At 60.3% G+C, this 57,671-nt stretch carries 54 protein-coding genes (1 of these 54 running past the window's edge); 39 read left to right on the forward strand and 15 right to left on the reverse strand.

The annotated features are described in order from the left end of the window. The first annotated feature begins 33 nt into the window (after positions 1–33). Positions 34–606, forward strand: coding sequence for a TetR/AcrR family transcriptional regulator (locus tag LF599_RS06860; RefSeq protein WP_279522771.1), 573 nt, complete (start codon positions 34–36; stop codon positions 604–606). 155 nt (positions 607–761) lie between these two features. On the opposite strand, the gene LF599_RS06865 is transcribed toward LF599_RS06860, so the two are convergent. Continuing rightward, positions 762–1,046: a hypothetical protein gene (locus LF599_RS06865; RefSeq protein WP_279522772.1), complete on the reverse strand. Its 285-nt coding sequence runs from the start codon at positions 1,044–1,046 to the stop codon at positions 762–764. 137 nt (positions 1,047–1,183) lie between these two features. Between LF599_RS06865 and LF599_RS06870 the strand changes: the two genes are divergently transcribed. Further along, on the forward strand, positions 1,184–1,372 hold the full coding sequence (locus LF599_RS06870) for a hypothetical protein (protein ID WP_279522773.1): 189 nt from the start codon (positions 1,184–1,186) through the stop codon (positions 1,370–1,372). A gap of 179 nt (positions 1,373–1,551) precedes the next feature. Here the strand turns inward: LF599_RS06870 and mazG are convergent, their stop codons facing one another. Beyond that, a complete protein-coding gene (mazG, locus tag LF599_RS06875; RefSeq protein ID WP_279522774.1) occupies positions 1,552–2,358 on the reverse strand; it encodes a nucleoside triphosphate pyrophosphohydrolase in 807 nt (268 codons plus the stop codon). A 43-nt stretch (positions 2,359–2,401) separates the two neighbouring features. Then, positions 2,402–2,923 (reverse strand): CvpA family protein, encoded by a 522-nt coding sequence (locus LF599_RS06880; protein ID WP_269941191.1) that lies wholly within the window; start codon positions 2,921–2,923, stop codon positions 2,402–2,404. Between the two features lie 190 nt (positions 2,924–3,113). On the opposite strand from LF599_RS06880, the gene rfbC reads away from it, so the two are divergent. From rfbC to LF599_RS06960, 16 genes are all read left to right on the forward strand, one after another. Next, positions 3,114–3,683 carry a dTDP-4-dehydrorhamnose 3,5-epimerase gene (gene rfbC / locus LF599_RS06885; protein ID WP_279522775.1) on the forward strand — a complete coding sequence of 190 codons (570 nt, stop codon included), beginning with the start codon at positions 3,114–3,116 and terminating at the stop codon, positions 3,681–3,683. A gap of 4 nt (positions 3,684–3,687) precedes the next feature. Next, entirely contained in the window at positions 3,688–5,118 is a 1,431-nt protein-coding gene (locus tag LF599_RS06890; RefSeq protein ID WP_279522776.1) for a mannose-1-phosphate guanylyltransferase/mannose-6-phosphate isomerase, read from the forward strand. Between the two features lie 169 nt (positions 5,119–5,287). Then, positions 5,288–6,037: a cytochrome c3 family protein gene (locus LF599_RS06895; RefSeq protein ID WP_279522777.1), complete on the forward strand. Its 750-nt coding sequence runs from the start codon at positions 5,288–5,290 to the stop codon at positions 6,035–6,037. 13 nt (positions 6,038–6,050) lie between these two features. Next, positions 6,051–7,997 carry a menaquinone reductase molybdopterin-binding-like subunit QrcB gene (qrcB, locus tag LF599_RS06900; protein WP_279522778.1) on the forward strand — a complete coding sequence of 649 codons (1,947 nt, stop codon included), beginning with the start codon at positions 6,051–6,053 and terminating at the stop codon, positions 7,995–7,997. A gap of 11 nt (positions 7,998–8,008) precedes the next feature. After that, on the forward strand, positions 8,009–8,821 hold the full coding sequence (qrcC, locus tag LF599_RS06905; RefSeq protein ID WP_279522779.1) for a menaquinone reductase iron-sulfur cluster-binding subunit QrcC: 813 nt from the start codon (positions 8,009–8,011) through the stop codon (positions 8,819–8,821). An 11-nt stretch (positions 8,822–8,832) separates the two neighbouring features. Further along, positions 8,833–10,059, forward strand: coding sequence for a menaquinone reductase integral membrane subunit QrcD (qrcD, locus tag LF599_RS06910; protein WP_269941187.1), 1,227 nt, complete (start codon positions 8,833–8,835; stop codon positions 10,057–10,059). A gap of 398 nt (positions 10,060–10,457) precedes the next feature. Continuing rightward, entirely contained in the window at positions 10,458–11,501 is a 1,044-nt protein-coding gene (locus LF599_RS06915) for a TAXI family TRAP transporter solute-binding subunit (protein WP_279522780.1), read from the forward strand. 297 nt (positions 11,502–11,798) lie between these two features. After that, entirely contained in the window at positions 11,799–12,527 is a 729-nt protein-coding gene (locus LF599_RS06920) for an amino acid ABC transporter ATP-binding protein (protein ID WP_269941185.1), read from the forward strand. A gap of 39 nt (positions 12,528–12,566) precedes the next feature. After that, a complete protein-coding gene (locus tag LF599_RS06925; RefSeq protein WP_279522781.1) occupies positions 12,567–13,373 on the forward strand; it encodes an ABC transporter substrate-binding protein in 807 nt (268 codons plus the stop codon). Positions 13,374–13,450: 77 nt separating this feature from the next. Then, positions 13,451–14,218: an amino acid ABC transporter permease gene (locus LF599_RS06930; protein ID WP_269941184.1), complete on the forward strand. Its 768-nt coding sequence runs from the start codon at positions 13,451–13,453 to the stop codon at positions 14,216–14,218. Between the two features lie 9 nt (positions 14,219–14,227). After that, positions 14,228–14,944: an amino acid ABC transporter permease gene (locus LF599_RS06935; protein ID WP_279522782.1), complete on the forward strand. Its 717-nt coding sequence runs from the start codon at positions 14,228–14,230 to the stop codon at positions 14,942–14,944. Between the two features lie 146 nt (positions 14,945–15,090). Continuing rightward, positions 15,091–15,729: a precorrin-8X methylmutase gene (locus LF599_RS06940; RefSeq protein WP_279522783.1), complete on the forward strand. Its 639-nt coding sequence runs from the start codon at positions 15,091–15,093 to the stop codon at positions 15,727–15,729. Between the two features lie 235 nt (positions 15,730–15,964). Then, positions 15,965–16,252, forward strand: a complete 288-nt coding sequence (locus LF599_RS06945; RefSeq protein ID WP_279522784.1) for a 4Fe-4S dicluster domain-containing protein — start codon at positions 15,965–15,967, stop codon at positions 16,250–16,252. A gap of 5 nt (positions 16,253–16,257) precedes the next feature. Then, complete coding sequence (locus LF599_RS06950; protein ID WP_279522785.1) at positions 16,258–17,403, forward strand: 2-oxoacid:acceptor oxidoreductase subunit alpha; 1,146 nt, start codon at positions 16,258–16,260, stop codon at positions 17,401–17,403. Between the two features lie 4 nt (positions 17,404–17,407). After that, positions 17,408–18,262, forward strand: a complete 855-nt coding sequence (locus tag LF599_RS06955) for a 2-oxoacid:ferredoxin oxidoreductase subunit beta (RefSeq protein WP_279522786.1) — start codon at positions 17,408–17,410, stop codon at positions 18,260–18,262. Then, on the forward strand, positions 18,263–18,865 hold the full coding sequence (locus LF599_RS06960) for a 2-oxoacid:acceptor oxidoreductase family protein (protein ID WP_269941182.1): 603 nt from the start codon (positions 18,263–18,265) through the stop codon (positions 18,863–18,865). It abuts the gene before it with no gap. A gap of 151 nt (positions 18,866–19,016) precedes the next feature. Here the strand turns inward: LF599_RS06960 and LF599_RS06965 are convergent, their stop codons facing one another. Together LF599_RS06965 and LF599_RS06970 are read right to left on the reverse strand one after the other, a co-directional pair. Further along, on the reverse strand, positions 19,017–19,688 hold the full coding sequence (locus LF599_RS06965; RefSeq protein ID WP_269941181.1) for a FlgO family outer membrane protein: 672 nt from the start codon (positions 19,686–19,688) through the stop codon (positions 19,017–19,019). A gap of 63 nt (positions 19,689–19,751) precedes the next feature. Continuing rightward, on the reverse strand, positions 19,752–20,591 hold the full coding sequence (locus LF599_RS06970; protein ID WP_279522787.1) for a purine-nucleoside phosphorylase: 840 nt from the start codon (positions 20,589–20,591) through the stop codon (positions 19,752–19,754). 90 nt (positions 20,592–20,681) lie between these two features. On the opposite strand from LF599_RS06970, the gene LF599_RS06975 reads away from it, so the two are divergent. From LF599_RS06975 to LF599_RS07010, 8 genes are all read left to right on the forward strand, one after another. Further along, positions 20,682–21,437, forward strand: a complete 756-nt coding sequence (locus LF599_RS06975) for a motility protein A (protein ID WP_279522788.1) — start codon at positions 20,682–20,684, stop codon at positions 21,435–21,437. Then, complete coding sequence (locus tag LF599_RS06980) at positions 21,434–22,180, forward strand: OmpA/MotB family protein (protein ID WP_279522789.1); 747 nt, start codon at positions 21,434–21,436, stop codon at positions 22,178–22,180. Before LF599_RS06975 ends, LF599_RS06980 begins: the two co-directional genes overlap by 4 nt. A 39-nt stretch (positions 22,181–22,219) precedes the next feature. Beyond that, complete coding sequence (locus LF599_RS06985) at positions 22,220–22,600, forward strand: PilZ domain-containing protein (RefSeq protein WP_279522790.1); 381 nt, start codon at positions 22,220–22,222, stop codon at positions 22,598–22,600. A 2-nt stretch (positions 22,601–22,602) separates the two neighbouring features. Continuing rightward, positions 22,603–24,030, forward strand: a complete 1,428-nt coding sequence (locus tag LF599_RS06990) for an ATP-binding protein (RefSeq protein ID WP_279522791.1) — start codon at positions 22,603–22,605, stop codon at positions 24,028–24,030. A gap of 2 nt (positions 24,031–24,032) precedes the next feature. Beyond that, positions 24,033–26,300: an acetyl-CoA carboxylase carboxyl transferase subunit alpha/beta gene (locus LF599_RS06995; protein WP_279522792.1), complete on the forward strand. Its 2,268-nt coding sequence runs from the start codon at positions 24,033–24,035 to the stop codon at positions 26,298–26,300. Positions 26,301–26,372: 72 nt separating this feature from the next. Continuing rightward, positions 26,373–27,023, forward strand: coding sequence for a biotin attachment protein (locus tag LF599_RS07000; RefSeq protein ID WP_269941178.1), 651 nt, complete (start codon positions 26,373–26,375; stop codon positions 27,021–27,023). A gap of 26 nt (positions 27,024–27,049) precedes the next feature. Further along, on the forward strand, positions 27,050–27,391 hold the full coding sequence (locus LF599_RS07005; protein WP_279522793.1) for a hypothetical protein: 342 nt from the start codon (positions 27,050–27,052) through the stop codon (positions 27,389–27,391). Between the two features lie 44 nt (positions 27,392–27,435). Beyond that, positions 27,436–27,975, forward strand: coding sequence for a single-stranded DNA-binding protein (locus LF599_RS07010; RefSeq protein ID WP_269941177.1), 540 nt, complete (start codon positions 27,436–27,438; stop codon positions 27,973–27,975). Between the two features lie 243 nt (positions 27,976–28,218). Here LF599_RS07010 and LF599_RS07015 read toward each other — a convergent pair whose 3' ends face one another. Beyond that, positions 28,219–28,755: a helix-turn-helix domain-containing protein gene (locus tag LF599_RS07015; protein ID WP_279522794.1), complete on the reverse strand. Its 537-nt coding sequence runs from the start codon at positions 28,753–28,755 to the stop codon at positions 28,219–28,221. Between the two features lie 520 nt (positions 28,756–29,275). Here LF599_RS07015 and LF599_RS07020 point away from each other — a divergent pair. The 11 genes from LF599_RS07020 to LF599_RS07070 all read left to right on the forward strand — a co-directional run bounded on the left by LF599_RS07020 (position 29,276) and on the right by LF599_RS07070 (position 42,083). Beyond that, positions 29,276–30,292, forward strand: coding sequence for a molybdopterin-binding protein (locus LF599_RS07020; RefSeq protein ID WP_279522795.1), 1,017 nt, complete (start codon positions 29,276–29,278; stop codon positions 30,290–30,292). Positions 30,293–30,358: 66 nt separating this feature from the next. After that, the gene (locus tag LF599_RS07025; protein ID WP_279522796.1) at positions 30,359–33,076 is read left to right on the forward strand and encodes a molybdopterin-dependent aldehyde oxidoreductase; all 2,718 of its coding nucleotides are present in this window, start codon (positions 30,359–30,361) and stop codon (positions 33,074–33,076) included. A gap of 69 nt (positions 33,077–33,145) precedes the next feature. Continuing rightward, the gene (locus tag LF599_RS07030; RefSeq protein ID WP_279522797.1) at positions 33,146–35,392 is read left to right on the forward strand and encodes a pyridine nucleotide-disulfide oxidoreductase/dicluster-binding protein; all 2,247 of its coding nucleotides are present in this window, start codon (positions 33,146–33,148) and stop codon (positions 35,390–35,392) included. Then, positions 35,389–35,604 (forward strand): DVU_1557 family redox protein, encoded by a 216-nt coding sequence (locus tag LF599_RS07035; RefSeq protein ID WP_269941171.1) that lies wholly within the window; start codon positions 35,389–35,391, stop codon positions 35,602–35,604. The genes LF599_RS07030 and LF599_RS07035 overlap by 4 nt, the downstream gene beginning before the upstream one ends. Before the next feature lie 2 nt (positions 35,605–35,606). Then, the gene (gene trsM / locus LF599_RS07040) at positions 35,607–36,257 is read left to right on the forward strand and encodes a DVU_1556 family methyltransferase (protein WP_279522798.1); all 651 of its coding nucleotides are present in this window, start codon (positions 35,607–35,609) and stop codon (positions 36,255–36,257) included. A gap of 2 nt (positions 36,258–36,259) precedes the next feature. After that, positions 36,260–36,712: a DVU_1555 family C-GCAxxG-C-C protein gene (locus tag LF599_RS07045; protein WP_269941169.1), complete on the forward strand. Its 453-nt coding sequence runs from the start codon at positions 36,260–36,262 to the stop codon at positions 36,710–36,712. Further along, positions 36,712–38,082, forward strand: a complete 1,371-nt coding sequence (gene trsS / locus LF599_RS07050) for a radical SAM (seleno)protein TrsS (RefSeq protein WP_279522799.1) — start codon at positions 36,712–36,714, stop codon at positions 38,080–38,082. Before LF599_RS07045 ends, trsS begins: the two co-directional genes overlap by 1 nt. Next, positions 38,075–39,364 (forward strand): DVU_1553 family AMP-dependent CoA ligase, encoded by a 1,290-nt coding sequence (locus tag LF599_RS07055; RefSeq protein WP_279522800.1) that lies wholly within the window; start codon positions 38,075–38,077, stop codon positions 39,362–39,364. The genes trsS and LF599_RS07055 overlap by 8 nt, the downstream gene beginning before the upstream one ends. Positions 39,365–39,367: 3 nt before the next feature. Further along, the gene (locus tag LF599_RS07060; RefSeq protein WP_269941167.1) at positions 39,368–40,360 is read left to right on the forward strand and encodes an XdhC family protein; all 993 of its coding nucleotides are present in this window, start codon (positions 39,368–39,370) and stop codon (positions 40,358–40,360) included. Beyond that, positions 40,357–41,484: a DVU_1551 family NTP transferase gene (locus tag LF599_RS07065; RefSeq protein ID WP_279522801.1), complete on the forward strand. Its 1,128-nt coding sequence runs from the start codon at positions 40,357–40,359 to the stop codon at positions 41,482–41,484. Before LF599_RS07060 ends, LF599_RS07065 begins: the two co-directional genes overlap by 4 nt. Then, complete coding sequence (locus LF599_RS07070) at positions 41,481–42,083, forward strand: histidine phosphatase family protein (protein WP_279522802.1); 603 nt, start codon at positions 41,481–41,483, stop codon at positions 42,081–42,083. The genes LF599_RS07065 and LF599_RS07070 overlap by 4 nt, the downstream gene beginning before the upstream one ends. A 21-nt stretch (positions 42,084–42,104) precedes the next feature. Here the strand turns inward: LF599_RS07070 and LF599_RS07075 are convergent, their stop codons facing one another. Then, entirely contained in the window at positions 42,105–42,989 is an 885-nt protein-coding gene (locus LF599_RS07075; protein ID WP_279522803.1) for a hypothetical protein, read from the reverse strand. A gap of 103 nt (positions 42,990–43,092) precedes the next feature. Continuing rightward, positions 43,093–46,302 carry a DEAD/DEAH box helicase gene (locus LF599_RS07080; RefSeq protein WP_279522804.1) on the reverse strand — a complete coding sequence of 1,070 codons (3,210 nt, stop codon included), beginning with the start codon at positions 46,300–46,302 and terminating at the stop codon, positions 43,093–43,095. A 200-nt stretch (positions 46,303–46,502) separates the two neighbouring features. Between LF599_RS07080 and LF599_RS07085 the strand changes: the two genes are divergently transcribed. Together LF599_RS07085 and LF599_RS07090 are read left to right on the forward strand one after the other, a co-directional pair. Further along, a complete protein-coding gene (locus tag LF599_RS07085) occupies positions 46,503–48,137 on the forward strand; it encodes a peptide-binding protein (RefSeq protein WP_279522805.1) in 1,635 nt (544 codons plus the stop codon). Positions 48,138–48,152: 15 nt separating this feature from the next. Continuing rightward, positions 48,153–50,354 carry a RelA/SpoT family protein gene (locus LF599_RS07090; RefSeq protein ID WP_279522806.1) on the forward strand — a complete coding sequence of 734 codons (2,202 nt, stop codon included), beginning with the start codon at positions 48,153–48,155 and terminating at the stop codon, positions 50,352–50,354. Positions 50,355–50,429: 75 nt separating this feature from the next. Here LF599_RS07090 and LF599_RS07095 read toward each other — a convergent pair whose 3' ends face one another. The 7 genes from LF599_RS07095 to LF599_RS07125 all read right to left on the reverse strand — a co-directional run. Continuing rightward, positions 50,430–50,810 (reverse strand): hypothetical protein, encoded by a 381-nt coding sequence (locus LF599_RS07095; RefSeq protein WP_269941165.1) that lies wholly within the window; start codon positions 50,808–50,810, stop codon positions 50,430–50,432. A gap of 227 nt (positions 50,811–51,037) precedes the next feature. Beyond that, on the reverse strand, positions 51,038–51,430 hold the full coding sequence (locus LF599_RS07100; protein WP_269941164.1) for a cytochrome c3 family protein: 393 nt from the start codon (positions 51,428–51,430) through the stop codon (positions 51,038–51,040). Between the two features lie 314 nt (positions 51,431–51,744). After that, on the reverse strand, positions 51,745–53,508 hold the full coding sequence (locus LF599_RS07105; RefSeq protein WP_279522807.1) for an amino acid ABC transporter permease: 1,764 nt from the start codon (positions 53,506–53,508) through the stop codon (positions 51,745–51,747). A gap of 74 nt (positions 53,509–53,582) precedes the next feature. Then, on the reverse strand, positions 53,583–54,407 hold the full coding sequence (locus tag LF599_RS07110) for an ABC transporter substrate-binding protein (protein ID WP_279522808.1): 825 nt from the start codon (positions 54,405–54,407) through the stop codon (positions 53,583–53,585). Between the two features lie 74 nt (positions 54,408–54,481). Then, entirely contained in the window at positions 54,482–55,210 is a 729-nt protein-coding gene (locus tag LF599_RS07115) for an amino acid ABC transporter ATP-binding protein (protein WP_269941163.1), read from the reverse strand. A 169-nt stretch (positions 55,211–55,379) separates the two neighbouring features. Next, positions 55,380–56,741, reverse strand: a complete 1,362-nt coding sequence (locus LF599_RS07120; protein WP_279522809.1) for an L-serine ammonia-lyase — start codon at positions 56,739–56,741, stop codon at positions 55,380–55,382. Between the two features lie 5 nt (positions 56,742–56,746). After that, positions 56,747–57,671, reverse strand: partial view of a malate synthase G gene (locus LF599_RS07125; protein ID WP_279522810.1) — the end only. 1,274 nt of this gene lie beyond the right edge of the window; the window shows 925 of its 2,199 coding nt (coding positions 1,275–2,199); its start codon lies off the right edge, out of view; it ends in the stop codon at positions 56,747–56,749.

Genomic DNA, 57,671 nt, shown 5'->3' on the forward strand with positions numbered 1-57,671 from the left:
CATGTCCGTGCGGACGGAGGAGGACGTACTTCAATGGCAAAAGCGCAATATGACAGGGACGAAATTCTCGACAAGGCTGTCGATCTGTTCTGGAGCAACGGCTTCAGCGGGTCGTCCATGCAGCAGGTCGTGGAGGCCACCGGGCTGAAGCCCGGCTCCATTTATTTTTCCTTCGGCAACAAGGAAGCGTTGTTCACGGAGGCGGTGGAGAAGTACGCCCGGGACGGCATCGCCCGTATTCGGGAGACTTTGGACAACGCCCCGAGCGTTGGGGAAGGGCTCTGCCTGCATCTGGAACGGTTTGTCCGGGAAGCCTCCGAGGACGGCTATCGCAGTTGTTTTCTCGTAAAGACGCAGTTGGAAACGGCGGGGCTGGCCGATGGCCTGCATGAGTGCGCGGCCGCAAAGCTGCGGGAAATCGAGGCGCTGTTCCAGAGTTATCTTGAAAGGGAGTATGACGAGGAGTTGAGCCGCGACCGGGCCGCCAGCATCATGCTCCATATTTTCGGGATGCGAGTGTATGGTTATCGCCGGAACGCCGCCGAGCGTATGCGAAGGGCCTTGCGGGAGGGACTGTCGTGGCTCCCCTGGACCGACATCCAGTGACGAAGCCGATGATTTTGTAAAGCGGACCGCGATCGCCGCGCGCATGGTACGGCGTCTCCGGGGTTGCGGTCCCTCTGTCCAGCCTGGCGGGACGATGAAAGTCCCGCCCTCCCGGACGGAGGGCGGGGTGCTTTCGAGGCGTTATCTTCGTTCCTTCAGATGGTGAAGTCGATGACCGCGCCCTTGGCGTAGGGGCCGAGAACGTCGGTCTGGAAGTTGTAGCTTTGAGCCAGGCCCGCCTTGTCCTCCGACGAGGAGCCCGGATTGATGTAGTCCAGTGTCTTGGATACGAGCGATGCCTCGGCGGAGACCTTGTCCACCGGGGCGAGGCTCGGGCCGCTGTCGTTCATGTAGTCCAGGGTCTCGGACACCACGGCCGCGCCGAACGTCTGCCGATCGAAGGGCGAGTAGCTTCCGAGGCCGCCGATTGCCGTGGTCATAAGCATCCTCCTGCCGTCTGGACGAAAATAACGCCTATCCGCTCAATCGGAATTTTGCTGCACATCTTTAGGGGCGACAGGGAAAAATATTGCCCAATGAATACACCTGTGTGTATGGTGGCGATAGGAGGGCCCCCATGCGTATCGAACCTGTATGGCTGATCGTTGCCGCCGTCATCAGCGGTCTGGTCGGCGTGGTGCTGTACCGCTGGCAGCGGCCGCCGCTGGCGAAGCGCTACGTGTGGATCACCATTTTCGGGACCCTGTTTGCCATGTATTACATACTGAACGTGTTGTTCGGGAGCGGCCGCACGGGCTGGCCCTGAGGCGGATACGGAGGGATTATGGACAGGACATTGATGCTGGCCGCGGCCGTGGCGGCAGGTGTGGGCGTGGCCGCGGCGATCATTTGGAAGTTCAAGTCGCGCTGCCTGCCGTGAATGCTGATGTATGCATCCATCGGCGCAGGCGTCGCCGTATTCTTTTTTCTCCAATATCTCTTCGGCTAGGATTTTTCCCAATTCTTGACCTCGTCCCACAGGCCGTTCATCTCGTCGAGACTCATGCTGGTCAGGTCCAGACAACGCATTTCAGCCAACTCTTCCATCTTGGCGAATCGGGACAGGAACTTCTGGTTTGCGAAGTCGAGCGCCGCGTTGGCCTTGATGCCCTTGCGCCGCCCCAGTTCCACCAGGGTGAAGAGGTAGTCGCCGAATTCCCGTTCCGAGTCGTCGGCGTGGCCTGACGCCATGGCCTCCTGCCATTCGTCCCATTCCTGCCTCAGGTGTTCCTCCACGTCCCGGTCCGATTCCCAGGTGAACCCGTTGCGGGCTGACTTGGAGTTGATGCGGTACGCCTTGAGCAGGGGGGGCAGGCCCGAGGGCAGGGAGTCGAAGACTCGCTTGCGGGCGGTGCCCTTGTTCTCCTCGCGCTTGGTCTTTTCCCAGTTGTCCCACAGCTCGCCGATGTTGTCGAAACGCTTGTCGCCGAACACGTGCGGGTGGCGGCGGATCATTTTGGCCGTGCTGAAGTTGATGGAGTCGGCCAGGGTGTGGGTCCCCTCGCGTTCGTACAGGGTGGCCATGAACAGGAGGATGAACATGACGTCTCCCAGTTCTTCCATGGCTTCCTTAGGATCGCCCGAGCGAATGCCTTCGATGAGCTCGAAGGTTTCCTCGGCCAGGTAGTCGCACAGAGTCAGCGGGGTCTGTTCCTTGTCCCAGGGGCAGCCGTCGGGCGCGATGAGGGCGTCGATGACATCAAGCAGTTCGCGAAGGGCCTTGGCAGGGACGTCGTGTTTCGTTTCGCTCATGGCGAATCTCCTTGTGAAAATCGGAAACGGGTTGCGGAAAAGGCTACTCGGCGGCGTTGCCGTCGCTGATGCCCAGCGCGGTCTTGGCCGAATCCAGTGCCTGGGGCAGGTCGACGTATTCGCTCATCTTGGCGACGAGGTGCTGCGCCCTGGGCGCGATGGCCGATTCGTTGAGGATGTCGGACTCTGGGGCGAACGTCTGCAAAAACATCAGGCCCACCAGGCAGATGAGTGCGCCTTCAAGCAGGCCGAAGACACCGCCGAGCGTACGGTCGATCCAGCCGAGCAGGGATATCTCCAGCACGCTGCGGATCAGCTTGGTCAGCAGCCAGACCACGACCAGTGTTCCAATAAAAATGAGGAAATAGGACAGCGCACTGACGGTGATGTCGCTTTCTATGTAAAGCTTGAGATGCGGCGACAGGACGTCGTCGAACCTGGAGGCCAGATAGATGGCCAGGACAACGGCGATCAGGGACAGGACTTCCTGAACCAGGCCGCGGAAAAAACCGCGCAGGACGAAGAGTGCGATTATGCAGATGAGAATGATATCCAGAAAATTCATGTGAATGCACCCGTGGTCGGCTGAAGTGATCTTCCTGAGAGAGAACTAGCAAACTGACGGCGAAATGTGAACAGCATTCAGGGTATATTTTGTAATATGCCTCATAGGTAAATGAGGGGCGAGGCTTGTATCCATCGCGGAACTCGGCTACATGGACGGCAGGCGCGTGTAATATTGCAAGGAGTCGTGAATGGAGGTCTACAAAACGGAGTTTTCCGGGCTGCTTGTCCTGATTCCCCGTGTGTTTCAGGACGAGAGGGGATTTTTCCTCGAAAGCTACAACGCAGCGCGTTTCCGGGAGCTCGGCATAGACTGCGAGTTCATCCAGGACAATCATGCCTATTCGAAGGATGTCGGCGTATTGCGGGGCTTCCATTTTCAGACGCCGCCCATGGCCCAGGCCAAGCTGGTCTGGGTGACGCGCGGCGCGGTCCTGGACGTTGTGGTCGACCTGCGCAAAGGGTCGCCCACCTATGGGCGGACCGAGTACGCGATCCTGAGCGCCGCGAATTTCAAGCGCATGTTCATCCCCAAGGGGTTCGGACACGCCTACGCCACTATCATGCCGGACACGGAGTTCCAGTACAAGGTGGATGCGCCGTATTCCCCGGCCCACGAGGGCGGGCTTGCCTGGAACGATCCGGACATCGGCATGGATTGGAAACCCGCCCTGCAGGGCCGGGAGCCCATTCTTTCCGAAAAGGACCGGCTGTTGCCGGGACTTGCCGGGTTCACCTCTTCCTTTACTTTCAAGGATTGATTGAATGAATCATAATGAACAGGTCGGGACGCCTTTTGCCGAGGACTGCCACGCCATTATTCTGGCGGGCGGGTCCGGTACCAGGCTTTGGCCGTTGTCCAGGAATTTGCTGCCCAAGCAGTTGCTTGTGCTGGGGGGGACTTCCACCCTGTTGCAGCAGACCGTGGGCCGCGTCCTTGAGGTCTTTCCGCCCGATCACATCTGGGTGGTGACCAACGAGGAGCACGTCTTCGAGGTGCGTAAGCAGGTGACGGCCCTGGACAAAAATCTGGAAGGACAGGTTCTGTCCGAGCCGCTGGGGCGCAACACCCTGCCTGCCATCATGCTGGGCCTGGACAAGGTGGTGGAGGCCAATCCCAAGGCTTTGGCCGCCGTGTTCCCGTCCGATCATCTCATCCGCAACGGCAAGGCGTGGATCAACGACCTTGCGCGCGCCTCCGAAATGGCTGCCCGGAAGCGGTTCGTGACGTTCGGCGTGCAGCCGGACAAACCCGAGACCGGCTACGGCTACATCGCCTTGGGCGAGCCCGTGGCGGACAACGCCTTTGCCGTGGACGGGTTCGTGGAGAAGCCCGACTTCCTGACTGCGGACCGGTTCCTGCGCGAGGGCACCCATCTGTGGAATAGCGGCATGTTCCTGTTCTCCGCCAAGCATTTTCTGACACAGGTGGCCCGCTGCGAGCCGGTTCTGTGGAGCTGGTGGATGGCCCGTGACGAGGTCCCGCTGGTCCAGGGATATCGCGATATACCGGATATTTCCGTTGATTACGGGGTGGTCGAGAAGATCGACAACATCACCGTGGTCAAGGCCGGCTTCGAGTGGGATGACCTGGGCAGTTGGGAAGCCATGTACCGCCTCGGCGACAAGGACGCGGACGGCAATGTGATCCAGGGCGACGTCCTGGCCATGAACTGCCGCAACTGCCTGCTTATCAGCGAAGGCGGCAAGCTGGCCGTGTCCGGGCTTGAAGACATGATAATGGTTCAGACCCGGGATGCGACCCTGGCCTGTCCCATGAGCCGTGTTCAGACCGTGCGCGACGTTGTGGCCGCTCTCAAGGCGCAGGGCAGCCGGTTGGTGGAAAGCCACCCCACGGTGTATCGCCCGTGGGGCAACTACACGGTGCTGGAGGAGGGACCGCAATACAAGATCAAGCGCATTCAGGTCAGCCCCGGAGCGTGTCTGAGCTCCCAGATGCACCATCACCGAAGCGAGCATTGGGTGGTGGTCGACGGCACGGCCGAGGTGGAGGTGAACAACCAGGCGTTGATTCTTGTGGAAAATCAGTCCGTGGATATTCCCAAGGCTTCCCAGCATAGGCTGGCCAACCCTGGTAAGGTCCCGTTAAATATAATAGAAATTCAGAGCGGACCGTATCTTGAGGAGGACGACATCGTCCGCTTCGACGACGTTTATGGTCGTGCCCAGAAATAGTGGGCTAATTTGTGATGGAGGTTAACTGCTGAAATATCTAAGTTTTTTCTATGCGGGGAGATCGTGAAAATTTTCATATTCTCTTGACACCAAAACGATTGGTGCCGTATGGGAACTTAGTTCAATTGGTGTGATTTTCACATTAACTCTAGAGTGATGGGGCGAGGTTATGGAGGAAAGAAAAGCATCGAAGCGGTGTGGAGGGGCATTCCCCTTTATCATCGGCTTCCTGGCTACCTGCGTCTTGGGCTGGGCCGTTATTCCCGGTCTGTTCTTCGTCGAAGAGGAGCAGCCGATCTGGTTCAGTCACGCCGTGCACGTAGACGGTCAGGGAATGGATTGCGAGAGCTGCCACTATTTCCGGGATGACGGCTCCTACGCCGGCTTCCCGACCAACGAAGTCTGCGCCGAATGTCACGCGGTCGATCCGGAGGAGGCCATGGAAGCCATCGCCGAGGAAGGCATCGACCCGAACGACTACGACGCCATCATGAAGGCCGAAATCGGAGCGATCGAGGACAATCTGGCTTCCTCGGACGAGAAGATGATGCAGGCCGAGCGCGAGTACGTGGTCAAGTACCTGATTCAGGGCAAGGAAGTGCCCTGGCTCAACTATCAGTACCAGCCGGACAACGTGTATTTCTCTCATGCTGCGCACATGAACCTCTCCATTGAGGAACTGGCGAGCCTGAAGAAAGAGCTGTCCGATGTGGTTGATCCCTCTGTCTTCGAGGGCGAGGCCCCCGAGCAGAACTGCAATCTCTGCCACCTGAAGGACATTCATCTGAACGATGAGCCGCCGGCTTTCGAGCGCAACGTCCTGTCCGGTTACAGCAAGATGACCATGAAGATGTGGAAGTGCGAACGGTGTCACGCCCTGCAGGGCCAGCCCAACGCCTGCTACACCTGTCACAAGTAAAGGGGTACTGAGAATGAGCGTAGCACGCAGAACTTTTATTCAGTTGGGTGCGGGCGCCACCGTCGGTATTCTTTTTACTCCGACGGTTTGGAAAGCCCTTGATGACGTGTCCATCTGGACACAGAACTGGCCCTGGATCCCCAAATTGAAATACGGGGCGACCGAGGCCAAACCCACCGTTTCCAAGATGTGCGAGTCCGGCTGTGCCGTGAAGGTCCGCACTGTCGCCGGAGAAGCCTTCGGTACCATGGGCAACGAGGACAACCCGCTTTCCGGCGGGGGCATCTGTCCTCTTTGCGCCAACGGCGTTCAGGTCAAGAACAGCCCGACCCGTATCAAGGCTCCCATGTTGGACGGCCAGGAAATCTCCTGGGAAAAGGCGAAGGAAGTCGTGACGGAGAAGCTTGAGGCGGCCGGTTCCAAGGTTGCCTTCATCTCCGGCGATCAGACCGGCACGGTCAATGAGGTCTTCTCCGCGCTGCTCGCGGACAAGGGCAGCGACGCCTTCTACGTCATGCCCGGCGACATGCAGGCCGCCGACAAGGCGTGGACCGGCATGATGGGCGGCGCCGGCCAGATCGGTTACGATCTGGAAGGGGCCGACCTGGTCCTGCTGGCCGGAGCCGACGCCCTGGAGTCCTGGGGTCCGACCGTGGCCAATCTCAAATCCTTTGCGGCCAATGAGTCCGGCAAGTTCCTCTTTGCCGGTCCCATGCAGACCAAGACCGCTTCCGTGACCTCCAAATGGATTCCGGTTCCGGCGGAGGGTATGGCCGCCTTCACCCTGGGCATCGTCTACTATGTCCTACAGGCCGGGAAGACCGTTGATACGGCCGACTTCGGCCAGTTCAAGGCCATGGTCATGGGCGACTACAGCCCGGCCAAGGTCGAGGCCGCCACCGGCGTCAAGGCCGAACGCATGGCCGCCCTGGCCAAGGACCTGTTGACCGCCTCCAATCCGGTGGTCGTGCCCGCAGGGCCTGTGGCCGCTCACGGCGCGGCGTTCGCCCTGAACCTGCTGCTCGGCGGCGCCATGAAGGCCCTGCCCGAGTTCGGCAAGGCCGTTTCCGGCGCCATGAGCCGCTCCGAGATGCTCAAGGCGGATGTCCTGGAGGGCGTGAACACCGATCTGCTCTTCGTTTACGAGGCCAACCCCGCTTACGCCCTGCCCGAAAAGGTCAAGGCTGGCTTCACGGTGGCCTTCGACTGCATCCAGACCGAAACCACCGCCTCGGCCAATCTGGTCCTGCCGACCCTGCATCCCTACGAGCGGTTCGACGACCTGGCCAGCCCCTACGGCGTGGCCGACGCCACCTACTCCATGGGCGCGCCGGTCTGCAAACCGTCCGTCAACGCGGCTTGCGCCGCCACCTTCGTCCTTGGTCTGGCCGATCTCGGTTTCGAGACCTTCGAGGAGGTCCTGGGAGCCAAGGCCGAAGCCATGGGCGCGGACATGGATTCCCTGACCGGCGGCGAAGCCTTCGTGGTCGAGGGCGAAACCCCGAGAGCCGCAAGTCTGGCCGCCAATGTGCTCGGCAAGGCCGCAGCGCCCGTCAAGGGTACCGGAGCCGTGGGACTGGTTCCCTATACTCTGCTCAACGTCGGAACGGCCAACCGGGCCACCACGCCCAACGCGCCGTGCACCATCAGCAACAACCAGCTGGTGGGCGACCACATGGTCGTCATGATGGGTTCCACCACCGCCAAGCAGCTCGGCGTTTCCGTCGGGTCCAAGGTGAAGCTCTCCGGCGGCAAGGGTGAATGCGAAGCCCTTGTGCAGATCTTCGAAGGCGTCATGCCCGGCGTCGTGGCCGCTCCTCTGGGGCTTGGCCATACCGTGGGCGACGAGTTCTCGAAGGGCAAGGGCGATAATGTCTACAAGATCCTCACGGTGAACTCCGAGGCTGCCACCGGCGCCTCCTCATGGGCCGGTTCCACTGTGAACGTCGCCAAAATCTAGGGGGAACCGTCATGCAAATGAAAGAATTCAAAATCAAGTGGGGCATGGTCATCGATATTGACAAATGCACCGGATGCGGCGCCTGCATGGTTGGCTGCCAGGTGGAGAACAATATCGCTCCCATGACCAAGAGCGACCCCTATAACTATGTCCAGGCGCTGACCAAGCCGCGCGACGACGCGTCCAACAAGCTTCGGACCCTGACCTGGATGAACGTCTACGAACTGTCCAACAACAAGCCGTTCCCGGAACACGAGACCGCTTATCTGCCCAGGCCCTGTATGCAGTGCGGGAATCCCGCCTGCGTGCCCGTCTGCCCGGTCGTGGCCACGGACAAGAACGAGGAGGGCGGCATCGTCTCCCAGATCTACCCCCGTTGCATCGGATGTAGATACTGCATGGCCGCCTGCCCCTACCATGCACGGTACTTTAACTGGTGGGATCCGCTTTGGCCCGAAGGCATGGACAAGGGCCTCAGCCCGTCTGTGTCCGTTCGTCCGCGCGGCGTGGTCGAAAAGTGCAACTTCTGCCATTCCCGTTACCTGGACGCCAAAAACAAGGCCCGCATGGACGGCGAGGATCCGATGAACCTGCCTGACGGCGCGTACAACACCGCGTGTGCCGAGATTTGTCCGACCAAGGCCATCACCTTCGGCGACCTGAACAATCCGGAACACAAGGTGCACGAGCTCGCCAAGAGCCCCAATGCGTTCCGTCTGCTCGAAAAGTTGGGCCTGCACCCGCAGGTCTACTACATGTCCGAGCGTGAATGGGTCCGCAAGCAGGGCGACAACTACAACGCCGATGGCGGCGGACACCACTAGGAGGCTGAACAATGGATAGCAAACTCTTCCCGGAAGGGGTGCAGCGGTGCTCTTTCGGCAAGTTCCTGATTTGGACAGCCGTGATTCTGGCCTTTTTCCTGTGGGGCCTCTATGCCGCCGTGCTCGTGCTTTACAATGGAATCGGCACCACCGGCCTGGACAACTACTTCGGGTTCGGTGCCTGGATCACCTTTGACCTGGCGGTGATCGCCCTGGGAGCAGGCGCGTTCTTCACCGGGTTGCTCAAGTACATCCTCAAGATCAAACAGCTTGAGAAAATCATCAACCTGACCGTGGTCGTCGGCTTCATCTGCTACTCCGGCGCCATGCTGGTCCTGACGCTCGACATCGGGCAGCCCGGCCGCGCATGGTTCGGCTATTGGCATCCGAACGTCCACTCCATGCTGACCGAAGTTATCTTCTGCATCACCTGTTACTGCACCGTGCTGATCATCGAGTTCGTCCCGCTGGTCCTTGAGCAGAAGCAGTTGAACAAGATTCCCTTCGTTCACGCCCTGGCGCACAACATGCATGTGAACATGGCTCTGTTCGCCGGTATCGGCGCGTTCCTGTCCACCTTCCACCAGGGTTCCCTGGGCGGCATGTACGGCGTCCTGATCGGCCGTCCCTTCGCTTTCCGCGAGGGCTTCTTCATCTGGCCGTGGACCTTCTTCCTGTTCGTCCTCTCCGCCGTTGGTTCCGGTCCGGTCTTCACCGTTCTGGTCGCCACCTTCATGGAGAAGCTGACCGGCAAGAAGCTCGTGGACTTCAAGACCAAGGCCCTCATGGGCAAGATCGCCGGCACCATGCTGACGGTCTACATGTTCTTCAAGATCCTCGACACCTGGGCATGGGCCACCGGCTATCTGCCCTCCGTCGGCCTGACCTTCGACCAGATGTTCTACGGCGTAGCCTACGGCAAGTGGCTGCTCTTCACGGAAATAGTCCTGTGCGGCGTGGTCCCGGCGATCATGCTGATTACCCCGTCCATCCGCAATCGTCCGGCTCTGCTGTACACTGCGGCCATTCTGGATTGCGTGGGCGTTTCCCTGAATCGGTACATCTTCACTGTTCAGACCATCGCCTTTCCGGCCATGCCCTTCGACAAGTGGTTCGTGTACTACCCCAACTGGGTTGAATACGCTTCCTCGATCATGATCGTGGCCTACGGTTTCCTGGTCCTGACCCTGGTGTATCGCTATCTGCCGCTGTTCCCGCAGGAGCGCGAGCTGAACTAGCCTGATCGTCCCCCATCATCAACAAGAGACCGCTCTCCGAGCGGTCTTTTTTTTGGGGTTTGTCCGTTTGTTATTCCCGTTTTCTGAATGGTGTTGCGGAATGATTCCATGCCGGGAAAGAGGGGGAGGAGGTCGGAAGTCGAGATTCAGTGTGGGGATGAATTGACTCAATATTCCGGCGACGACGGTTTTGATTCCGATTTTAAGTGCGTGGAGTCGGCCGGATGTTTTTACCGCGAGCCGAGGCCAGGCGGTATCAGAATTAACGGCAACCTTTCGAGCCTAATTTATATGTTGTTTGCTTCGATATGAAAAAAAGCGTATTTGTTGTTTGGGATACATGTTTTGATTGCGTGATAGGTCGTGGCTAGATGCATTCGGCAGCCCGAGGAGGGGACATGACTGTTTGCGGAAAGTTGAAGATTGGGTTTGTGGGCCTCGTTGTTGTGTTGTTGCTTGCGGCTTGTGGTGGAACTTCGCCGGAGAAGAAGACGTCGCAGAAATCCGAGTCGTCCGGGTCGTGTGGTACGGTGGGTGAATCCTCCCTTGTGACCATCGCCACCGGGGGTATATCCGGGGTGTATTACCCTGTGGGTACGGCCATCGCCAACATGGTCAATCGGAATCGGGACCGCTATGGCTTTCAGGTGGTGGTGGAGTCCACGGGCGGGTCCGTGTTCAACATTAACGCCGTGGCTGCCGGAGACATTCAATTCGGCATAGCTCAGGCGGATCGTCAGTATCAGGCTGTGCGCGGCATCGCCGAATGGCAGGGCCGCGGTGCGCGGAAGAACCTGCGTGCGGTGTTCTCCCTGCATCCGGAGACCCTGACCCTGATCGCGGGGGATGACACCGGCATTAGAGATATACGCGATCTCAAGGGGCACAGGGTCAATATTGGCAATCATGGGTCCGGCCAACGCCAGAATTCCCTGGATGCCCTGAATGCTGTCGGGTTGAAGCCTTCCGACCTCGACATCGTGGAGGTCAAGGCCATAGAAGCCCTCGAATTGCTCAAGGAAGGGGCCATAGACGCCTTCTTCTATACCGTGGGGCATCCTTCGCCCGCTATAAGGAAGGCAACCGAGGGGCCTCGCAAGGTGCGCATCGTGCCCATCGGCGATGTGGGCCATATGTTCGTCCTGTATCCATTCTACGTCCCGTCCAGGATCGACATGGCGAACTATCCAGGCGCGGCCAATGAGGAAGAGTGGGTGGACAGTTTCGGGGGCAAGGCCACGCTCGTCTCTTCATCCGATGTGCCGGACGCTGTTGTCTACGCCGTGACGCGCGAGGTGTTCGAAAATTTCGAAGACTTCAAGGCGCAACAGTCCGCTTTCTCGGAATTGACAAAAAAGGGTATGTTGCAGGGGCAATCCGCGCCCATTCATCCGGGTGCCATGCGTTATTACGAGGAAACCGGTTTGCTCCGGTCGGAGTAACGGGAACAGATTCTCTCCCTTTTGTATCTTTGCGGAATCGCAAAGGATCGTTTTGGGCGGTCTGACGAGGGAGAACGACGTGTGAGTGAGAGGGCGTCCAGGTGGCGAAAACGGCACGGAAATGCTCGGATTCGGGTGTTGACAAAGTTGTATTTTCCTCTGGACGCCTTGACTTTATTCCCGTTTCGGACAATATTTTATGTCTGTGACTTGAGCCCTGCCGACCTGTCTGGGCACGCGGCGGATTGGAGGGGCTTTTTCTTTATCCTACATATCTAGGTCCGGAGACAACTGCAAATGGCAATGATCGAAGTGCAGAAACTGCACAAGTGGTATGGCGATTTTCATGTTCTGCAAGGTATCACGGAGTTCGTGAACAAGGGAGAGGTGCTCGTCATCTGCGGCCCGTCCGGTTCCGGCAAGTCCACCTTCATTCGCTGTATCAACCGGCTTGAGGAATATCAGAAGGGGCAGATCCTGTTCGACGGAAAAAACATCCTGGACAAGGATGTCAACATCAACGATCTGCGGGCCGAAATCGGTATCGTTTTCCAGCAGTTCAACCTTTATCCCCACCTGTCTGTTCTTCGCAACGTCACTCTCGCTCCCATAAAAGTCAAAAATATGCCCAAGGAACAGGCCGAAGAGAGCGCTCTGCACCTGCTTGAGCGGGTGGGCATTCACGACCAGGCGCACAAGTATCCCGCCGAGCTTTCCGGCGGACAGCAGCAGCGCGTCGCCATTGCCCGTTCCCTGGCCATGAAGCCCAAGGTGATGCTTTTCGACGAGCCCACCTCGGCGCTGGATCCGGAGATGATCAACGAGGTTCTCAACGTCATGAAGGACCTGGCGCGGGAAGGTATGACCATGCTTTGCGTCACTCACGAAATGGGTTTTGCGCGCGAAGTTGCCGACCGCGTCCTGTTCATGGACGGCGGCGTGGTGGTGGAGCAGGCTCCGCCCGACGAATTCTTCCGCAATCCCCAGCACGAGCGCACAAAGAACTTCCTGAAGGAAATTCTTTAATTGGCCATAACACAGGAATCTAAAGAGAGAGGAGGATTCATGAAACGATTGGTACTCATTCTGGCTCTGGTGCTGTCCTTTGCCTTCGCGGCCAATGCCGCGTTCGCCGGCAAGATCGAGGACGTGAAAGCCAAGGGCGTTCTGGTCTGCGGCGTCAAGGACTCCGTTAACCTGTTCGGATTTGTTGATCCCGACAGCAAGGAACTGGTCGGCTTCGACGTGGACATCTGCAAGTACATCGCCAACAAGCTGGGCGTGAAGACCGAGTTCAAGGTCGTCACTTCCAAGAACCGCATCCCCATGCTGGCTCAGGGTTCCGTGGATATCCTCGCCGCCACCATGACCCACAAGTTCTCCCGCGACGAGCAGATCGATTTTTCCATTACCTACTTCATGGATGGCCAGAAGCTCCTGGTGAAGAAGGGCTCCGGCATCATGTCCACTGACGATCTGGCCAACAAGAAGGTCGGCACCGTCAAGGGCTCCACCTCCGAGAAGAACATCAAGGCCGCGCAGCCCAAGGCGCAGGTCATTTCCTATGACGAATACCCGCAGGCCTTCATGGCTCTGAAGCAGGGCAAGGTCAAGGCCGTGACCACCGACTCCGGCATTCTGGCTGGCCTCAAGGCTGGTGACGACAACCCCGAGATGTGGGAAATCGTCGGTCCCTTCTTCTCCTCCGAGCCGTACGGCCTCGGCGTTCCGCAGAACGATTCCGCCTACCGCGATTTCGTCAACAAGTGCCTGAACGAGATGTGGCTGGACGGCACCTACCACAAGCTCTTCAAGAAGTGGATGGGTTACGACCTGCCCGCTGGCTGGGAGATGGAACTCTGGCCCATGTAAGGATTATTAGTCCGATGTACCGGGAGCGCTTAAAGCGCTCCCGGTTTTTGAACCAACCTTAACCAGCGGATTATATTTTGGATTATACGTTTCATTGGGCCAAGATGTTCTCGGGCGAACCCGCCCAGTGGATGTGGGAGGGGTTCTGCACCACAATGCAGATTTCGATAATATCCCTAATCTGCGCCATGATTTTGGGAATCGTCATTTGTGTTCTGCGGATGACCCCGTTCAAGCCGCTTCAGTGGTTCAGCCTCGCCTTTACCGAGTTCTTTCGCAATACGCCGCTGCTCGTACAAATCTTTTTCTGGTACAACGCATCCTATTTCGTCATCCCTACGGTCATCAATAATTGGATGAACGACCTCTACTACTGGTTTCCCGGCCCGTTTTCCCTGTTCGGACACGAATTCGTGGGTGAATGGATGCTTTTCAACGTCGAGCTCATCATGGGCATTATCGCCCTGACCGTGTACACCGCAGCCTTTATCGCCGAGGAGATCCGGGCGGGCATCTTCTCCATTCCGAAGAACCAGCTTGAGGCGTCCCGCGCGGTGGGGCTCTCCTTCCTGCAGGGGTATCGCTACGTGATTCTTCCGCAGGCGTTGCGCATTGTCATTCCGCCGCTCATTTCCCAGGCGCTCAATCTTATCAAGAACTCTTCTCTGGTCATGGTCCTGGGCGTTACCGATCTCATGTACCAGGCGAGCCAGATCGAGTCCTACCACGCCATGCCGTTTGAGGCGTTCACCGTCGCTTTGTTGATCTATCTGGCGATCTCCCTAGTCGTCTCCTTGTGCATCAACTTGTACAACAAACACTTCATGATTCAGGTCATGTACTAGAGGTAGCCGATGCATTGGGATATAGTTTACAACAACTTCGACTATTTTCTGTACGGGAACACGTCTCTCGACTGGCATTTCCCCTTCCTTCACAACCCCGAAGGGCTTGTGGCCAGCGTCATCCTGGCGATTTTCGGTATTTTCGGCGCATTCTGGCTTGGCCTGGCCGCCGGTCTCATGCGGTTGTCCAGGAACAAGTGGGTCAAGGTGCCTTCCGTTTGTTATATCGAGATGATCCGCGGAATGCCGCTGCTCCTCCTGATCTTCTGGTTTTATTACCTGGCTCCGGTTATTACAGGGCAGAACATGCCCGCTTTTTCCACGACCATGATTTGTTTCGTGGTCTTTACCGGGGCCTATGTGGCGGAAATCGTTCGGGCGGGCGTCGTTGCGCTGCCCAAAGGCCAGATGGAGGCCGCGCGTTCCACCGGGTTGAGCCATGCGCAGGCCATGCAATTGATTATTCTGCCGCAGGCGTTGCGCAACATGATCCCGTCTTTCGTCAACCAGTTTGTCTCCCTGACCAAGGATACCTCCCTGGCCGCCATCCTCGGCGTCATCGAGTTGACCCGCACCGGCGTTCAGGTGGACAACCGCGAGATGGTCGCATCCTTCGAAATATGGATCGCCATCGCCTGTCTCTACTTCATGATTTGCTATATACTGACCTCCTACAGCCGACGGCTGGAGGCACAGTTGTCTCGCTATCAAGCCCGAAATCGTTAGCGGGCCGGAGCGGGCAAGCCCGTAAAAATTAGTCGCCATTAATCGAGACGATCCGGAAAACGAATGAAAAGCGTTCCGGATCGTTTCGTTTTTGCGTAAAAAATGAATTTGAAAATGAAGAAAATGTGTACCGGGAGGGTGCCGTTTTGACGCAAATAACCTTTCAGAATTTTCAAAAACCCGAGGACATCGAGGCAGAATCCTTTAGAATCATCGATTCCGAGGTGCCAAAGCCCCGTCCTTTCGAGGGGGCGAAATGGGAAATCGTCCGCCGCATGATCCATACCACTGCGGATTTCGAGATGCTTTCCCTGGTTCGTTTTCACGAGCGGGCCGTGGACAACGGTCTCAAAGTTCTCAGGAACGGCGCCGTGATCGTCACCGACACGGAAATGGCGAGGCGTGGAATGCCTGTGCGCCGACTTGATCCGTTGGGTTGCGTCGCGCATTGCCTGATGAACGACCCCCGCGTCGTGGAGCGCGCCAAGCGTGAGGGGATCACCCGGGCCAAGGCCGCCGTGGACGTTGCCGTGAACGAACTGAAGCCCGATATATGGGTGGTGGGAAACGCGCCGACCGCGCTCATCCGGCTGGTCGAGCACGTGGACAACGGCTACGCGAGCCCCGCGCTTGTTGTCGGAATGCCTGTAGGGTTCGTGAACGCCGCAGAATCCAAGGCGCTGCTCATGAGCCGGGATATTCCCTATATTTCGGTGGAAGGGCGCAAGGGGGGTAGCGCGCTGGCCGCTTCGGTGATTAACGCCCTGGCCGTGCTCGCCGCCTGATTTTTCGTTTTTTCCTTTTTAGAAATGCGCCCGAGGGGTTCTCCCCGAGGGCGCATTTCGCGTTTTTTCGTCGTCGTTTTTCGCAAGGTGAAAAAGCATTTTCCGAAATCCTTGGACACAGCGAAATTTCCTGTTAGAAATTCACCTGTGTACCGTACGCTACGGATGCGGGAAGAAGAGGTTTTTGCGGATTCAGGCCCGGCCTGAGGAATACCAATCAGCCCTGGAAGGAGCTATGCCCAGAAAGTTCAAAGGCAAAAACAAAGTAACCATTTACCCGGACTGGTGCAAAGGCTGCGGCATTTGCGTCGAATTCTGCCCGGGCAAGGTCCTTGACCTCGGCCCGGACGGAAAGGCCGTGGTGAAGCGTGAGGCGGACTGTATCCGGTGCGGCTTCTGCGAGCTGCATTGCCCGGATTTTGCCATCGTGGTCAGTCACAAGGAACCCATGGACAATGGTCTGTCCGAACAGGACGCTGAAATCCTGCCGCCGAAGAAGAAAACGGCCGGGAAGGGGGCTTAGGCTATATGCCCAGACGCAAGAAACGCACTGAAATTTTCGCCCTCGGCAACGAGGCTGTGGTACAGGGGGCACTGCTGGCCGGTTGCTCCTTTTATGGCGGATATCCTATCACTCCCTCTTCCGAGATCATGGAAATCATGGCCGCCAGCCTGCCCAAGATCGAGGGCGGCGTGTTCATGCAGATGGAGGACGAGATCGCCAGCATGGGCGCGGTGATCGGCGCTTCCCTTTCCGGTCGCAAGGCCATGACCGCCACCTCCGGCCCCGGATTTTCCCTCATGCAGGAAAACCTGGGTTACGCCGTGATGGCCGAGACTCCGCTGGTCCTGGTCAACGTCATGCGCGGCGGGCCGTCCACCGGACTGCCCACAAGTCCTGCCCAGAGCGATGTGCAGCAAGCCCGTTGGGGCACGCACGGCGACCATCCGATCATCGTCCTGTCCGCTTCGGATGTGCAGGAATGTCTCGACATGACCATCACGGCCTTCAATATGGCCGAAAAGTACCGTACTCCGGTCATCCTGCTGCTGGACGAGGTCACGGCTCACACCCGTGAAAAGATCGAGATTCCCAACGAAGGCGAGTACGAAGTTTTCTCCCGCACCGTTCCCTCCATGCCGCCCGAATGGTATCGGCCTTACGAGGAAACCGTGCGCGGCGTGCCGCCCATGCCGCCCATCGGCTCGGGCTATCGTTTTCATGTCACCGGCCTGACCCACGACCGCAACGGGTTCCCCACCCAGCGGCCCGAGGAGGTGGTCGAGCTCATGGACCGCATCCACCGCAAGATCGATCAGTTCTTCTACGACATCCAGCTTGTGGAGGAGATCATGACCGACGATTGCGACGTCTGCGTCATCGCCTACGGTTCCGTGGCCCGTTCGGCTGAACTGGCCGTGAAACAGGCGCGCAGCCATGGGGTCAAGGCCGGGCTGCTCAAGCTCATGACCTTGTTCCCCTATCCGCGCAGGCACACGGAAAAGATCCTTGCCCACGCCAAGACCCTGGTGGTTCCCGAGATGAACATGGGGCAGATGTCCCGAGAGGTGAAGCGCGTCAACATGGGCCACGCCGCGGTCAGGACCATCAATCGCGTGGACGGCCAGATCGTCACTCCCTCTGAAATCTTCAAGGTCATCATGCAGGGGTAGCGTTATGAGCAAAAATATCACCGGAAACGAAATCATTCATCAATACCTGAGGCACAACAAGAAATTCCCGCATGTGCTTTGCGCGGGATGCGGCCACGGCATCGTGCTGGGCACCCTGATCCGCTCCATCCACTCCCTCGGTATCCCCAAGGACGATGTGGTCGTGGTGGCGGGCATCGGCTGTTCAGGACGGCTCGCCGTGTACGTGGACTTCAACACCGTTCACACCACCCACGGGCGCGCTCTGAGCTTCGCCACAGGCATCAAGATGTCCAACCCCAAGCTTCACGTCATCGCACTCATGGGGGACGGGGACGCCCTGTCCATCGGCGGCAACCACCTCATCCACGCCGCCCGGCGCAACATTGGCGTAACGGCCTTGATCCTCAACAACAGCATCTACGGCATGACCGGCGGGCAGTCTTCGCCGGCCACGCCCGAAGGCTCCACCACCATGACCAATCCCTACGGGCAGTTGGATCACAGTTTCGACACCGTGGATCTGGCAAAGGGGGCCGGGGCCAACTATGTGGCGCGGGGCACGGTCTTTCACGTCAACAGGCTGGAAACGGTTATGGTCGAGGCTTTGGAACGGCCCGGCTTCAGCGTGGTCGAGGCTATCACTCCGTGTCATACCCAGTACGGCCGAAAGAACAAGTACAAGACCCCCGTGGACATGTACAAGTGGCTCAAGTCCACGGCCATCACCGTGGAGCGGTATAACGAGCTGCCCGAGGAAAAACGGGAGGGTCGTATGCCCATCGGCGTGTTTGTCGATCGGCAACAGCCGGGCTTCGAGGAACGTTACTACGCCATGCAGGACGGCTTTCTCAAGCGATCCGCAAGGGGGGGCAAGTAGATGAAGGCGCCACAGAATCTCGATCGGTTCGAAATCCGTTTCTCCGGCCTCGGCGGCCAGGGCATCATCACGCTTGGCAAGATAATGGGCCAGGGGCTTGCCCTTGGGCATGGCTACAACGTCACCCAGACCCAGAGCTACGGGCCCGAGGCGCGCGGCGGGTCGAGCAAGTGCGATCTGGTCATCAGCTCGGAGCGCATAAGCTATCCCAAGGCTGAAAGCCTGGACATGCTCGTGGCCCTGTCCCAGGAGGCGTGCAACACCTACTTCCCGTATCTCAAGAAGGGCGGCATCCTGGTTCTGGAATCCGATCTGGTCAAGCAGCCGCCCACCAATCAGTACCTGGGCCTGCCGTTCACGGCCCTGGCCAGGGACAAGGTCGGCATTGTCCAGGCCATGAATACGGTGGTCCTGGGCGCGCTCTCCTTCCTCCTGCCGTTCGTCAATCAGGCAACCATGCGCAAGAGCCTGGAGTCGGTCCTTCCGACCAAGATCAGGGCCGTCAACACCAAGGCCTTCAACCTGGGGCACCGCCTCGCCAAAAAACAATGGGGCGAGGACGCGGGCGAAATCTGGCGTCCGGAAGACATCTCTAAAAAATGATGGCGGAACACATGAAAAACAAAGGGGCTTCGCTGATGCGGGGCCTCTTTTTTTGCGTTCGCATTCCGCGAACGCGGCCATGTGGGGTTGGCGGGCAAGCGATGTGCGCCGGATGGTCCCGAGCCTCGGAGGACAGGGGGCCCAGGAGCGCCTAGTCGTTGAACGAGGTCTTGACCGTGGGGGTGAGTCCCCTGTCGCGCTCGGAGAGCTGGGGAAGCATCTGCCGGACGCTGTCGGTAACGGGCAGGGTCCAGTTGTGGGCCGAGACCACGGTGGAATCCACCAGACGGATGACGCGGGCGGTCATGTATATGTATTGGTCGGCCACGACGTAAGACCCCACGAGCCTGGCCGTTCGGGGCGGCAGTTCGCGGGAGGAGCCCGCCAGTCCCGCAGCATGGTTGTAGTCCTTGGGCGTGACGCCCGAAGCGTAGGTGAAATCCGTTGCGTTGGGTTCGCCTGCGGTGATGCGCACCCCGCGCTGGACGAGCCGGTCCGCGATCTGGTCGGCCATGGTTTGGCCGAATACGGACTTGTCGCCGGGATCGTTTCGATTGTCGAAGGACGAGATGAACACGGCGGAGTTGGGCGAAAGTTCGCTGCTCGCCATGTTAGCGTAGAGGATATCGGCGGCGCGGTAGTTGAGCTCAATGATCGGCACGGACGCGGTGTCGTGGTAGGCTTGCGCCGTGGGCTGGTTGTCGGTCACGTAGTTGAACGCGTCCGAGGTGGTCCCTTTGGTGTCTTCCCACATGCGGTTGCCGCATCCCTGCGTGAAGAGCAGGGATGCCGCCGTCAATATGCTCAAGGCCGTCTTGTTCATGTCGTTGTCGTCCCGGGTCGCGGTTGTGCCGATGCAATGTTTCGGGGCGGGATGCCCCGAATGCTATTCGGCTGTTTTCGGGATTTCCTTTAGGATGGCGCGCAGAAGCCTGACCATTGCCGACGAGGATTTCTCCGCCTGGGCGATGACCCGCTCCAGAGGAGCCTCTTCCATGCAGTCGGGCAGATTCTTGTTGGTCAGGCAGGAGAGGCCGAGGATACGGATGCCCATGTGATGGGCCGCGATGGCCTCCATGCAGGTGGACATGCCGATGGCGTCCGCTCCCATGATCCGGTACATGCGGGTTTCGGCGGGGGTCTCCATGTTCGGTCCCACGACCTGCATGAACACGCCCCGTTCCAGGCGGATGCCCTGTTCCAGGGCCTTCTCCACGGCCATCCTGCGCAGGGCCGGGTCGTAGACCGCGCACATGTCCGGGAAGCGGTCGCCCCAGGCGTCGACGTTTTCGCCGCGCAGCGGGGTGAGTCCGGTCAGGTTGATGTGGTCCTCGATGAGCATGGGGCAGCCCACTTCGAAGGATGGGTTGAGGGCCCCCACGGCATTGGTAAGGATCAGGGTCCGTATACCAAGCTCGCCGAGCACGCGGATGTTGTGGGTGGCTTCCTGCGGGGTGAAGCCTTCGTAGAGATGAAACCGGCCGTCCAGAGCGAGCACCGGGACGCCCTCGATGGTCCCCGAAATGAGGCGTCCGGCATGGCTTTTCACCGAGGAAACCGGGAAGTGCGGTATGTCTTCGTAGGGGATGGCCACGGGCTCTTCTATGGCCGAGGTCAGGGGGCCGAGCCCCGTACCCGTGACGAAGGCGACGGCACCGGCTTGAATTTTGCCTAGCTTTTCATGTATGTATGCGGCAGAATGTCGTATCTTTTTCTGGTATTCCATGTAGGCTCCTTTGGCTTGGACGCGCCGTCGGGCGGGGGAGAGGGCTTTTGCAAAACGGACCGATCAGACTGTGAAGGATAGGCACGCTTTATGGATATCGTGACGCTACTGGGTCTCGCCGTCGGCTTGTCGCTCATCATCGGGGCCATCATCATCGGCGGAGCGGTCGATGTTTTCATCAATATTCCCGGCATGATGATCGTTGTCGGCGGAACGCTTGCCTCCATTCTGGTGGCTTTCCCGTTCGAAGAGATCATACAGTCCTTCAAGGCGGCGTTCAAGATGTTCGTCGGACGCAAGAGCCGGGTCCGGGACGTGGTCAACATCATGGTCAAGGTGGCCGAGATCAGCCGCCGCGAGGGACTCGTCGCCCTGGAAAACGTCCAGACCGAGAACATGGTCCTCAAGAAGTCCTGTCAGCTCATCGCCGACAATGCCGACCCCGCGCTCATCCGAACCACCCTGGCCATCGAGATCAACTCCATGCGCCGCCGTCATCAGGTGGCGCAGGACGTGTTCAAGAGGCTGGCGGCTCTGGCCCCGGCCTTCGGAATGATGGGCACGCTTATCGGCCTGGTTCAGATGCTTTCCCAACTCAACGACCCCAAGTCCATCGGTCCGGCCATGGCCGTGGCTTTGCTGACCACTTTCTATGGTTCGGCCATGTCCACGCTCTTCTTCATCCCCATGGCGGCCAAGCTCAGGGCGCGTACTTTGCAGGAGCAATTGCACCTTGAAGTCATCTTCGAGGGGGCGAAGTCCATACTTGAGAACAACAACCCCCGTCTGGTCTATGAGAAGCTGTCCTCCTTCCTGGCTCCGGCGGAACGCGAGATACATCGATGAGCCACGATTACGAAGACGACCTGCTCCTCGATTTCAGCGAAGACGAAGAGGAGAGCTCCGAGTGGTTGACGACCTTCGCCGATCTCTCCATGCTGCTGCTGGTCTTTTTCGTGCTGCTCTATTCCATGTCCACTCTGGACAATGAGAAATTTTCCAAGACGTTCTCTTCGGTGACCCAGGCCCTGCAAGGCAAGATGAGCAAGATATCCACCAGCAGGATAAGCAGGGAAGAGGCCGGTGTGCTCATCGATCAGGCCCTGATGCGCCGCCAGATCATCGAATCCCAGCGGAAGGTGTTTGCCGAGGTCAAGACACTACAGACTCGGAAGGGCGTGGAAGGGCTGGTCAGCGCGAATTTCGAGGACGGAGTCATCACCCTCCGCGTACCGGGCGACGTCATGTTCGAGTCCGGCCAGGTGGAGCTTTCGCCCAGGGGAGTGGCGCTGGTCAACGACCTCAAGGATTTCTTCATCAAGCACAAGGATCAGAATATCAAGATCATCGGCTATACGGACAACGTCCGTCCCAGCGGCCGGTCCCGGTTCAAGGACAACTGGGAGATATCGGCCATGCGCGCCGTGAACGTCCTGCGCGAGTTGCTCCACATGGGGCTGGAATCCACCCGGTTGACGGCTACCGGACTCGCCTATCTCAATCCTCTTTTTCCGAACACCTCGCAGGAATATCGGGCCAAGAACCGGCGGGTCGAATTTGTGCTTGAAAAGCGTGTGTCCGGCAAGTAGACGGCGGCGGACACGAATTTTATCCCAGAGAGGAGACGAATGGATTTCAGCATCAGGTTGCCCGAAGAAGAAGAGCGGTTGCGCAAGGCGTTCCGTACCAGCGTGCCCGGCCTGACCGCCGGGTTTCCAGGCCTCGACATGGTCTACGATGTGCTGGATCTCAGTGCCACGGGAGTCGCCGTGCGCGATGAGAGCGGCCGGTTTGTCGAGAAGGATACCTACGATGTGGAGTTGAGGATCAATAATCGACTGTTCATCGGCGGGGCCCGGGTCATGTGCATGAGAGTGCATGACAGCGGAGTTGTGGGGCTGAATTTTGTGGACTTGGATCGGCAGAAGCAGATCAAGCTCGACAAGGTGGTCCTAGAGGTGCAAAAAAGACGTATAGCCCTGCAAAAGAAAAAACGCGAGCAAGGTTGACGGTGCAACAAAAAAACATCGACCGCCACAAGGTCCTCATAGCCAACCGAGGCGAGATCGCCATGCGGGTCATGGGCGCGTGCCGCCGCCTGGGGATCGATTTCGTCTGTCTGTGCACGGCTGAGGACCGGGCGTCCGGTCATGTGCGGCTCGCTCGCGAGCTGGCCGGTGACGATGCCGTTTATTCCATTTCCTCCTACCTTGACGCCAACGAAATTTTTTCCGTGGCCGACGCGAGCGGAGCCACGGCCGTACACCCCGGCTACGGCTTCTTTGCCGAGGACTTCCGTTTCGCCCGGCGCGTATTGCGGCGCGATCGGCCCATGGAGTTCATCGGGCCTTCCTGGTGGGTCATCCGCGACCTGGGCGATAAGATCAACACCAAGCGCATCGCCCGTTCCCTGAACGTGCCCACCGTGCCCGGTTCCGACCGTCCCGTGTACAGCGAGATCGAGGCCGACGAGATCGCCTCCAGCCTGTTCGAGTTTCAGGCGAGTCAGGGAATCGTGGACGGCGTCATCATGGTCAAGGCCTCGGCGGGCGGCGGCGGCATGGGCATCGAGGAGGTCGGCAACTTCAACGAGTTCCGTTCGGTGTTCCGGCGTATCCGCAACTACGCCAAGCGTAATTTCGGCGACGAGGGCGTGCTCATCGAGCAGCGAATCTTCGATTTCAATCATCTTGAGGTCCAGGTCGTTTCCGAACGGGGCGGCAGGAACCACGTGCATTTCGGCACGCGCAACTGCTCGGTTCAGTCCACCGGCAAACAGAAGCGCATCGAGGTCGCTCCCGGTTTCGCGCCGGGCGTGGTCCCCTACACCTTCGATGCCGCAAGGGTGCTGTCGGAGATCACGGAGCACTCCCTGGCCATGGCCCGCGAGACCCGCTACGACAATGTGGGCACCTGGGAGTGGATTATCACCCCGCGCGGCGAGCCGTTCCTCATGGAGGTCAACACGCGCATCCAGGTGGAAAACGGCGTGTCCGCCATCATTTCAAGGGTCGACGGGCAGCCCGTGGACATCATCACCGAGCAGATTCGTCTGGCCCTGGGAGAGCCCCTGCGCTACGGGCAGGAAGACATTTCCTTCGAGGGCGTGGGCATCGAGTACCGGCTGGTGGCCGAGAACACGGCCAACCGATTCACCCCCTGCGCCGGGACCATCTCGCGCCTGGCCTGGGCCGATCACGACTGGCTTCAGGTTCACACCCAAGTGCCCACGGATCGCGAATACGAGATTCCCATGGAATACGACCCGAACCTGGCCCTGGCCATCGTCTGGGGCGGAGATTTGGCCGAGGCCAAGGCGCGTGGACTGGAGTTCCTGGACGAACTGGTTCTGGAAGGGGAGTGCGGCAGCTCTTCCGATGAATTTTACAGTAACATCAAGTATCTGAAGGCCAAGACCGGCGGGCTTCTGGAGTTCTGAGCATGGACAGGGAACGGAGAATCCAGGGCCTGAGAGAGCGGCTGCATTATATCCAGGACATCTTCGCCAACCGCGACGACGAGTCCATACGGTTGCTGGCCGCCAAATTCGGCGAGCTCATCGAGCGCCATGAGACCGTTTCGGGCGGGGCCAAGCGCGAGGAGCTCGCACGTATCGAGGACCTGTTCGATTTCTCAGAGCGCAAGCTCGACACCACCCTTACTCCCATGGATCGGGTGCGCATCGTCCGCCATCCCCAGCGGATATGTCTCAAGGACATTCTGGAGAACGTCTACGACAACTACACGGAAATCGGCGGCCGGGGCGAGTACAACATCGATCCGAGTATGCTTATCGCCCGCGCCGTGTTCTCCCGCAGGGTAGGCGACAAGGTCATCAATCAGATGGTCATGGTCATCGGCCAGGAAAAAGGGCACGGCGAGGCTTTCCGCAACGGCGGCTCGGTCAAGCCGTGGGGCAACGCAAAGGCCTTGCACTACATGAAGGTGGCCGAGACCGAGAACATCCCGGTACACGCTTTCGTGTTCACGCCGGGGGCGTATCCCGTGGAAGACTGGCCCGGAGCGGCCCAGCAGATCGCGCGTAATCTCTATGAATTGGCCGGGCTGCGCGTGCCGGTCATTTCCGTTTTTTCCGAGGGCGGCTCGGGCGGGGCCGAAGCCATTGGTCTGGCCGATCGCAGGATCATGCTTTCCCACGGCTACTATTCCGTCATCTCGCCCGAAGGCGCGGCGGCAATCGAGGCCGGACTGCGCAGTGGCGACCGGACCACCCCGGAGCTTATCGAGAAGTGCGCCCGGCAGTTGTGCATCACTGCCGAGGACAACCTGCGCAACGGCTATGTGGACCGCGTGTTGCAGGAACCTCCGTTGGGTGCCCGTCCGTATCATTACGACTTTTTCCACGAGCTGCGGCGCGAGCTTATCCAGACCACCAACGAGGTGGTCAGCTCGGTCAAGTCCATGAAGCTGTATCGCGCCATGGCCGTGCGCACTTCCAAGACCGACGACGCCGAATCCATCTACATGCGTTGGACCCTGTCCTCGTCCGCGCTCGACAGGTTGGTGGATTTGCGTCAGCGCAAGTTCAGAGCCATGAGCCGTCATGCGCGCCTGGACGGCACCGGCATCGTCAGCCGGGCCGTGGCCGCCACCAAGGGGACCGTTTGGGCCGCCCATTCCTTTGTGCGTTACGACCTGCTCGGGCGGCAGAAGAAGCGGCTCAACGCCGTGTTCGAGGACCTTGGGGCCGAGGCGCATCTTGTCCGTCACAAGGTATTCATGCCGCTGAAGAAGACCTTGGATCGCGTCCTGCCCGGCAACAACGGGGAGCCGCCCAAAGTGGGAGAAGCCGTGGTGGACAGGCTTACCCGGCTTTCCTGCCCCGAGGACGGCGCTTGTCTGGTGGGCAGCGAGTGGGCCTGGACCAGCCCGCGCAGCCAGGAGGACCGGACCATCTCCTGTCCCAATGTGCGCACCCATCATTGCCCGGACCTTTGGGTTCCGGATCTTTTCGGCGATTTCGCCGGGGTCTGCCCCTCCTGCGGCCACCATTTCCCCATGGAGTACCGCTGGTATCTTGAAAACGTCTTCGGCTACAGCGAGGCCAAGGAGTTCAACCGGCAATTGGAGTCCGTGAATCCGCTGGGCTACGAGAAGTTCGACACCAAGCTGGACAAGGCAAAGGAGCGGACCGGCCTCAAGTCCGCCTGCATCACCTTCGAGACCTCCATCGAAGAGGTGGACACGGTGGTGGCCGTGCTTTGTGCGCCTTTCAGGGGCGGTTCAGTGGGCGCGGCCGAGGGCGAAAAATTCATCCGCGCGGCCGAGCGCGCCACCCGCAAGCGTCAGCCGTTCATCGCCTACGTGCACGGCACGGCGGGCATCCGAATCCAGGAGGGCGTCAACGGCGTCATCCAGATGCCGCGCTGCACCATCGCCGTGCGGCGGTACATCGACGCAGGCGGCCTCTACCTGGTGCTCTACGACACCAACTCCTATGCCGGTCCGGTGGCCAGCTTCCTCGGCTGCTCGCCGTATCAGTTCGCGGTGCAGTCCTCCAACATTGGCTTTGCCGGGCCAGGCGTTATCAGCGAGACCACGGGCACTGCAGTGCCCCCCAATTATCATCAGGCCTACCACGCCCTGTCGCGCGGCCACATCCACGGCATATGGGATCGTCGCGAGGTCAAGAAGAACCTCCATCAGTCGCTCCTGACCATGGGCGGGCGCAACCTTTACTATCGCTGATTTTTATGAGACACCCCCAGCGTGTCCCGTGTTTGAAACAGACACGAATTAGATCGCAATAGAGGAAAAATAGTGCTTAATATCAAAGAGTTACTTGATAAAGTGAAGGCTTCACCGTACCGCGAGATCGTGGTTCGCGCCCCTCACACCGGCGTGGTCTCCTTCGCGTCCGTAAAGCCCGGCGAAAAAGTCCACGGCCCCAGGGGCGAGTTCATGGAGAAGCCCGGCACGCTGCTGGCGCAGCTTACCCGCGAGAAGAACGAGAAGCCCATCCTCGCCCCGGAGAAGGGCGTCATCGAGGCGGTGCACACGCGGTACGAAGGGCAGTTCGTCGAGGCGGGCGAGCCGTTGGTGACCATCAAGCATTACATGACCCGCAAAGAGGTCATCGAGCTCATCCTGCAGGAGGCCCTGTACCTGTTCCGCGCTCCCGAGCGGGCCAAGTATTATTTTGTCCCGGAAGTGGACCAGAAGCTCAAGGTTTCGGGCAAGCGTTCGGTCAAGGTCCACGACGGCATGGAGTTCCTCATCGTGTCCCGCATGAAGCGGGAAACCCCGCTGGCCTATTCCGGGCCGGAGGGCATCATCTACTCCGTCTACTTCGGTCGGGGCGAAAACGTGGACGAGGGCGAGCCTCTCATCGGCGTCTGCCCTGAAGACCAGCTCTCGGTCATCCAGGATGTGGTGGCCCGCATTCAGAGCGAGTGGGAAGAAGAGGCGTAGACAAATCGCAGGCCGGGAGGTTCGGCATGGGCAGATTGCTACAGATTCGGGTGTTGGCATGGACGTATAGTGAGGACGAGGTGCGCAAGACCTGGCCTTCTCTGTGGAATCTGGCTTGGGAGGACAGTTCCGCCATCCCAAAAAAGGGCGTTCTGGAGCTGGCCGATGCGATCTTTGATGCCGTTCGCGCCGGGCTCATTCCCGGTAATCAGGCAGATGTCCTCAGGGAAAACGCCGAAAAGGCCGACCGGCTGCGTTTGGCCATAGAGAAGGCCTTGGGCGATTGGCGTCCTGGCGACGCGGACAAGCTCACCTATGAACTGGAAGACACCATGGACGCACTTGAAGACAGTGCGGCCAAATTCTGATATTGATTTTTCAAAGACGAACTTTTGTTAGGTAAGGAGTTGAAATGGCTGGCAGCTTGAATAAAGTGATCCTCATCGGCAGGCTCGGGCGCGACCCCGAGTTGTCCTATACGCCCAACGGTCAGGCCCGTTGCAAATTCTCCATCGCCACGGATGAGGGGTATCGCGACCGTCAGACCGGCCAGCGGGTGGAGAAGACCGAGTGGCACAACATCGTGGCTTGGCGTCAGCAGGCCGAATTTTGTGGGAATTATCTGGCCAAGGGCCGGTTGGTCCTGGTTGAGGGCAAGCTTCAGACCCGCAAATGGCAGGATCAGAATACCGGCCAGGATCGGTACATGACCGAAATCGTGGCCGACAACATTCAGGGCCTGGATCGTGCTCCCGACGGCCAGCAGGCCGGGTATCAGCAGCAGGGTGGCTACCAGCAGCAAGGCGGCTATCAGCAGAATCGCCCGCAGCAGAATCGTTCTCAGCAGCCGCAGAACGGTTACCCGCAGAATCCTCCCCGGCAGGATGAGGAGGAGGATTTGGGTCCCGCCTTCCCGTCTGAGGCCAGCGGCATGGACGACGTACCATTCTAGCCCGCGCACAAATACGTTTTTTAAAAGGCCGGTCCGTAAAGGACCGGCCTTTTTTTATGCGCGTTCAGCCGTTTTCGTCTTTAACTCGGCTCGTATCGTCGGATCGAATCATGTCATGCAGCATGGCCCGCTAAGGGATGGAGAACCCCGGCTTTCCGGGCAACGCCCCGTTGCAGGTGGAATTTCCCTGCCGGTGTACCGAATCGGCACAGCCGTGCGGAGAGCTGGTTGCATGAACCGTCTCTAGGTGTAACAGATGATGTTCTGGAATACCGCGTTATCCGTGGCCGCCTTGTATTGATGGGTCACGTCGGCGTGGAATTTGTGAGCATTCCCCGTCTCCAGTCGGTGGAGCTTGCTTCCGTATATCAAATCCACCACGCCTTGGAGAACCACCACATGTTCCACTACGCCGAAGCGGTGGGCGGCGGAAATCTGGTGATGTCGATTGAGAAGGGTGACTTCGAACAACTCCATGCGCGTCGTCGGATCAAAGGGGAAGACTTCCCTGATGACCATGTTCGGGTCGCAGGGGATTGATACCTGCCGGAAATCCGAGCCCTCCTTGCCCTCGAAAAACGATGCGAAGGAAATGTTCAACCCTTGGGCGATCTTTCCCAGGGTGGTGATGGTCGGTGCAGATTCCCTCCGTTCGATCTGGCCGAGCATGGCCTTTGACACGCCTGTGAGCAGGGCAGCCTTTTCCAGGCTTATTTCTCTGTCCTTCCTGCATTTTTTAATTCGATCTGCAATTGTGGACCGGATGTCGTCCGTTGACATTGAGTCTCCTTGTGCGCTTTAGCGCACGATTGGTAACTGTCTGTACGTTATAACGTACGAAGCCCGTCGTAACAGGCGTATTCGCCGTGCGCAAGAAATTCAGGAGTGATTCTGAGGGTTGCGGATGGTTTGCGGGCGGCGGTCTGTTTTGTATTTTGAGATTTCCCTGTGGGAGGTGTTAATTGGGTTACAAAAAAAGTTTTTCTTCTTTGAATTATGACCGTAGCCAAGAGGGTGTTTTACCGTTGATGTGTTCGAAAAATGCACACCTAACATCATGAAAAATATAGTTTAAATTTCAAAAGGCGGTTGACCTGAAACATTCATGGGAATATGTTAAGTCCAACCCGGCATAATTGTTTGGTTGTCGGAGTTTGGGTGCAAAAAAGCGTCCAGGGGCGTCTATACTCTTGTATTATGTCCCATTAGGCATATAAGTGTGATAATACGTGTCCGAATGGCGGCGTCTCCAGTTCGAAAAAACATGAGCCGCCCGATTCGAAGTTTGGAGTGCGAGACAATGAAGACCGTTCCAGTTGAGGAAGCCGTGGGCATGGTGCTGTGCCACGACATGACCAAGATCGTCCCCGGGGAATGCAAGGGACCCGTGTTCCGCAAGGGACATATCATCGCGGAAGAGGACATTCGGACGCTGCTCGAAATCGGCAAGGAGCACATCTATGTGCTGGATATGGAGAAGGGCTGCATCCATGAGAACGAGGCCGCCCGGCGTATCGCCGAGGCCGCAGTGGGTCCGCACATCGCCTTGTCGGATGTCTCGGAGGGGCGCATCAATTTCATCGCGGAGCCCGGCCTGCTCGACGTCAATGTCGAAGCCCTGAACCGCATCAATTCCATCGAAGAGGTGGTCTTGGCCACCCTGCATACCGGCCAGCAGGTCACGGAGACCCGGCCCGTTGCCGGAACCCGCGTGGTCCCGTTGGTCGTCAGGGAGGAGAAGATTCGGCAGGTGGAGGCCATCTGCGCCGAGTATGACTACGTGGTCGGTATCCGTCCGTTTCAGCGGCTTAACGTCGGGCTGGTGACCACCGGAAGCGAGGTCTACCACGGCCGCATCAAGGACAAATTCGGGCCGGTCATCCGCAAGAAGTTTTCCCGGCTCGGTTCCGAGGTCATGGGGCAGACGCTGACCTCGGACGATCCGGCAATGACCCGTGACGCCATTCTGGCCTTCATCGCCGGAGGCGCGGAGATGGTCGTGGTCACTGGCGGCATGTCGGTGGACCCGGACGACCAGACGCCCACGGCCATCCGCTCAACCGGGGCGGAAGTCATCACCTACGGTTCCCCGACGTTTCCTGGCGTCATGTTTATGGTTGCGGATCTGAACGGCGTGCCCATTCTCGGACTGCCGGGCTGCGTCATGTACTACCGGGCCTCGGTTTTCGACCTGATCGTCCCGCGCATTCTGGCCGGAGAGAAGATTGCACGCGAGGATATCGTTTCCTTGGGGCATGGCGGTTTTTGCGCGACCTGCGAGGTGTGTCGTTATCCCATCTGCCCCTTTGGCAAATAGTTTACGGTTCCCCGGGAACCCAACGTATCTGCGAGACAGTGAGAACAAATTAGGAGGAAAACTGCCATGATTAAACGGACGCTCCAAGTGAATGGAGTCCCCAGGATCGTCGTGTGCGAGCCTGAAGAGTCCCTGGCCAATGTGTTGCGCCAGAACTTGGGACTGACCAGCGTCAAGATCGGTTGCGGCACGGGTCAGTGCGGCAGCTGCACCATCCTGCGGGATGACAAGCTGGTTCGGTCCTGCACCGTCAAGATGAAGCGGGTCAAGAACAACACCAAAATCATGACCCTGGAGGGTCTCGGTACGCCCGACAACCTCCATCCCATTCAGATGGCCTGGATCGCCTTTGGCGGCGCCCAGTGCGGTTTCTGTTCCCCCGGTTTCCTGGTGTCCACCTACGCGCTGCTGACGGAGAACCCGAGCCCGACCCGCGAAGAGGTCCGCGATTGGTTCCAGGCTCACAAGAATGTCTGCCGCTGCACCGGCTACAAACCTCTGGTCGACGCCGTTATGGCCGCCGCCGAGGTCATGCGCGGCGACAAGACCATGGATGACCTGACCTTCAAGATTCCCGAAGACGGCCGCATCTGGGGTACCAAGTACCCGCGTCCGTCCGCCGTGGCCAAAGTCACGGGCACCTGGGACTTCGGCGCGGACACGGGTCTGCGTCTGCCTCCCGGAAGTCTGTACTGCGAGCTGGTCCAGGCCGAGGTTTCCCATGCCAACATCCTGTCCATCGACGTGACCGAGGCCGAGGTCGTTCCCGGTGTCTTCAAGGTCGTGACCCACAAGGACGTCAAGGGCAAGAATCGCATCACCGGCCTGATTACCTTCCCGACCAACCTCGGCGACGGCTGGGATCGTCCCATCCTGTGCGACGAGAAGGTCTTCCAGTATGGTGACGCCATCGCCATCGTCTGCGCCGACACTCCGCAGGCAGCCAAGGAAGGCGCGGCCAAGGTCAAGGTGGAACTTGAGCAACTGCCCGAGTACATGAGCGCTCCCGCCGCCATGGCCGAGGACGCCATCGAAATCCATCCCGGCACCCCCAATGTCTACTACGTGCAGAAAGAGGCCAAGGGCCCGGACACCAAACCCATCTTCGAGAACGCTGATGTGGTCGTGGAAGGCGACTACTACACCCAGCGCCAGCCGCATATGCCCATCGAGCCGGACGTAGGGTTCGCCTACATCGGCGAAGAGGGCAAGCTGGTCATCCATTCCAAGTCCATCGGCATCCATCTGCACCTGCTGATGATCGCTCCCGGCCTGGGCGTGGAACCCGAGAACATGGTTCTGGTCCAGAATCCCACCGGCGGCACCTTCGGCTACAAGTTCTCCCCGACCATGGAAGCACTGGTCGGCGCGGCTGCATTGGCGACCGAACGTCCCGTGTTCCTGAACTACACCTGGAAACAGCAGCAGCAGTACACCGGCAAGCGTTCCCCGCAGTTCACCACCGTGCGTCTGGCCGCCTCCAAGGACGGCAAGCTGCTCGGCATGGAGACCGATTGGACCGTGGATCACGGCCCGTATTCCGAGTTCGGCGATCTGCTGACCCTGCGTGGCGCACAGTACATCGGCGCCGGTTACGATATCCCGGCCATCCGGGGTGAAGGCCGCACCGTGTGCACCAACCACTGCTGGGGCGCGGCTTTCCGCGGTTACGGCGCTCCCGAGTCGGAGTTCCCCTCCGAGGTGTGCATGGACGAGCTGGCCGAAAAGCTGGGCATGGACCCGCTGGAGTTGCGTTACAAGAACGTCTACCGCAAGGGTTCCACCACGCCTACCGGCCAGGACCCCGAGGTCTACTCCCTGCCTGAGATGCTCGACAAGATCCGTCCCAAGTACGAGGAAGCCAAGAAGTTCGCGGCCGAAAACTCCACCGACGCCAAAAAGCTCGGCGTGGGTGTTGCCGTGGGCGTGTACGGTTCCGGTCTGGACGGTCCGGACACCGCCGAGGTGGATATCGCCCTGAACGAGGACAACACCGTCACCGTCTTCACCGCCTGGGGCGATCATGGCCAGGGCGCGGACATGGGTACCCTGGGCACCGCTCACGAGGCCCTTCGTCCCCTGAATCTGGCTCCGGAGCAGATTCACCTGACCATGGGCGACACGAGCCAGGCTCCGGCGGCCGGTCCTGCGGGCGGCAGCCGTTCCCAGGTTGTGGTCGGCCAGGCCACCAAGAACGCCTGCGAACTGCTCATTGACGCCATGAGGAAGCCCGACGGTTCCTTCCGCACCCATGAGGAAATGGTCGCCGACGGGCTGGAACTGCGTTACCACGGCAAGTGGACCGCTCCGGCCAACGATTGTGATGCGAACGGCCAGGGCAACCCGTTCTGCTGCTACATGTACGGCGTGTTCCTGTCCCTGGTTTCCGTGGACGTCGCCACCGGCAAGACCACGGTTGAGAAGATGGTCACCGTGGCCGACATCGGCGTGGTCAACAACTACCTCGTGGTGGATGGCCAGATTCACGGCGGCATTGCGCAGGGCATCGGCCTCGCGCTGTCCGAGGATTACGAGGATATCAAGAAGCACGCCAACATGGCGGGTGCCGGTATTCCGTACATCAAGGACATCCCGGACGACATGGAGATCATCTACGTGGAGACCCCGCGCCCCGATGGTCCCTTCGGCGCGTCCGGCGTCGGCGAGATGCCGTTGACCGCCCCGCACGCGGCGATCATCAATGCTATCTACAATGCTTGCGGCGCGCGTATTCGCGAGCTGCCCGCCTACCCCGAGAAAGTGCTTGCCGCCTTCAAGGGCTAACGGCACCAACCCGTAATAACGGCGGCCCGTGCCTTGGCATGGGCCGCCTTTTTCCGTAAGTGGTGACCTATGGAACAAGCGGAATTGAGACAATGGGAACATCGGTGCATTCAGGAGGAGTCCCCGCAGTGCGTTGCGGCCTGCCCCCTGCATGTTGACGCCCGGGAATGCTGCACATTGCTGGCCGTGCGCCGCGTCGACAAGGCGTGGGCCGTGCTGGCCAAGACCATGCCGCTGCCGGGGGTGCTGGCCCGCATCTGCGACGGGCCGTGCAAAGCGGCCTGCCTGCGCAAGGACATCGGCGGCGCCATCGAGATGGGAGCGCTGGAGCGGTTCCTGGCAGCCTCGGCAAAACCTGCCAAGCCGCCCAGGCCCCTGCCGCGCAACGGTAAGTCCGTGGCCGTCCTCGGAGGCGGCATGACCGGCCTGTGCGCGGCCTGGGAGATCGCCCGCAAGGGGTTCGCCGTGACCGTGTATTGCGCCGCGCCGGACGTTGGCGCGGCTTTGCCCGAAGGCGTGCTCGAAGGGGAGCTTGAAGCCATGGACCGCATGGGCGTCACCCTGGAGCGGGGCGTGGAGCCCACCTCCGAACTGGTGGAAACCCAATTGGAGGAGAGGGACGCGGTCTTCGTGGACAGCGATGCCGTGAGCGATGCGGTCCTCAATTTTGGTGAGCCGGACGAAGTGACCCTCGGCACCAATCGGCTGGGGCTTTTCGCCAGCCGTCCGGGGGAGGGCTCGCCTGTCTTTCAGGCCGCCGCCGGACGCCGCGCCGCCAATTCCATCATGCGTTTTTCCCAAGGCGTGTCCATGGTCAAGAGCCGCGAGCTGGAAGGCCCGTATGATACGCGTCTCTATACCAATCGGGCCGAAATGGAGCCGGTGGAGCCGGTGGCCGTCGGCGATGGCTATGATGAGCCGCGCGCCGTGGAGGAGGCCGCCCGCTGCCTGAAGTGCGAGTGCATGGAATGCGTCAAGGGGTGCGTTTACCTCAAGCATTACAAGCAGTACCCCAAGGTCTATGTCCGTCAGGTCTACAACAACGAGGCCATTGTCCGGGGCACGCGCCAGGCCAACAAGATGATAAACTCGTGTATGCTTTGCGGGCTGTGCGATACGGTCTGTCCCGAGGATTTCGCCATGGGCGAGGTCTGCCTGGAAGCGCGGCGCAACATGATCGCCAAGGGCACCATGCCGCCTTCGGCCCACGAGTTCGCCCTGCGCGACATGGCCTTTGCCGACGGCGACAAATGTGCCCTGGCCCGACACGCGCCGGGTGCGGATTCGAGCGAATACGTCTTTTTCCCCGGCTGTCAATTGACCGCCACCGATCCCGGCGGGGCGGAGCGCGCCTATGCCGACCTCCGGAACCGGCTGGGCAAGGTAGGGCTCATTCTTCGCTGTTGCGGCGCACCGGCCCGTTGGTCGGGCCGCGAGTCCCTGTTCCGTGAGTCTCTGGCCGAACTCAAGGCGGCCTGGGAGGGGCTCGGCTCTCCACGCATCATCGCGGCCTGTCCTTCCTGCATCAAGATTCTGCGCGAGGCCATGCCCGAAGCGGAGATTGTCTCCCACTGGTCCGTTTTGAGCGCCCTCGGGTTGCCCGGGACCGCCCTTCGGGACGTGGGGACCCTGGCCGTGAACGATCCCTGCGCGGCTCGCGAGGATGGTGCGCTGCGTGCCGACGTGCGAGGACTGCTGGATGCCCTGGGCGTGGACATGGTCGAGCCGAAGTACTCCGGCGAGCTGACCCAGTGCTGCGGCTATGGCGGCTTGCTCAACGAGGTGGACCCCGCCCTGGGCGAGGCTGCCGCGAAGGCGCGTGCCGACGCCGTGGACGAGGATTACGTCACCTATTGCGCCATGTGCCGCGAAATGATCGCCCGCACCGGCAAGCGGGCCATGCATCTGTACGATCTGTTGTATCCCGGCGACGCGGAGCCGGGCGCGCGGCCTGCGCCGGGGCATTCCGAGCGGCGTGAGAACCGCGTCCGTTTGCGCGAGAAGCTTCTTCGGGAACTGTGGAGCGAGGCGGACGGCGTTTCGGCCGAGGACTTTGAAAAGATTCGGGTGGAGTGCACCGAGGAGGGCGCGGCGGCCATGGAGTCGCGGCGCATCCTGAAAAGTGACGTGCAGAAGGTCCTGCTCCAGGCGGAGCGGTCCGGCAAACATCTGGTGCACGGCGGGACCGGCCGTTTCCTGGCCTCGTTCCGTCCGGCCGTGGTGACGTATTGGGTGGAATATCAACCCGATGGCGACGGGTATCTGGTGCACAACGCCTGGTGCCACAGAATGCATATCGAGGGAGCGCAGCCATGAGCGTGATTAAGGTGCCCGGAGCCGGGGCCGACGGCTGGAAATGCGGCCATTGCGACCGGGAAATGGTCATGAAGCCGGTGGAGCTTACGTATCTCAACTCCCTGTTCAACGTGGAGCTGCCTGTCTGTCCCGAGTGCGGTTACGTGTTCATCCCCGAGGCGTTGGCCCTAGGGAAGATGCATCAGGTGGAGCAACTGCTGGAGGACAAGTAGCCGTGGCTCCTGAGCCGCGTCCGCTCTGGGAGCGCGAGGAATTGCGCGCCGTGGCCGGAGAGACCCTCCGGCCCGGCGGTTTCGAGCTGACCGACAGGGCGGCGGAGCGTATTGGCGCGGTCCCGGGGTGGCGGGTTTTGGACGTCGGTGCGGGGCTCGGAGCCACCGTTTCCCGATTGCGTTCACGTTATGGCGTGGAGGCATGGGGCGTGGAGCCATCGGCGGCTCAACTGGGACTGGGGTGCGCCGTGCCGGGGCTTGTCCGGGCGCGCGGCGACCGGCTGCCCTTTGCACGGGAGCGGTTCGACGCCGTGTTCTGCGAGTGCGTCTTTTCCCTGTTCGACAACCGACCCGCCGGGCTGGCGGAATTTCACCGGGTGCTCAAGCCCGGCGGCTTCCTGGTTCTGTCCGACCTTTGCGCGTCTAATCCCGTCCCGGAAGATGGAGCGTCCTGCGCGGACCGCGCCGAGCCGTTGGCGGAAACCGTCCGGCTCGTTCGCGGCCATGGTTTCGCCGTCGATTTGCTTGAGGACCACTCGGACCGCCTGCGCGACCTGGCCGCCCGGCTCGCCTGGATAGGGGAGGGTGTTTCCTGCGGCTGCGGGCGGGGGGTGGGCTATTTTCTCATGATCGCGAAAAAACAAGGAGCGTAACGATGCTGGACGACGCCGGACTTCGAGTCATGGAATTGGCCGGAAAAGGATATTGTTGCAGCCAGATGCTGGTCGTCATGGCCCTGGACGAGATGGACCGCGAGGACCCGGATCTGGTTCGGGCAGCGGGCGGGCTGTGCAACGGGCTGGGGGATTGCTCCGGGCCGTGCGGCGTGCTCACCGGCGCGACCCTTGCGCTCGGCCTGTATGGGGGCAAGGGCTCGGATATGGAGGAGCCGGTGGATACGCTGCCGGTCATGCTCGAATCCCTGCGCGACTGGTTCGTCGAGCGGACTCTGGAATACGGCGGGATCACCTGCGGGGCGATTCTGGAAGGCGGCTGCGGCAGTCCTCACCCGACTCGCTGCGGCGGGCTGGTGGCCGAGGCCAACGCCAAGGTTCGCGAGATTCTCGTCGAGAACGGGCTGGACCCGTCCGAGGGGCGTGATCTGTAGTGAGCCAAAGCCCGAGAAGCGTTTGCCCGGTCTGCCTGCGGCTCATTCCGGCCGCTCACGAGACCGTCGGCGACGAGACGTTCCTGGTCAAGACCTGCCCCGAGCACGGGGAGTTTCGAGCGGTGGTCTGGCGCGGCGAGCCTTCCTTTGCCGCATGGGCGCGGCCCAAGGTGCCGTCGAGTCCACGGACGCCGTTCACCGAAGTGGATCGGGGCTGTCCGTTGGATTGCGGGTTGTGCGACGCACACCGCCAGCATACCTGCACCGCGCTTTTGGAAGTCACTTGGCGGTGCGACCTGGGCTGCCCGGTCTGTTTCGCCTCGTCCGGCAGACAGGCTCCGCCCGATCCGTCCCTGGACGAACTGGGCCGCCTGTTCGATCGCGTGGAGCTGGCCTCGGGTTATTGCAACATACAGCTTTCGGGCGGCGAGCCGACCGTACGCGAGGACCTTGCCGATATCATCAGGCTGGGCAAGGGCAAGGGATTTCCGTTCATCCAACTGAACACCAACGGGCTCAGGCTCGCGTGCGAGCAGGGCTACGCCGATCGGCTTGCCGAGGCCGGGCTGGATTCCGTCTTTTTGCAATTCGATGGTACGCGGGATGGCATTTACGAGAACCTGCGGGGCCGCCCCCTGCTCGACGCCAAGCTCGCGGCCTTGGACGCACTGGCCAAGGCCGGGGTGGGCGTCATCCTGGTGCCCACGTTGGTGCCGGGGGTCAATACCGACGATCTGGGCAATATCCTGCGATTGGCCATGGAGCGTTCTCCGGCCGTTCGCGGGGTTCACTTTCAGCCTGTCAGCTATTTCGGTCGCTACCCCACGCGGCCGGGCGACGAGGAACGTATCACCCTGCCGGAGATTATGCGCGGCCTTGAAACCCAGACCGGCGGGATGCTCAAGGCCGCCGACTTCAGCCCGCCGGGTTGCGAGCACGCCTTTTGTTCCTTCCACGCCAACTACGTGGTCACGGAGGAAGGCGGTTTGACCAGGCTTTCTTCAAACGGGGCGTGCGGCTGCACCCCGCGTCCGGCCTCCGAGGGGGCGGACGCGGCCAAGGCGTTCGTCAAGCGTCAGTGGGCCGCGCCGGAGAAGCGACTGCCCATGGCCTTTGACGGGGCGCAGGCCGGGGTATCATCCGACAGTGAGCCGATGGACGCCCTGGACGCTTTTATCCGGCGGGCTGCCACTCATACGCTGGCCGTGTCGGCCATGGCCTTTCAGGACTGTTGGACCCTGGACCTCGAACGGCTCAAGGGATGTTGCATTCACGAGGTGTCCCCTGACGGGCGGCTCATTCCGTTCTGCGCCTATAACCTGACCTCAATGGACGGTGAGACCCTGTACAGGGGGAAATGTCATGAATAGCTCCAATCTAGACCGTTGGCTGGCCGGACGCATGGGGCGGGACACTGTTCCGTCACGCCGCGAGCTGCGCGATTGGCAGTTGCGGCGGCTTCGGGAGATGGTGGATCACGCCAAGCTTGGCAGTCCGTTCTATGCCCGTCATCTGGCGGATTTTTGCGGCGCGGATCTGGATACTCTTGAAGCGTTTTCACGGCTGCCAGAGATAGGTCCGGAACAGTTGCGTTCCGATCCCGATGCGTTGCTGAGCGTGTCCCGCGACGACATAGAGCGGGTCGTCACCCTGTCCAGCTCCGGCACGACCGGGGAACCAAAACGCATTTTTCACACCGCCGACGATCTTGAGGCCACTACGGATTTTTTTGGTTGGGGCATGTCCAACATGGTTGGTCCGGGAGAGACCGCCCTGGTCCTCCTGCCCGGCGCGCGGCCCGGCGGAGTGGGGCGGTTGCTCGACGAGGCGTTGTCCAGGCACGGCTCGCGGGCCGTATCCCATGGCGAAATGTCGGATGCGGATGCGGCTGTGGACCAGTGCCTGGCCGAGAAGGCCGTCTGCGTGGTCGGCTCACCGGCCCATGTGAACCTGTTCGCCCACGCCTGGACTGCGCGCGGTTTGCCCCGTGACGTGATCCGCTCAGTGTTGCTTTGCTGGGACGTGATTCCCGACGCGGTTTGTTCGAACGTGGCCGAACGGTTGGGGTGCGGGGTATTTCGCCATTGGGGCATGATCGAGACCGGCTTGGGCGGGGCCGTGGAGTGCGCGCCGGGTTCGGGGATGCATCTGCGCGAGACCGATGTTTTCGTCGAGATCGTGGACCCGGAAACGGGTCGGTTGCTCCCGGACGGAGAGTTCGGAGACATGGTCGTGAGCACGCCGCTGAAAAAGGGAATGCCGCTCATTCGCTACCGCACCGGCGACGTGGGGCGCATCCTGCCTCGGGATTGCGACTGCGGCAGCCCGCTGCGCAGACTGGACCCGCTGGTTCGGCGCAGGCGCGGCGGCGTGGCGTCGGTATCCGGCGTTTTCTCTCTGTGGGAATTGAACGAGGTTATGTACGGCGTGCCGGGCGTGGCGGATTTCGCGGCCCGGTTGAACAATGGCACGCTGCATCTAGTGGTGTGCGGCGATGCTTCCTTCCAGGCGGTGTCGGACGCGCTCGGGACCCTGCCCGCCGTGGCCGGGGGGCTTGCGGCCGGGACGCTGCGGGTGGATATCGAGAACAAGCATGGCGTCGCCCCCGCCGTTTCCGGGCTGGACAAGCGGCGCATAGAGATAGGGAGTTGAGCAATGAAAGCGTTTGTGCGTGAGGTGGCCGGATTGGCGCGGGCCGGAGAGCCCTTTGTCCTGGCCACGGTGGTCGAGAGTTCCGGGTCCACGCCGAGGTCCTCGGGCGCGAAGATGGCCGTGCGCCGCGATGGGGCCATCATCGGCACCGTGGGCGGCGGCCTGGCCGAGGCCCGTGCCTGCCGGTCCGCCGGAGAGATGTTGGCCGGAGGTGCTTCCGACGGTCAGGCGCGGCTGATGTTTGTGGACATGACCCAGGAACTGGCCGCCGACTCGGATATGATCTGCGGCGGCGGGCTGTCCATGTTTCTCGAAATGGCGTCGCCGAACGGGGAGTGCGCCCGCGTTTATGCCGAGCTGGACGACATGCTGCGCAGGGGCGACGCCGCGACGCTCACGACCTGCGTTCAGGGCGGTGAAACGCCGCTTGTCACCGGGCATGACATCGTCACCGGCAGACCGGACGGCGAGATGCCGGTTTTCAGCCGCGACGGCAATCCCATGGTCCTGGCCGAGCCGTTCATTCCGCCCGCGCCGTTGTATATTTTCGGAGCCGGGCACGTCTCCCGGTTCACCGCGCGGGTGGCGGCCATGGTCGGGTTTCGCACCGTGGTGCTGGACGACCGGGAAGAGTACGCCAATCGGGAACGCTTTCCCGAGGCCGACGAGGTGGTGGTCCTCCCGTCTTTCGCCGGGTGCTGCGACGCGCTCAGGGAAGACCCCGAGGCGTTCGTGGTCATCGTTACCCGGGGGCATATGCACGACCGTAACGTTCTGGCCGAGGCCCTGCGGACAAGGGCGCGCTATGTGGGCATGATCGGCAGCTCCACCAAGCGCGAAAAGATATATGCTTCCCTGCTGGCCGATGGTTTCACCCAGGCGGAGATCGACCGCTGCTATAGCCCCATCGGGCTGCCCATCGGCGGACAGACCCCGGAGGAGATCGCGGTCAGCATCGTGGGCGAGCTTATTCAGGTCCGGGCGGGTAAGGCATGATGAACGGGCTTGCCGCGATCATTCCGGCGGCGGGACTGTCCTCTCGCATGGGCAGTTTCAAGCCGCTGCTTCCCCTTGGAGACGGTACGGTCCTTTCGCGTTGCGTTGCACTTTTCAGGGAGTGCGGCGTGGAGCGGATCGTGACGGTTACGGGCAAGCGGGCCGACGAGGTGGCGGCCTGTGCCGTGGAGGCCGGGGCCGAGGCCGTCTACAACCCGTCATTCGAACAGGGCATGTATTCCTCGGTCCTGACCGGCGTGCGGACATTGGGGGGCGATGTGCGGGCATTTTTCATGCTTCCGGCGGACATTCCCCTGGTCCGGCCCGAGACGGTTCGGCGGCTTGTCGACGAATTCGAGCGGACGCGGCCGTCCGTCTTGTATCCACGATTCGCCGGAGAACGAGGCCATCCGCCGCTCATTGCGGCCGAAATCGTTCCGGCCATTCTGAATCATGACGGCACCGGCGGGCTTCGGGCCGTGCTCGACGGGGTGGAGGCGGACGCGCTGGACCTGGACGTGCCCGATTTCGGCATAGTCCATGACCTGGATCGTCCCGAGGATTACGAGTTGGCCCTGGCAGTGGCCGGGATACGCTATCCGCTTGAGGATGAGTGCGGCGAGTTGTTCCGGGAGTACGGGGTTTCCGACCATATCGTCGGACATTGCCGGGCCGTGGCCAAGGTGGCGACGGCCCTGTGCGGTCGGCTGAACGAGCGGCCGGGCGCTCCCCGGCTGGACCCCGGCCTTGTCCTGGGCGCGGCCCTTACCCACGACATCGGCAAGGGGACCAAGCGGCACGAGGCCGCTGGGGCGGAGCTGTTGCGCGCTCATGGATTTTCGGACGCCGCCGACATCGTGGCCGCCCACTTCGATCTGACCCTGTCCGACGACGCCCCCGTCACTGAGCGGGAGGTCGTTTTCCTGGCCGATAAGCTGGTTCGTTGTCACGGGCCGGTTCCGCTGGACAGGCGATATATGGAGAAGGTGGAGATGTATCGCCACGAGGTGGGGGCGGAAGAGGCCATATTGGGACGTCTTGAACGAGCCCGGGCGGTCATGACCCGTTTCGACCGGGAGTTGAACGATTCTTCCGAACGCATAGCCCGTGAGGCCCTGTCGTGATCGTGCTCCTGCGCCATTGCCGGCCGGCGGGCGGCGATGGGCTGTGTGTCGGCAGGACGCCCCTGCAACTCTCTGCGGATGGCGAGCTTCAGGCCCGTGCGCTTGCCGAAGAGCTGGGGGCGGTTCCGTTCGCGCGGCTGTGCTCAAGCCCCGCCATCCGGGCGCGGCACACTCTCGGGCCGCTGGCGGAGCGGCTTGGAATGCCCGTGGAAATATTGCCAGAGCTGGACGAAATCGACATGGGCGCGTGGGACGGTTTGGCCTTTGCCGATATTCGTGAACGGTTCCCGGAGGAATACGCGGCGCGGGGCCGTCGATTTGGCTGTTTTCGCGCCCCTGGCGGGGAGAACTTCGAGGATGTGGCCGACCGGGTCATGGTTGCCTTGGAGCAGCTGGCCGAAGGAAAGCTTCCCGTGCTGGTGGCGACCCATGCGGGCGTGATCCGGACGGCGCTTTGCCGGGTGACAGGCCATCCTCTGGACGACTTGTTCCGGTTCAAACCGGGATACGCCCGATGTACGGTCTTGCGCCGGGAAGGGAACGGCCTCGCACTTGAGGCGGACGACCTGGATGCCGGGTCGATACGCGCCCTTTTTTGAGTGGCCTTTCGAGGCCGTTGTCTACGTCCGTTTCTGGACGAATTTCGACGTGCTTGAGTAGAAGATGTTGTAGACCAGGGTTAGCAGGCAGGCGAAGACCGCCGAGCCGATGCCTATGGCTACGTTGTAGAAGGGCGGCGCGGTCAGTGCGAGCCGGATCAGCAGGGTCGCCAGGGCGAAGCCGGAGTTGCGGAATATGGCGCGGAATTCGGGCAGGAACCGCTGGGCGATGAGCACCAGCATGATGTCGCTGAAGATCAGCACCGTGTAGAAATTCTTGAAGAAGTGGAAAGGATGCTCGCCGTTCAGCACGTGAAGCCCGTTCTGGATGCCCATGCCCACGAAGATGCCGAGCATGACCAGGGCCACCAGTTTCTTGGCCGCCACGAATTTGAAGAGCGGCTCGCCCTTCTTGAGCGTTTCATCCAGGTTGCCGCGCAGGAGGGAATAGACCCCGAGCAGGCAGAATATGACCACGGCTCCGCCGCCGTCGGAGATGATGATCCACAGCTCCTGTTCGTGCCCGGTAATGGTGATGGGTTCCGGGAAGTCGGCCAGCGCCTTGAAGGCGCTCCGCAGCAGAATCAGCGCGAGGATTTCGAACTGCTTGCCCACGGCCTTTGAAATGGAGCAGGGCAGGGTGAAGATGAGGCTGATGACCTCCAGGATCAGGACCAGCGTGAAGGCCAGGTTGATGGCCATGTAGTGACTGGTGGGAATGATCTCCCCGAAGTGCCCGGTGATCCATCCCTGCCGTTTCATTTCTATGACGCCCAGGGCGAGAATGAAGATCACGACCAGAAAACCGGCCACCGCCCTCTGGGTGGAGTCTTTCTCCCAGTAATGATGCAGGGGGTCGAAGGCGAAGGTGGCCAGGTCGTATATCTTGTGCATGGGATGCTTCATGTTGCCTCCGCGAATGAATCCATCTGTTGTGCGCCGTCAACGACGCGGGTGACGAATTATCAGGAGCGGCTGCCGAAGTAAATAGGATGAATTCCTATTTAACTTAAATTTCAAAAAGCATCTCAAGATCGTCGCGGGTCAGGCTCTTCAGGGCCGACTGGCCGGGAATGATGGCTTCGGCGACGTCCTTCTTCTGCTCCTGTAATTTGAGGATGCGCTCTTCCACGGTATTCTGGCAGATCATCTTGTAGGCGAAGACCTGGCGCTTCTGGCCGATGCGGTGCGTGCGGTCCGTCGCCTGGTTTTCCACGGCCGGGTTCCACCACGGGTCGTAGTGGATGACGTAGTCCGCGGAGGTCAGGTTCAGGCCGGTGCCGCCCGCCTTCAGCGATATGAGGAAGATGGGAATGTCCGGGTCCTCGTTGAAGCGGTCCACCTGTTCAAAGCGGTCCTTGGAGGAACCGTCCAGATAGGCGAAGGGAATTTCCCGAATTTGCAGCCAGTTGCGGATGACATGGAGCATCTGCACGAACTGGGAGAAGACCAGCACCTTGTGGCCGCCTTCGATGATGTCCACCACCAGATCCTTGAAGGCGTCGAACTTGCCCGAAGGCAGGTTGGTGGACACGCCGGGCAAGTTGAGCTTGAGCAGGCGCGGGTGGCAGCAGATCTGGCGGAGTTTGAGCAGGGCGTCCAGAATGGACATTTGGCTCTTGGCCATGCCCTTTTCGTCCACGTCCTTGAGGACCTGGTCCTTGAGCTTCTTGGCCAGGGCGTTGTAGAGCTCGCGCTGTTCCTCCACCAATTCGCAGTAGTGGGTGGTCTCGATCTTGGGCGGCAGGTCTTTGGCCACCTCGGCCTTGGTGCGGCGGAGGATGAACGGCTTGACCCGGGTGCGCAGGTAATCCAGCGTCTCTTCGTCGCCGTCCTTGATGGGCTTGACGATGCCGCGCTGGAAGGAATGCTGTGAACCGAGGAAGCCGGGCATGAGAAATTCGAACAATGACCAGAGCTCGAACAGGTTGTTTTCGATGGGCGTGCCCGACAGGCAGACGCGCAGGCCCGCGTCGAGTTTGCGCACGGAACGGGCGGTGATGGTGTTCGGGTTCTTGATGTTCTGGGCTTCGTCGAGAATGACGCTGGCGTATTCGTATTTCAGCAGCTCGTCCAGGTCGCGCCGGAGCAGGGCGTACGTGGTGATGACCAGGTGTGAGTCCTTGATGTGCTGGAACAGGCCTTCGCGCTTGGCACCGTAAATGGTCAGCCGTTTCAGGCCGGGCACGAATTTCTGCGCCTCGCGTTCCCAGTTGGGCAGGACAGATGTGGGCACGATGATGAGGTTCGGGCCGTCCACGCCGTTGTCCACCAGGGACTGGATGTAGGACAGGGTCTGGATGGTCTTGCCGAGTCCCATTTCGTCCGCGAGGATGCCGCCGAAGCCGTATTCGCGCAGGAAGTTCAGGTAGCTGAGCCCCTGAACCTGATAGGGGCGCAGGGTTGCCTGCAATTCCTTGGGCTGCGCGATGATCTTGATCTGTTCGAAGTTGTTGATCTTTTCGCGCAACTTCACGAAAAATTCGTCGGTCTGGGCCTGGGGCAGGTCTTCCAGAATCTTTTCGAGCACCGGGGCCTCGAACTGGTTGAACTGCTGCTTGGGTGCCTTCTCGGGATCGAAGCCCAGTGCCTTGAGCTTGTGGCCGAGTCTCTTCAGCCAGGACTCGGGCAGACTGGTGTAGGAGCCGTCCTTGAGCTGGACGTACCGCTTGCCCTTGGTCCATGCCTCCCAGATGACCTCGATGGGGACGCGCTGCTCATCGTACTGCACGGCCAGTTCGAGGTTGAACCACTTGTCTTCCTCGTCACTCTCCACTTCAGCCACGACCTGGGGTTGCGTGGTGCGGACCTTGTAGCGGGTCAGGTTCTGCTCGCCGTAAACCCGGTACGCCTCCACGAGCTGGGGATAGTGGTCGAGCAGGAAGTTGATGGCTTCCTCCTGTTCCATGAACCAGATGTGGTTGTTCCTGGGCTGGAAATTCATGTCCTGCAATTCGCTCAGCAGGCGGGCCTCCTCGTCCTGGGCGCGCCGGATGAGGTAGGACTTGCCGCCCTCGTGGTAGGAGCCGGTCTGCAGGTCGGGGTTGGGGCCGGGCATGATGAATTCGCCGTGCTCGTTGGAGTAGATGTTCTGAATCTTGAGCACGAGCAGGGAGCCTTCCTCGTCGAGGTAAAGCTTGGGATCGTAGTCGGCGTCCTGGAAGATGGGGCCGACACGTTCGAGGAAGTCCTCCTGGCCGTAGAGGTCGCTGACCGGAATCTGGGTCCAGACGCGGTCGAGAAATTCGGATACGTCGGCGTGGGGGACGATAGGCTTCTGCTCCACCATGGCCTGGACCAGCTTGGGCTCCAGGCCGGTCTGCACCGGGTAGAAGGAGTTCTTGTAATAGACCCAGAGCGGCAGGCGGCCGTAGAAATATATTTCTTCCTCATCGGTGATGGGGAAGGGCATTTTGTCCTCGCGGGCGAGCAGAATTTCGAAGTTCAGGCCATCCTCGCTCAGGGTGGGGGAGAGCTTGAGCTGCATGGTCTTGGACTCGATGGTGACCGGCTGATCGGATTCGCGCAGATAGAGGTAATATTCGTTCTTGATCGCTCTGAAGAACCAGGAGTGCAGGCCCGCCGGGATTTCCACCTTGTGGCCCCAGTAATCGAGGTAGTGGCCGATCTGTTCGGCCACGCCGGGGAGGGCGGGCGAAGTGTCGCACCAGTCGGAGTTCTCGACAATCTGGGACAGAGTGACCTCGTTCTGCACCTGGGATATGCCCGATTTGTTTTGGCGGGCGCGGAAAAAAGCAACCTGTAGGCGGCCGAGTTCCGGATAGATGCGGTATATGAGGTAATGGCGACCGGCCTCGGGTTCGAGTTCGGTGGCGAAAAAAGGACGGAAGGTCTGTCGCCAGTCCGTGCGCGGGGTGGGCATCCCGCCGCCGGATTCGGTGTCGAGGGACTTGAGCAACTTGACCGCCGTGGCTGCCACGTGACGACAGACCCCGGAAAAGGAGTCCGGGCAGTTGCAATAGTAGTTGATGGTCCTGTCGGACAGGTTCAGGCCGATTTCAGAAGTGTAATTCTGAAAATCGTCTCCGTGTACCTGACCATCGATGTCCCAGTACTGTTCCCGCTTTTTGAGGTCCAGTTTGGCGACGCCGTTGTCGGCAACGATTCCATGGGCGCTCTCCAAAATGTAATCGGGGACGCTATCGCCAATGAAATCCTGCAATATGGATTTGACTATCTGTTCTTCACCGCTGCTCATCGAAAATCTCGTGAAATCATCATCTGAATAAAATTGAACAGAACTTCTTACATATAACCCGGGCAATGGGCAAGCTGGATTTGTTCCCCCCCCTATGTCCATGTGGACTCTTGGCTTTTCGAACACGTTGGTTCATACTGGAAACATCAGCCACGCTCGCACCATTGTATGGTCCAACCAAAATGCTTTTGCAAGGGAAAATGAGACTCGCGAAACTGATTGCCGCCTTTCTTTGTCTGTTATTCGCCGCCGGGTGCTCCGACGGCGGCCCTGCCACGCCCGTTGCTCCGGTCAATCCCGCGGAGATTCCGTCCGTGCCCGAGAGCGGCGGCACGCTGGTCGAACCCATGCTTGGCGAGCCGAGCAACTTGATTTCCATTCTGGCCACGGACTCGGCTTCCCACACCCTCGCCGGGCAGATTTACGTCAGCCTGCTCAAGTACGACAAGGATATCAATCTGGTGCCCTATGCGGCCGAGTCCTATGAGGTCCTTGACGGCGGCAAGCGGCTCAGATTCAAGCTGCGCGAGGACATCCACTGGACCGACGGTGTCCAACTCACTGCCGACGACGTGGAGTTCACCTACCGCCTGACCATCGACCCCAAGACGCCCACGGCCTATGCGGGCAATTTCAAGCTGGTCAAGGAATTCCGCAAGACCGGAAAGTTTTCCTTCGAGGTGACCTACGAGCAGCCTTTTGCCAAGGCGCTGGTTTCCTGGGCCACGAATATTCTGCCCAAGCATGTCCTCGAAGGGGAGAACTTGCTGGATACGAAATACAGCCGCCAGCCCGTCGGGGCGGGGCCGTATATGCTCAAGGAGTGGACCGCCGGCAGCCAGATCGTGCTTGAGGCCAATCCGACTTTCTTCGAGGGCAAGCCGTACATCGATCGCCTCGTCTATCGCGTGATCCCGGACATGGGCACCCAATTCCTGGAACTCAAGGCGGGGAACCTCGACACGATGGGGCTCGATTCCCTCCAATACCTTTATCAGACATCAGGGCCGGGCTGGGACGGCAGCTTCCGCAAGTTCAGCTTCCTGTCGTTCGGCTACACGTTCCTTGGCTTCAACTTCAAGCATCCGTTTTTTCAGGATGTGCGCGTGAGGCGGGCTATCGATTACGCCATCGACCGGCGGGAACTCATCAAGGGGGTGCTTTACGGCTTGGGTGAGGCGGCCAACGGGCCGTACAAACCCGGCACCTGGCAATACAACGAGAACGTCCGGCCGCGTCCCTTCGACCCGGATAAGGCAAGGGAGCTTCTGGCCGAGGCGGGCTGGACGGATTCCGACGGTGACGGCTGGCTGGACAAGGACGGCAAGCGGTTCGCCTTTTCCATCATCACGAACCAGGGCAACTCCCTGCGGATCAAGACCGGGGTTATTCTTCAGCAGCGGCTCAAGGACGTCGGCATTCAGGTTTCCCTGCGCACCGTGGAGTGGGCGGCGTTCATCAAGGAGTTCGTTGACAAGGGTCGTTTCGACGCTATTCTTTTGGGATGGAATATTCTACAGGACCCCGACATCTATAACGTGTGGCATTCCTCAATGGCCGTGGACGGGGGGCTCAATTTCACGCGCTATATCAATCCGGAGCTGGACGGGCTTCTTGAGCGCGGTCGGCATTTGGTCCGGCAGGAGGAGCGCAAGCCCCTTTACGACCGGGTGCAGGAAATCCTGCATGACGACGTTCCCTATTGTTTTCTCTACGTTCCCATGTCCCTGCCCATAGTTCAGGCCAGGATACAAAATATTAAGGCGGCCCCGGCCGGGATAGCCTATAATTCCGAAAAGTGGTGGATACCACGCAGTCTGCAACACCAGCCGTAAGACGGGCGTACATACATGATTCGCATTAACGAAATCACCGATAAGGTGGCCTCATATATCAAGGACCCCGACCTGGATCTTATTCAGCGGGCCTACGTCTTTTCCGCACAGGCGCATGACGGCGTGGTGCGGCGATCGGGCGAACCGTACATTTCCCACCCCATGAACGTGGCCTATCTCTTGGCCGACATGCAGCTCGACGAGGCCTCCGTGGCCGCCGGTCTCCTGCATGACACCGTGGAGGACACCGACACGACCGTTGACGAGATCGAGGATCTCTTCGGCTCGGACGTGGCCGACATCGTGGACGGCGTGACCAAGATCAGCCGAATGGAATTCGAGTCCAAGGCCGTGCAGCAGGCCGAGAACATCCGCAAGCTTATCCTGGCCATGGCCGAGGATATCCGCGTGCTCATGGTCAAGCTGGCCGACCGGCTGCACAACATGCGCACGCTGGAGTTCATGAAGCCGGTCAAGCAGCGGCTCATCGCCCAGGAGACCCAGGACATCTATGCGCCGCTAGCCAACCGGCTGGGCCTGCACCGGGTCAAGACCGAGCTTGAGGACCTTTGCCTTCGCTACCTTCGGCCCGACGTCTATGCCCAGCTTTCCGACGCCGTGCACGAGCACCGCGCCGCGGGCGAGCCGTATATCGACAAGGTCATCGACCTTATCAACGATATGCTTAAGAAGAACAAGATCCAAGGCAGGGTCTTCGGCCGGACCAAGCACCTGCATTCCATCCAGGTCAAGATGGAGCAGCAGGGCCTGACCTTCGACGAGATTTACGACCTTATCGCCTTTCGGGTCATCGTCACCTCCCTCAAGGATTGCTATGCCGTGCTGGGCTTGATCCACGCGGCCTGGCGGCCCGTGCCGGGACGGTTCAAGGATTACATTTCCATCCCGAAGGCGAACATGTACCAGTCTCTGCACTCCACAGTCATGGGGCCGGACGGCGAGCGTATCGAGATTCAGATTCGCACCGAGGAGATGCACAAGATCGCCGAATACGGCGTGGCCGCCCACTGGCAGTACAAGGAAGTGGGCAAGGGCACGAAGAAGGGCAAGACCACCGGCCGACGCGATGCCGAGCGGTACACCTGGCTCAAGCAAATCATGGACTGGCAGCGCGAGCTTTCCGATCCTCGTGAATTCATGTCCTCGCTGCGGCTGGAGATGTTCCAGGACGAGGTCTACGTGTTCACGCCCAACGGCGACATCAAGGAGCTGCCCGATGGGGCCACGCCCGTGGACTTCGCCTATTTCATTCATTCCGAAGTGGGCGACAAGTGCGCCGGGGCCAAGGTCAACGGCCGCATCGTGCCCTTGCAATACCGTTTGCAGAACGGCGATTCGGTGGAGATCATCACCGACAAGAACCGGGTGCCCAGCCGCGACTGGCTGAAATTCGTCAAGACCGCCAAGGCGCGGACCCGGATCAAGCATTACATCCGCACCGTCGAGAAGGAGCGGGCCATCAACCTGGCCAAGGAGATGCTTGAGAAGGAAGGCCGCCGGGTCGGCATCAACATCCAGAAGGCCATCAAGGACGGCGAACTCATCAAGCTGGCCGGAGAGTTCAATTGCGGCAGCTTGGACGAACTTCTGACCCAGGTGGGCTTTTCACGGTTTACTCCGCGCAAGGTCATCAAGCGTCTTTACGCGGTCATGCACGGCGAGACCCTGGACGAGCGCAAGCTTAAGGAAAAGGTCGTTTCGGAACCCGCGGAAGAGCCGATCGTCGCTTCGGGCGTGGAGATCGGCAAGAAGCCCAAGGCCGACGGATTGCAGATTTCCGGCGTGGACAATGTCCTCGTGCGTTTCGCAAGTTGTTGCAACCCCCTGCCCGGCGAGCCCATCATCGGCTACATCACCAGGGGCCGGGGCGTGACCGTGCACCGCATCGACTGCCCGAACGTCGTCAATTTCGAGGACGAACGCCTTCTTCAGGTCAGTTGGGAGGGCGTGGAGGAAAAGCCGTATCCGGCCAAGGTCAAGATCAAGTGCCTGAACAAGCCCGGTATGCTCGGCCGTATCTGCACCATGCTTGCGGACATGGACGTCAACATCGACTCCGGCAATTTCGAATCCAAGGTGGACGGCACTTCGATGCTCAACTTCACCGTTGAAGTTAAGGGGTTGGATCAACTTTATGCGGCCCTGGCCGAGGTCAAGAAGCTCAAGGCCGTCAAGGAAGCCATCCGCGTTTCCTGATCTCCGCGCCGTAACGATCACACAAGAGGAAGCCCGCCTGAGAGCGGGCCTTTTTCGTTTTGAAGAGGGGGGAGCCTATCTGGTGGTTTGGATCACGGCCGAGAAATGCTGCATCGGGGCGGTGCGCTTCGGCACGCAACGGACGTACTTGTGAGCACGGTGGCCGTTGTTGTGGCGGTGTACCTTGTGGGGACGAAAATGGGGGTGCTTCCGATGCACTGTCCGGTTGCCCATGGCGTGCGGCGTGCGGTTGCCGGGACGGGCGGCGTGCCGGAAGTCCTTCTGCCCCCGTTGGTCCTTGAAGTATGCGTGTCCCTGCTTGTGGTTTACGGATTGGTGGGGCTGCTGCCGGGAATATTGCGGGCCGGGGTGGCGATGAGCACCGGGATCGGCCCCGGCCGTAGCGGCGAAACCGAGTGTGCAAAGGGTCAGGGTGATGAGGATCAGTCGTCGCATAATGCCTCCTGTGTTTGGGTTGCGATATTCAAGCTAAGGCAAGGGCTGTGCCGTTTGTAATGTCCTGAATTTGAAGTGTATTATTTTGGGGCCTCCGAATGGGCGCGCAGTCTTTGCGCACCTTGCGCCCCTTTGGAACGGTTTCGGCGCGGAAATGCTCCGGGGCTGGGCAAGAGAAAGGCCCGCATCGGGCGGGCCTTTTGGGGGGGGGGAGGTGGCGGGATGGCTTAGTCGGTGTGGCACTGCTTGCAGGAGATGGGCACCGGCTTTCCGTCGCGCTTCTTAACGATCTTGTGGCAGCCGAGACAGCTCTTGTCAGTGTTTTTGGCGTGGAAGGCCGCGTAGAAGGCGGTCGTTCCCTTCTTGCCTGGCTGGTCGTGACAACCCGGCGCGCTGCATCCCTTTATCTCGGCCTTGCCGTCCCACGTGTGATGACAGGTAGCGCATTCCAGGTTCGCCTTCACATGGCGTCCGTGGGGAAAGTCCACCAGGCTCTTGGTGGCTTCCATCCCTTCGGGCGGGCTGAGCTTGAGATCGCCGGGAGCCGGTGGAGCGGCCCAAGCCGAAGCGGCCAGGCCGAAAGTGAAAAGGGCCAGTAGGGTGATGACGATGCGTCGCATGATGCCTCCATGGTTTGCGTTGGTGGTCAGTATGGATATGGCAAGGCGTGTGCCAGAGTTAGTCCTTTGAAATACAAGAGGAATAATTTCCGATTGCCGTGGGGTGCGCATAGGTTGCGCATGTGCGGCGTGCGGAACGCAAAAAAAGAAGATGGAACGCACAAATCTTGCGCCGTCGAAGGATGTATCGTCGGCCAATTCCGCCGCAGGCGGTTTCATTGCCGTGGGCAAGCGGGCGGAGAGGACCGGGAAAGACCATCAAAAAAGGGGGAGCGTCGTCGACACTCCCCCTTTCGTGTTTTTGCCGTGGTCGGCTACATTTCGATACGGATGGTTTCGGGGCTCAGCTTGCGCTCCAGCCGTTTGGCGTAGAGGCTCATGAAGTAGCTGAAGACGAAGTAGAGCACGGCCACCGTGGTGTAGATTTCGAAGGGATAGATCATGATTCGGTTGTTGATGGCGTAGGCCGCGCGGGTCAGCTCCATCACGCCGATGATGTATGCCAGGGAGGTGTCCTTGAAGGCGGCGATGAACATGCCGACCAGGGCGGGAAGCATCTGCTTGAGCGCCTGGGGCAGGATGATCTTGCGCATGGTCTGTAAATAGGTCAGGCCGGAAGCCTTGGCCGCCTCGACTTGTCCAGCGGGAATGTTTTCGATACCGCCGCGTACGGTTTCGGCGATGTACGCCCCGAAGAAGAAGGTCATGGCGATGGTGGCCGCCCAGAAGGCCTGGACATCCACTTTGAAGACGAATTCGAGGATCGCCTGGTAGAACCAGAGGATGACCAGGATGAGCGGCACGCCCCGGATGAGTTCGATGTAGAGCAGGCAGGGGATGCGGAATACGCGGTTTTTGGAGGTGCGTCCCATGCCGACCGCGAGCCCTATGAGGAAGCTGCCCGCAATGGATATGGCGGCCATGAGCAGGGAACTGGCCAGTCCGCCCAAGCCGAAGCAGAACTCGGTCTCGTCGCCCTCGGGGAAGCGCCAGATGAGCAGGGTCTTGAAGTTGGCCCCGATGATCTCCCAGTTGAAATGGAACAGGGCCATGACGACCATGTAAAGGATGTAGGCGATGGCGGCCACGAAGAGGAATTTGAGGGCCTTCGTCAAATCCTTGCCCAGCCTGTTCAGGAACTGCTTGAACGGGGACACGGTGCGCTGGTCCGGGCTCTTGCGGAAATACCAGAAAACGTATTCGAGCTTTCGGCCAAGGAAATCCAGGGGCCAGAAAAGGATGTCGGCCACTCTGCGCAGGGGGGTGATCCTGTCGCGGGGCATGATCTTCAGCCGTTCGTTGACGATGTAGAGGATACCCGCGATGGACAGGGACAGGGCTAGGTAGACCAGTGTGGCCACGGAAAAGGCCTCGAAGGTCCGGTAGGTCAGGGAGTACACCTCGGTCATGGACCAACACAGCTCGGACACGCCGATGGTCATGGCCAGCGAGGTGTTCTTCATGTTGTTGAGGAATTCGCTGCCCAGGGGCGGGATGATCTCGCGGAAGGCGAGCGGCAGGATGACCTTGCGCAAGGTTTGAGGGAAGGTCAGGCCCGACGAGTAGGCGGCTTCAAGCAGTCCCTTGGGGATGGACTGGATACCCGCACGGATGATCTCCGCCATGAACGCGCCTGTGAAGATGCCGCAACCCACCGTGGCGCACCAGAACTCGAAGTTCATGTCGAACAGCTTGAAGCGGATTTCTTCGGGAAAGGCGTAGGGCAAGGCGAAGTTCCAGAAAAAGAGCTGGATGAGCAGCGGGGTGTTGCGGAAAAGCTCAACATAGCAGGTGGCGAACCAGTAGACCGGCTTGAAGGAGGACAGGCGCGCCAGGCCGAAGATGGTGCCCATGGCCAGGGCTATGGCTGCCGAGTAAAGCGTGATGGTCAGGGTGGTGTTGATGCCGTTGAGCATGAGGTGGCCCATGTGGCCGTACTGGCCCTCGACAACGAACACGGCCCAGTCGAAATCATATTTGAATTCGAAGATGAAGGCGAAATAGTAGACCACCAGGCCGGTCAGGGCCAGGAGGGCCAGGTTCTGGACCCAGATTTTTTCGAAATACCGTTTAAACATCGTGCTCTTTTGAGGAAAGAGGGTCCCGGAGCGGAAGGCTCCGGGACCCGATTGTCATGCTTCGGGAAAAGGGCCTACGGCCACATTTCGATCTTGGAGGTCAGCGGGAACGGGTACTGGGAGTTCGCGCCGAACCACTTGTCGTAGATCTTCAGGTAGGTGCCGTCCTTCCAGATGTCCTGGATGGTGAAGTTGATGGTGTCGCGCCAGGCGGAGTCGTCCTGAGGCAGGCCGATGCCGTAGGGCTCGTCCGAGATGAAGTCGCCGACCAGCTCGAACTGGCCGGGAACCTTGGCGGCGTAGCCGAGCAGGATGGTGGAGTCGGTGGTGATGGCCTGGACGCGGCCGGAGCGCAGGGCTTCGAACATGGCGACCTCGCCGTCATAACCAGTGACCTGCGGATTGGCGTTGCCCAGTTCCTTCAGATAGGCGGTGGCGTTGACGATGGAAGTGGTGCCCTGCATGGAGCCGACCTTCAAGTTGGCCAGGTCCTTGGCGTCCTTGACGGCACCCTTCTTGGCCAGGAACTTCTGTCCGTCGAAAAAGTAGGTGATGGAGAAGTCGATCTTCTCATCGCGAACGCGCTTGTGGGTCATGTTGGACAGGACCATGTCGACCTTGGGCGGGTTGGTCTGGACGAAGGAGATGCGGGTGTTGTTGTTGACAACGACCTTTTCGAGCTTGCAGCCGAGGCGTTTGGCGATTTCAGTGGCCATGTCGACGTCGAAGCCTACCCACTCGTTCTTGTCATTGATGAAGCCGAAGGGGATGCCCTGGTTGGACAGACCGGCCTTGATGACCTTGGTGGACATGACGCGGTCATAGGTGGGCCCGGCGAAAGCAACGGAAGCAGCCATAACCAGCAGGGCGGCCATGGCAGTGATTTTGAGAACTCTCATTTACCTCTCCTATTGTCGAGTTCGTATGAAAAAAGCCCTTGCCGGACACGATGTCCGGCAAGGGCGAAAATCCGTTAGTGGCTGAGAATCTTGCTGAGAAAATCCTTGGTCCGGTCGGACTGCGGGTTGTGGAAGAATTCCTCGGGCGTGTTCTCTTCGATGAGGTACCCGTCGTCCATGAAGATGACCCGGTCCGCAACTTCCCTGGCGAATCCCATCTCGTGGGTGACGCAAACCATGGTCATGCCTTCGCGGGCCAGGGATTTCATGACGTCCAGGACCTCGTTGATCATCTCCGGGTCCAACGCCGACGTGGGCTCGTCGAAGAGCATGATTTTCGGCTGCATGGCGAGTCCCCGCGCAATGGCTACGCGCTGTTGCTGGCCGCCGGAGAGCTGCGACGGATAGGAGCCCGCCTTGTCCGGGATGCCGACTTTCTTGAGCAGGTCCATGCCGATGGCGGTGGCGTCGCCCCGGCTCATGCCTCGGACGAGCGTCGGTGCCAGGGTGATGTTCTCCATGACCGTCATGTGCGGGTAGAGATTGAACTGCTGGAAGACGAAGCCGACTTCGGCGCGAAGCAGGGTCATGTTGGTGCGTGGGTCGGAGACATTCATGCCGTCCACCAGGATATCGCCTTCCTGGATGGGCTCCAGCCGGTTGATACACCGGATCATGGTGGACTTGCCGGAGCCGGAAGGCCCGCAGACCACCACGACTTCTCCCTTGGCCACATTGAGGTTGATATTTTTGAGAACCTGAAAGTCCCCATACCATTTGTTGACGCCTTTGAAAGAAATCACTGCGAACTCCGGAAAAGAAATTGGGCAAAAGTCAAGAGGAATTTTTAGCAGAAAAACGGCTGTATAGCAATATAAATTCTTCCCCCGGGGGGTGATCTGAACAATATTCGGCGCACCTTCCCGGGAGTAATTTCTTAATGGAGGAGAGGCGGGGCCTGACGACGGATCGTCAGCATTCAGTGAAACTTAGCGCCAGCCCCGCCTCCGAGGTCTCCTTGTACTTCGCGGACATGTCCCGGCCGGTCTGGGCCATGGCCCGGATGGCCTTGTCCAAGTCCACCTTCTGATAGCTTTCATCCAGTGTCGAGGCGATGAGGTAGGCGTTGAACGCCTTTACCGCGCCCATGGCGTTGCGTTCGATGCACGGAATCTGGACGTAGCCTCCCACCGGGTCGCAGGTCAGTCCCAGATGGTGCTCCAGGGCGATCTCGGCGGCGTTTTCCGTGACCTGGAATCGGTATCCCCGGGCATAGGCGATCATGGCCGCGGCCATGGTCGAGGCCACGCCCACCTCGCCCTGGCAGCCCACTTCGGCCCCGGAGATGGATGCGTTGTGCTTGCACAGGAATCCGATGGCGCAGGCGGCCAGCAGTCCCTCGCGCAGTTCGGTCTGCAAGGCGCCCGTGTGCCGTTTGAGCATGAAAATGATGGCCGGGATGACGCCCGCCGCCCCGCAGGTGGGGGCCGTGACCACGCAGTGTCCTGCGGCGTTTTCCTCGGAGGCGGCCAGGGCATAGGCGTTGAGCGCCTTGATGAAGCCCGGACCCTGGAAATATTCCTGTCTGGCCCTGTCGTACATGGCCGCCGCCTTGCGTTGCAGCCCGATGGGGCCGGGCAGCACCCCAGAGGTCTGGATGCCGTTTTCCACGGCCTGCTCCATGACCGCGATGATGTGGTCCAGCCCCATGTATATCTCGTCCTCCGTGGAGCCGGTGATGGACATCTCGTTGGCCAGGATAAGTTCGTGCAGGCGAATGGAATGCTTCCGCAGGTGCGTCTTCAGTTCGGCCATGGTCGAGTACGGGTAGACCGGCTCGCCGCGGAAGGGCTCTTCCCATCCTTCCCAACGCAGGAAGCCGCCGCCAACGGAATAGTAGATTCGTTCCAGCAGGACGGTTTCTCCGGCCTTGAGCCGGAAACTCATGGTGTTGGGATGGGCGTGGTCATGCTGGACGGCATCCAAGATGATTTGGTCCGGGGCGAAGGACAGGAACTTGACGCCCAGGTCGAGTTCGAAGGGGGTGCTTCCATCCGCGAATCGCTCAAGGGTGTCGGCTCCGCAGGTGTCGGGCTGGGAGCCGAGCAGGCCGGACATGACCGCCTTGGGGGTGCCGTGCCCTTCGCCCGTGGCGGACAGGGAGCCGAACAGCCTGATTTCGAGATCGTCGGCGGCCAGCCTGTCCTTTTCCGGCAGTTCGCGGATCAGGCGCATGAAGTCGTATCCGGCCTTCATGGGGCCGATGGTGTGCGAACTGGATGGACCGGGACCTATCTTGAGCAGTTCGAATATGGATGTGGTCACGGGCATCATGCTCGTTACTCCTGGTTTGCTGTTGCGTCGGCCGCCTTGACCATGCGGCGCATGGTGTGAAGGATCGGTTCCGTGTAGCCGTTGGGTTGGTCCGCGCCTTCGAAGATAAGGGCGCGGGCGGCCCGGAAGGCAAAGCTCTGGTCGAAATGCGGGGCCATGGGGCGATAGGCCGGGTCGCCCTGGTTCTGGCGGTCCACTACCTCGGCCATGGCCTTGAGGGTGTCGAGGACGGCTTCTTCCGTGCAGATTCCGTGTCGCAGCCAGTTGGCCAGGTGTTGGCTCGATATGCGCAGGGTCGCCCGGTCTTCCATGAGGCCCACGCCGTTGATGTCCGGGACCTTGGAGCAGCCCACTCCCTGGTCAACCCAGCGGACCACGTAGCCGAGGATGGACTGGGCGTTGTTGGCCAGCTCGCGGGCGATCTCGTCCGCCGAGGGATGTTCGCCCCGCATGAGAGGCAGGGTGGTCAGGGTTTCCAGGGTGGCGCGTGATTTTCCGGCCAGCGCGCGCTGCCGCTCGAAAACGTCCACTTGGTGATAGTGCAGGGCGTGCAGGGTCGCAGCCGTGGGCGAGGGAACCCAGGCGCAGTTGGCCCCGGCCATGGGGTGCGCCCCCTTGGTCTCGACCATCTCCCGCATCATGTCCGGCTTGGGCCACATGCCCTTGCCGATCTGGGCCTTGCCCGAAAATCCGCAGGCCAGCCCCACATCCACGTTCCAATCCTCATAGGCCGCTATCCACGGCTCGTCCTTGATCGCCGCCTTGCGGACCATGGGCCCGGCCTCCATATCCGTATGGATTTCATCGCCCGTTCGGTCGAGGAAGCCGGTGTTGATGAAGATGACCCGGTCTTTAGCGGCCCGGATGCATTCCTTGAGATTCAGGGTGGTCCGCCGCTCCTCGTCCATGATGCCCACCTTGAGGGTCAGC

The sequence above is a fragment of the Pseudodesulfovibrio thermohalotolerans genome (assembly GCF_021353295.2).
Lineage (GTDB): Bacteria > Desulfobacterota > Desulfovibrionia > Desulfovibrionales > Desulfovibrionaceae > Pseudodesulfovibrio > Pseudodesulfovibrio thermohalotolerans.

Coding starts and splice junctions, on each gene's coding strand:
- LF599_RS06860 (WP_279522771.1), top strand. CDS start 34: ATGGCAAAAGCGCAATATGACAGGGACGAAATTCTCGACAAGGCTGTC.
- LF599_RS06865 (WP_279522772.1), bottom strand. CDS start 1,046: ATGACCACGGCAATCGGCGGCCTCGGAAGCTACTCGCCCTTCGATCGG.
- LF599_RS06870 (WP_279522773.1), top strand. CDS start 1,184: ATGCGTATCGAACCTGTATGGCTGATCGTTGCCGCCGTCATCAGCGGT.
- mazG (WP_279522774.1), bottom strand. CDS start 2,358: ATGAGCGAAACGAAACACGACGTCCCTGCCAAGGCCCTTCGCGAACTG.
- LF599_RS06880 (WP_269941191.1), bottom strand. CDS start 2,923: ATGAATTTTCTGGATATCATTCTCATCTGCATAATCGCACTCTTCGTC.
- rfbC (WP_279522775.1), top strand. CDS start 3,114: ATGGAGGTCTACAAAACGGAGTTTTCCGGGCTGCTTGTCCTGATTCCC.
- LF599_RS06890 (WP_279522776.1), top strand. CDS start 3,688: ATGAATCATAATGAACAGGTCGGGACGCCTTTTGCCGAGGACTGCCAC.
- LF599_RS06895 (WP_279522777.1), top strand. CDS start 5,288: ATGGAGGAAAGAAAAGCATCGAAGCGGTGTGGAGGGGCATTCCCCTTT.
- qrcB (WP_279522778.1), top strand. CDS start 6,051: ATGAGCGTAGCACGCAGAACTTTTATTCAGTTGGGTGCGGGCGCCACC.
- qrcC (WP_279522779.1), top strand. CDS start 8,009: ATGCAAATGAAAGAATTCAAAATCAAGTGGGGCATGGTCATCGATATT.
- qrcD (WP_269941187.1), top strand. CDS start 8,833: ATGGATAGCAAACTCTTCCCGGAAGGGGTGCAGCGGTGCTCTTTCGGC.
- LF599_RS06915 (WP_279522780.1), top strand. CDS start 10,458: ATGACTGTTTGCGGAAAGTTGAAGATTGGGTTTGTGGGCCTCGTTGTT.
- LF599_RS06920 (WP_269941185.1), top strand. CDS start 11,799: ATGGCAATGATCGAAGTGCAGAAACTGCACAAGTGGTATGGCGATTTT.
- LF599_RS06925 (WP_279522781.1), top strand. CDS start 12,567: ATGAAACGATTGGTACTCATTCTGGCTCTGGTGCTGTCCTTTGCCTTC.
- LF599_RS06935 (WP_279522782.1), top strand. CDS start 14,228: ATGCATTGGGATATAGTTTACAACAACTTCGACTATTTTCTGTACGGG.
- LF599_RS06945 (WP_279522784.1), top strand. CDS start 15,965: ATGCCCAGAAAGTTCAAAGGCAAAAACAAAGTAACCATTTACCCGGAC.
- LF599_RS06950 (WP_279522785.1), top strand. CDS start 16,258: ATGCCCAGACGCAAGAAACGCACTGAAATTTTCGCCCTCGGCAACGAG.
- LF599_RS06955 (WP_279522786.1), top strand. CDS start 17,408: ATGAGCAAAAATATCACCGGAAACGAAATCATTCATCAATACCTGAGG.
- LF599_RS06960 (WP_269941182.1), top strand. CDS start 18,263: ATGAAGGCGCCACAGAATCTCGATCGGTTCGAAATCCGTTTCTCCGGC.
- LF599_RS06965 (WP_269941181.1), bottom strand. CDS start 19,688: ATGAACAAGACGGCCTTGAGCATATTGACGGCGGCATCCCTGCTCTTC.
- LF599_RS06970 (WP_279522787.1), bottom strand. CDS start 20,591: ATGGAATACCAGAAAAAGATACGACATTCTGCCGCATACATACATGAA.
- LF599_RS06975 (WP_279522788.1), top strand. CDS start 20,682: ATGGATATCGTGACGCTACTGGGTCTCGCCGTCGGCTTGTCGCTCATC.
- LF599_RS06980 (WP_279522789.1), top strand. CDS start 21,434: ATGAGCCACGATTACGAAGACGACCTGCTCCTCGATTTCAGCGAAGAC.
- LF599_RS06985 (WP_279522790.1), top strand. CDS start 22,220: ATGGATTTCAGCATCAGGTTGCCCGAAGAAGAAGAGCGGTTGCGCAAG.
- LF599_RS06995 (WP_279522792.1), top strand. CDS start 24,033: ATGGACAGGGAACGGAGAATCCAGGGCCTGAGAGAGCGGCTGCATTAT.
- LF599_RS07005 (WP_279522793.1), top strand. CDS start 27,050: ATGGGCAGATTGCTACAGATTCGGGTGTTGGCATGGACGTATAGTGAG.
- LF599_RS07010 (WP_269941177.1), top strand. CDS start 27,436: ATGGCTGGCAGCTTGAATAAAGTGATCCTCATCGGCAGGCTCGGGCGC.
- LF599_RS07015 (WP_279522794.1), bottom strand. CDS start 28,755: ATGTCAACGGACGACATCCGGTCCACAATTGCAGATCGAATTAAAAAA.
- LF599_RS07020 (WP_279522795.1), top strand. CDS start 29,276: ATGAAGACCGTTCCAGTTGAGGAAGCCGTGGGCATGGTGCTGTGCCAC.
- LF599_RS07025 (WP_279522796.1), top strand. CDS start 30,359: ATGATTAAACGGACGCTCCAAGTGAATGGAGTCCCCAGGATCGTCGTG.
- LF599_RS07030 (WP_279522797.1), top strand. CDS start 33,146: ATGGAACAAGCGGAATTGAGACAATGGGAACATCGGTGCATTCAGGAG.
- LF599_RS07035 (WP_269941171.1), top strand. CDS start 35,389: ATGAGCGTGATTAAGGTGCCCGGAGCCGGGGCCGACGGCTGGAAATGC.
- LF599_RS07045 (WP_269941169.1), top strand. CDS start 36,260: ATGCTGGACGACGCCGGACTTCGAGTCATGGAATTGGCCGGAAAAGGA.
- LF599_RS07055 (WP_279522800.1), top strand. CDS start 38,075: ATGAATAGCTCCAATCTAGACCGTTGGCTGGCCGGACGCATGGGGCGG.
- LF599_RS07060 (WP_269941167.1), top strand. CDS start 39,368: ATGAAAGCGTTTGTGCGTGAGGTGGCCGGATTGGCGCGGGCCGGAGAG.
- LF599_RS07065 (WP_279522801.1), top strand. CDS start 40,357: ATGATGAACGGGCTTGCCGCGATCATTCCGGCGGCGGGACTGTCCTCT.
- LF599_RS07075 (WP_279522803.1), bottom strand. CDS start 42,989: ATGAAGCATCCCATGCACAAGATATACGACCTGGCCACCTTCGCCTTC.
- LF599_RS07080 (WP_279522804.1), bottom strand. CDS start 46,302: ATGAGCAGCGGTGAAGAACAGATAGTCAAATCCATATTGCAGGATTTC.
- LF599_RS07085 (WP_279522805.1), top strand. CDS start 46,503: ATGAGACTCGCGAAACTGATTGCCGCCTTTCTTTGTCTGTTATTCGCC.
- LF599_RS07090 (WP_279522806.1), top strand. CDS start 48,153: ATGATTCGCATTAACGAAATCACCGATAAGGTGGCCTCATATATCAAG.
- LF599_RS07095 (WP_269941165.1), bottom strand. CDS start 50,810: ATGCGACGACTGATCCTCATCACCCTGACCCTTTGCACACTCGGTTTC.
- LF599_RS07100 (WP_269941164.1), bottom strand. CDS start 51,430: ATGCGACGCATCGTCATCACCCTACTGGCCCTTTTCACTTTCGGCCTG.
- LF599_RS07105 (WP_279522807.1), bottom strand. CDS start 53,508: ATGTTTAAACGGTATTTCGAAAAAATCTGGGTCCAGAACCTGGCCCTC.
- LF599_RS07110 (WP_279522808.1), bottom strand. CDS start 54,407: ATGAGAGTTCTCAAAATCACTGCCATGGCCGCCCTGCTGGTTATGGCT.
- LF599_RS07120 (WP_279522809.1), bottom strand. CDS start 56,741: ATGATGCCCGTGACCACATCCATATTCGAACTGCTCAAGATAGGTCCC.